Genomic DNA, 43,620 nt, shown 5'->3' on the forward strand with positions numbered 1-43,620 from the left:
ATTTGTTCCTTTGTAAACTTCATTTTAAGTCTGTTATTTAGAGTTTGGGCACCCTAAAGATACAGACTTTTAAGGGATTGGACTGATTGGCCAATCCCTTTTTTAGCCTCTGCGCTCAGACACACTTTTTGGGACAGTATCAATTTTGTTCCAAAAAACGACAATAAATTGTGTATCAATCATATATTCGACACAATCTTCCAATTCAACGAAGACATTTACGGAAACATATCCGCGTGCGTTTCATCGACCGCATCCGTCCCGAAGTGAAATTCAATGGTTTAGAGTAACAGAAAGCCCAATTAGGCCGCGACAAGGAAAAGGCTTTGGAAATATTGAAAAACAGCCATCAATAAAATTACAATGTCGTTGCCAAATCAATCAGAAATGATTTAATTTCTGCATCTGATGGCGCATTCACCAGATAATCAACTTCTTCTGTATAATCAATATCATCAAAATAGGATAACTGGGAACGAAACAGTTTATCGGAAAACAAATCACCAAAAATCATTATCGCCCTGTCAATAATCTGTTGCAATGTGAATTTATCTTTCAGCAAAAAAAACAAATCCACATAATCTTTCCATTTTGAACGTCTGCCAAGAGCATAAGCTTTCATTGCAGCTAAATCCAATAAATCGGGAATACGGATGACCTTTTCAAAATCATTCTTTGCCTCAATTTGAAATGGATACTGAAAAAAAGTCATCTTTACATTGTTAGCGATAAGATTCAACTGTTCAGTGACATTTCTTGTTATTGTAAAATTGACATTTGAACGGCTCAGTTTTTCGACATTTTTCTTGGCACTAATCATTGAAAACTTAAACAAGTCAAAATCAATGGAACGGCGATGACCAAGATATAAAGCGATGGCCGTACCACCAACCAAATAGTACTCTCTTTTAAACTCCCGAATTACAGGGAGCAAAGACATCTGGTCATCATTCAATATCTCTCTGTGAAACATAACGGTTGAAAAGCAAAGTGAAATAGTTATAGATTTCGGGATAATAATTGCCTATCTGTCTTTCCTTGGCTGCAAAAAACACCGAAGCCACTTTTTCGATTCCCATAACAGTAAACAATTCCCTGACATCATCCATCGTGCCATAATTAAGAATAGTCTCAACTAACAGACTATCACTAATATCTTTTTTTGAGGCTACTGGAGTATACCAAAAAAGAGGATTGTGTTTTTCTATGAATTGTTCCCTTGTCATTAGATTCCTTTTTTGCAAAATTACATATTTTCTCTCGAAAACAAGAACATTTGACTTATTTTGCAAACCCGCACATTACATCTTCCGTCATGCGCTGCACCGTCCATTCGTCGAGCGGGAAAGCGCCGATTTTGCGGTAAAAGGCCAATGACGGTGCATTCCAATCCAAGCAAATCCATTCCATGCGGCCACAGTTGCGCTCAACGGCGATATTAGCCAGATATTTCAGAATGGCTTTGCCATAGCCTAAGCCGCGCTTTTCGGGAATGATGAAAAGGTCTTCCAAATACAAACCCTTGCGCCCGACAAAAGTTGAAAAATTATGGAAAAACAAGGCAAAACCAATCGGCACGCCATCCTCTTCCGCCAAAATGACTTCGGCGGCCTTTTCAACAAACAATGAGTTATAAAGTGTTGGTTCATCAGCGATTACTTCGTTGGAACACTTTTCATAGTCAGCGAGTTTCTTGATGAAATCTAAAATCAAAGCCGTATCTTCGGGCTGGGCTTGACGAATATTGAAATTTGCCATATTTAATTGTTTAGTTATTTAATCGTTTAATTGTTGTGGAAGAAAACTATTAACTGAAAACCATTAACTGATAACTGAAAACCGTTAACCGACAACTGACAACAATAACTCATAACTTCAATCAAATGTTTTTCAACCACTTCCATTGGAAAATCAGCATATAGAACACGCCAACGGTGATGGCAGAGTCAGCGAAATTGAAAATCGGACGGAAGAAAATGAAATGGTCATCAGGACCAAAGAAAAAGTCGGGCAGCCAGGAAGCATTGTCGCACGCCACGTCGATAATTGGAAAATACAGCATATCAACGACTTTGCCATGCAGCCAGCCTGCATAACCGCCGCCTTCAGGGAACAAAGCCGCCAATTGCGTAAACGTGCTTTCGCTGAAAATCTGTCCGTAAAACACACTGTCGATGATGTTTCCAATGGCACCGGCAGTAATCAATGAAATGCCAAACAAGACCCCGAACTTGGTGTTTTTCCTTGAAAGGCGAATTAAAACAATAAACAAAGCAATGACTGCCAATATTCTGAAAATGCTCAGAACCAGCTTCATGCTACCACCATCGAGCCAACCGAAAGCCATGCCGTTGTTTTCGACAAACAGCAGCTTGAACCAATTGCCAAATACCGGAATTTCTTGACCGATGGTCATGTGCAACTTGACCCAAATCTTCAGAATTTGGTCAATAAGCAGCACAATAAAAATAACTAAAAACGACTTCGCAAAGCCGTGAGAACCAGTTTTTTTCACTTTCTCTTTTTCTCGTTCAGTTTTGCTTCAATACATTTTGTCGTAATCGGCACACAGCGTAATCTTTCCTTTGGAATCAGTTTGCCAGTCACGGAGCACACGCCGTAGGTCTTGTTCTCGATGCGCATCAAGGCAAATTCAAGGTCGCGGATGTATTTCTCCTGACGTGCGACAAGTTTTGCGTTTTCCTCTTTCTGAGCCACTGCCTGACCTTCTTCCAAAATCTTGAAAGTCGGTGCGGTATCATCGGTACTGTGTTCTCCACCCGTAAGGTTGGCGTTCAATGTTTCCAGACTTTCTTTTGCCTGAGCAAGTTTTTCAAGAATCAAAACCTTGAATTCTTCCAGTTCCTCATCGGAGTAGCGCACTTGCTGGACTTCGTTTTTCTTATTATCGCTGTTCATATTGATGCAATTTAGTTGGTTAATAGTCTCAAAATATTTTCGCTAAAATAGCAAAAATTCCAATATGATGAAAAAAATTGCTGCTTTTGCCAAAATTACCTGTAGCAAACTACAATAATTGAGGCAAAAGCAGCAAAATCGGATTATTTTTCTGCTTTCAGTTCCTTAATCTGTAGTTTCACACTGATGTCTTTTGTCAGTTCGTAAGACTCACAATTGGTAAGAGAAAAAACTTTCTTAATAGTTTTAGCCCTAGTTTCTGTACAAATATAATTTTTATAGTTTCCAATAGAAGTATCAACCAAATTATTACCTTGAGTATCATACACAACATCTATTTGGTTTAAAACTTCATAATTATGGATTTTACGATAATTCTGAATACGGTTCACAATTTCGCGAGCTAAACCTTCCTGCAACAGTTTATCGGTGATGGTCATGTCAAGGGCAACGGTCATGTCGTCTTGCGATGTCACTGCCCAACCCGGAATGTCCTGAGTCGAAATCAAGGCATCTTCGAGGACCAAGTCAACCGAAACGCCATCAACATCAAGGTGAGCACCGTTGTTCTTCTCAAACTCGTGGATTTGCTCCTGCGTCATGTTTGCAAAGAAAGCGGAAATCTGCTTCATCTGCTTGCCATAACGAGGTCCCAAAGTCTTGAAGTTCGGTTTCACGCTCTTCACCAAAACGTTATTGTCAGCCGACAGGAAATCAATGTCCTTAATGTTGACTTCGCTCATAATCAGGTGCGAAATCTTTTCCAACTGGGCTTTCTGTTCATCGTCGGCAACCGGAATCATAATCTTCGACAATGGCTGACGCACTGGGATATTGGCTTTCTTACGCAGCGAGAGCACCAGAGATGAAATCAGCTGGGCGGCTTCCATTCTGCTTTCCAAAGCCTTGTCAATGAGTTTTTCGTCAGCGACTGGGAAGTCGGTCAAATGGACGGATTCGGCAGCGTTTCTGCCAGTAGCCCTATTCAAGTCGCGGAACAACTGATCGCTGAAGAACGGAGCGATTGGTGACGACAGACGAGCCACGATTTCCAAGCAGGTGTAAAGTGTCTGGTAAGCCGAAAGCTCGTCCTTGGTGTCGCTTTTCCAAAAACGACGACGCGACAGACGCACATACCAGTTGCTCAAGTGAGCATCGACAAACTCCTGAATGGCACGGCCTGCACGGGTCGGTTCAAATGACTTGTAAGCATTATCGACATTGATAATCAAAGTGTTCAGTTCCGACAAAATCCAACGGTCGATTTCCGGACGCTCTGCAATCGGGAGGTCGGCTTCTTCGTAGTGGAAGTTGTCGAGGTTGGCATACATGGCGAAGAATGCGTATGTGTTGTAAAGTGTTCCGAAGAACTTACGGCGCACTTCATCGACACCGGCTTCGTCAAATTTCAGGTTGTCCCAAGGCTGCGAATTGGTAATCATGTACCAACGCACGGCATCGGCACCGTACTTTTCGATGGCGCCAAACGGGTCAACGGCATTGCCCAAACGCTTCGACATCTTGTTGCCGTTCTTATCGAGCACCAACCCATTGGAAATGACGTTCTTATAAGCAACGCTATCGAAGCACATCGTAGCAATGGCATGAAGCGTGAAGAACCAACCGCGGGTCTGGTCGACACCTTCGGCGATGAAATCAGCCGGGAAGACATCCTTGCCCAACTGGCCTTCCTTGCCCATATAGTGATACTGAGCGTAAGGCATGGCACCGCTATCAAACCAAACGTCAATCAGGTCTGGTTCGCGGAACATCTTCTTGCCGCTTGGCGAAACAAGGATAATGCCATCGATATAAGGTCTGTGCAAGTCGAACTTGGTGTAGTCTTCGCTTGCATAAGGATTTTCGGTCATGAAACCGGCCTTGATTGACTTCTCAATCTCGGCGCGGAGATCTTCGACACTGCCGATGCAGATTTCCTCTGCGCCATCTTCGGTGCGCCAGATTGGCAATGGTGTGCCCCAATAACGTGAACGCGAGAGGTTCCAGTCGACGAGGTTTTCCAGCCAATTGCCGAAACGGCCACTGCCTGTTGCTTCAGGCTTCCAGTTGATGGTTTTGTTGAGTTCAATCATGCGGTCCTTGACGGCAGTCGTGCGGATAAACCAGCTGTCCAAAGGATAATAAAGCACAGGTTTATCGGTACGCCAGCAGTGCGGATAGTTATGGGTGTGCTTTTCGCTCTTGAAGAGTTTGCCGCGTTCCTTCAGCCAAACCACGATGTCGACATCCAACGACTTGTCTTTGTCGGTCTTTGTCGGGTCGTAGGCGTTCTTCACGAACTGGCCAGCGTATGGGCCATAACCTTCAGCATCAACATTATTCTTAACGAAATCAGGGTCAAGGTCTTCCAAAAGGAAGAATTTACCTGTGCGGTCAACCATTGGCTGAACCTTGCCGTCCTTGTCGATCATTTGCAATGGCGGAATGGCGTTCTGCATGGCGACGCGCTTATCGTCGGCACCAAATGTAGGCGCGATGTGAACGATGCCCGTACCGTCTTCCGTGGTGACATAATCGCCAGGAATGACGCGGAAAGCGCCTTCGCCCGGATTGACCCAAGGAATCAGCTGTTCGTATTCAAGGCCAACGAGTTCGGAACCCTTGCAAGTGCCAAGCACTTCGTAAGGTAGTTTCTTGTCGCCGGCTTTGTAATCCTCAAAACTTGGCTTTTCGGTTTCGGCCGGGAAGAATGAACCCATCAAAGGCTTGCCGATGATGACGCAAATCGGTTCGCCACTCACCGGATTGACAGTCTTGACGAGATTATATTCAATGTTTGGACCAACGCACAATGCCGTATTTGAAGGCAAAGTCCAAGGCGTTGTTGTCCAAGCGATTACCTTTGTATCGGCAAAAGCGGTATCGGTACCGAAAGGCAATTTGGTGAATTTGCTCTGTTCGGCTTTCAGGCTGAAAATGGCCACGCAGGTCAAATCCTTAACGTCGCGGTAGCAGCCCGGCATGTTCAGTTCATGCGAACTCAGGCCTGTGCCGGCAGCCGGCGAATAAGGCTGAATGGTGTAGCCTTTATAAAGCAGACCTTTGTCGTATAGCTTCTTCAGCAGGAACCACAAGGTCTCGATATATTCATTCTTGAAAGTAATGTAAGGATCGTCGAGGTTGACCCAATAACCCATCATGCGGGTGAGTTCGTCCCATCTGTCCTTGTATTTCAACACTTCCTCGCGGCAAGCGCGGTTGTAGTCGTCGACGCTGATTTTCTTGCCAATGTCTTCCTTGGTGATGCCCAATTTCTTTTCGACACCCAGTTCCACAGGCAGACCGTGGGTATCCCAACCGGCCTTACGGACGACATACTTGCCGTTCAAAGTCTGGTAACGGCAGACAATATCCTTGATGGTACGGGCCATGACATGGTGGATGCCAGGCAGACCGTTTGCACTCGGCGGACCTTCAAAAAACACAAAGGAGTTATCCTTGTCGCGACTATCGAGACTCTTTTGGAAAGTCCCATTCTCCTCCCAAAACTTGCGGATTTCGTTGGCAGTTTCGGTGAGATTCAACTGTTTGTATTCCTTATAATTACTTTTCATCTTGATGAAGTAAAAAATTTAAGAGGCAAAAATACGAACTTTTCAAATAATTTGGGCAAGAAATACAAAAAAACACTTTTCATTTTCAGAAAAATCCATACTTTTGCTCCCGATATTTCAAGAAAATCGGAAGTGGCACTCCCGATATTTTGGGAAAATCGGAAGTAGAATATATATTATTTACCTATGATTCAACGATATTACAAATTATTTGATGAAATCGAAGATGGAAGTGTATTTCTGTTTGGTGCCCGCCAGACTGGCAAAAGCACTTTCCTCGCACAGCAATTTGGAAACGCCGTCACTTTCGACCTTTTGAATGGTGAAATCAAGCGCCGTTTCCGTTTGCATCCATCTTTGTTGTTTGAATTGCTTCAGGACAAGCCCGCAGGCACAATCGTTGTCATAGATGAAATACCGGAAGTGCCCGAATTGCTGAATGAAGTTCACCGGTTGATTCAACAGAAACAGCTGAAATTCGTTCTTTGCGGAAGCAGCGCACGAAAACTGAAACGAAAAGGCTATAACACCTTGGGCGGCAGGGCTTTTCCATGCTATTTTTATCCTTTTGTCAGCGCCGAACTTCCAGATTTGGATTTGGACAAGGCCTTGCTTTATGGAATGTTGCCGCCCGTTTACTTGGCAAAAAATCCAAAACGGCAGTTATCAAGCTACATCAATGTTTACTTGAAGGAAGAAATCGAGGAAGAGGCTTTGTCGCGCAATTTGGAAACGTTTATCCGCTTCATGAATGTTGCAGCCTTAACAAGCAGTGAAATAGTGAATTACAGCAATATAGCCTCAGATTGCAGTGTAAGTGCCAAGACCGTGAAGGAGTACTTTTCCATTTTGGAAGACACGCTGATAGGTTATCTTGTGCCAGCCTACACAAAGGCGACGAAACGGAAAGTTTCGCAATCGCCAAAATTCTATTATTTCGATGTTGGCGTTTACAACTACCTGATGAACAGGACTTCACTTTCGCAAGGCACACCCGAATATGGTCACGCATTTGAGCATTTTGTAGTTCAGGAAATCAGGGCCTATTTGGGTTATACGCATAACGAAAAAAAACTCAGCTATTGGCACACCTATACCAACAAGGAAATCGATGTCGTCATCGGTGAAGCTGAGTTTGGAATTGAAATCAAATCAACGGAGGAAATACAGTCTAAGCATTTGGGAAATTTCAAGGATTATCACGATGAGTTTCCCGAAAGCCGTTGCATTATGGTGTCGCGCGACAAGTTATCGCGCCGAAGCGGTAATATCGAAATCCTTTATGTTTTCGATTTCCTGAAAATGCTTTGGAACGGCGAATTGTTCTGAAATTAAATCCTTTTTTGCGTTTGCTGGCGGTTTTTGGACGCATGCGATGCGTCCCTACAAATTATCACAAATTAAACGTCAATTATTTGATTATCAAATTAATGGATAATTGTTGACAATTTGCGTTGAAACCTCATCAGGCTCTCTTATAAATCAATATCTTATCTTTCTCAACAAAAGGAACGGCATGGCTTTTCAAGGTTCCTTCTTCCACCAAATCGACTTCCTTGTTCAACAAATCCTGCAAATCGAGGTAAATCTGAGTGAACCCAAACAACCCGATGTGTGCCGTCTTATCCAGCGCAACCAAATTATCCACATCGCTTTCCAAAGCCTGTTCTCCACGGGCGTAGGAGCCAAACAACCATGCCTTTAGCACTGGCTGCGTGGCAAGATAAGCCTGAATTATATCTATCATCAATTCCAAAATTAATACATTTCTTCCGAGCTTTCGTAGTCGTCGCCACCGCCGCTTTCCATGTCACGACGGTTGCGCTTGCCCATCTGTTGGTTGATGCGGTAGCTGAAATTCAGCGACATGGAAGTGCGGTTCCAAGTGCTGGTGCTGTATTGCCAGAAATTGTCGCCCCACGATTCGCCACCGTGACCGCGTGTGCCGAACACGTCACGCACATTGAAAGTGATGGTGCCGTTGCCTTTGAACACTTCCTTGCTGGCCGCAACATCAAGCCACCATTCGCCGTCGCGCATACCGAGTGGCTCTTTGTGCGGTCCCATGACATGCGCCGTAAGTTGAATGTCAAAGCCTTTCACAATGGTGAATTTCGACATCAAACGGGCAAAGCACATCCACGATTTGGTTTCATAATACTTGTCTTCAATGTAACCATTGGTGTTGGAACGGAAGAAATTGACATTGCCGTTCAAGTTCCACCACTTCAGGATTTGCCCTTGCACCACGGCTTCGGCACCGAAATCGTTTGCCTTGCCGAAATTGATTGGCATACTGTAATAAACGCCATCTTCCTCATAGGTGTAATGCCGTATCGTATTGGTTCCGTGACGGTAATACGCCGTGAAATTAAATGTCGTCTGATCCCAGAAATGGATGTAGCCCAATTCGTAACTGTCCATGAAAGTCGGCTTCAAGGCGGGGTTGCCCATGCGGATATTACGGTTGTCGTTGTACGAGCGGAACGGACTCATCTGCCAAAAACCAGGACGACGGATGCGGCGTGTATAGCTCACCTGCAACTGGTTCTTTTCGTTGAATGAATAATTGATATGCGCACTTGGAAACAGGTTGATGTACGGGTCGCCGCCGTTAATGGAATCGGTGCCGTCGTGGGCATAGCCTTTCAGGTTTGTATAGATGTCGGTCAATTCGGCACGCACGCCGACCTGTGCTGACCAACGCCCCCAGTCATTGCCAAGACTTGAATACAAGGCCGCCACATGTTCGTAATAATCAAAGTCGTAGCAATAATCTGACAACGGAACGTAGGTGTTTGTGCTATCCTTTTCCGAAACTGACGATACATTATTAATATCGCGGTAAGTATATTTCGCGCCAATCTCCCATTGCGCTTTTTCGGCAAATGGATGCACATAGTCAATCGTGCCTTGCAGATTGCGCATAGTTTCGTCTTCCTTGGTTTTTTGCGATAGTTGCGAAATGATGTGATTCATGGTTTGCGGACTTTGGTAAAGGTTTTCCGTGATGTCAGAATGTGAGTTTTCAAAGTCCTGAAAATAACGCAATTCCGCTTTCAGGCTACGGCCTTTGCGTTCAAATGTCTTGTCGTAGGTAGCCGAAATCTCAAACATGGGTGATTTTTCAAACCAGTCTTCGGAACGCTCATCGTATGACGAGGAATCGGCAAGTGGATAAACATCTGAATATTTGACTATTGGATGGGAAGAGTTTTTGCCGTAACGCACCATTCCTGACAAACTTACGATGTCGTTGTCTGTAATGTAATAATCGGCACCGAGGCGGAAATTAATGCCATCGCGCTTCATGGTACGGTCGGTGGTCTGATTGGTAATTTGTTCAAAAACAGTGTCTTTCTCTTGTTCTACTGGAAGGAAACGCTTGGTCTCGTTAGTGCCGCCACCGATATTGGAGCGATGATTGTAGCCCACGCTGCTGAACAGATTCCAACGTTTCAGACGGTAATTGCCCGTAAACGAAGCTCCGTATTGCCAAGGATAGCCGCCACGCACATTCAAGGCACCGTTGAAGCCCTGACGCTTGTCTTTCTTCAAAACGATATTGATGATGCCCGCCGAACCTTCGGCATCGTAGCGCACCGAAGGGTTGGTGATAACTTCCACGCGTTCAATCATATCGGCCTGCAAGGTGCGCAAGGCATCCTGTGTGCTCATGCCCGAAAGTCCCGATTCCTTGCCATCGACCAGAATGCGCACTCCGTCGTCGCCTCGCAGACTGACATTGCCTTCCACATCGACGGAAACGGCAGGAATGTTTTCCAAAACCTCAATGGCATTGCCGGCCGAGTTGCTGACATCTTTGCCGACATTGAAAACACGCTTGTCCAAAGTCATTTCGTAGGTGCTGACTTCGGCCACCACATTCACCTCATTCAGTATCTGGCTGTCGGGCGAAAGGGCAATTTTCCCCACCTCGTAAGGGTTCTTTTTCCCGTCAAGCGTGATGTTCTTATAGGTCGGCACAAAGCCCATGAATTGGACTTCAAGCACATAACGTCCTTTCTCCAATTGCATTGAAAATGAACCTCCTGGCTCGGTAATGCAACCTTGAACAAAAGTCGAGTCAGGTAAGGAGCAAGCCCGCACCGTTGCATATTCCATAGGTGCGCCCGAAGTGTTGTCAATCACTTTTCCCTTGACGGTGATGGCTGCCAATGCAGTTTGTGCAAAACAAATAATAGTCAGCAGTATAGCCAAACGAGTTTTCATATAAAAATAAGATTTGACGTTTTCAATTACGGTTTGCAAAGATAGCAAAATTCGGTGAAATTCTCTTAGTGTTAAATATGGAATCATCTTTTTTACGGAATGAAACGAAAAAATATCGGGTTGGATGATTTATTATTGGGTAAGTAGTCAAATTTAAATTGCAATATGAATTGGTTATCGGTTTTCAGTTGTCGGTTATCGGTGGTGATGCGCCTTACCGAACTTATCCAGTATTATGTCTGTACAGTCCAAAAAGTCTAAATGTCAAATAGTCTAAGAGTCCGAATCCCCCGTAACTCTAAATTCAGAATGTAAACTAATTTAGCACACTTACTTAAATAAATGAGACCGACCAAATTGGCCGGTCCCATTCAAGATATTAGAAAAGCAAGGTTCATTTATGTTTGAACCTGAAGCTCTTTCCTTCCTTGTGCATTCTGCGCACACCCACAAGACGGATTTCGCTTTCTTCAACGCGGACATAGTTCTTGAGGTTCTTACCGTATGAACGTTTATAAACCAGCCAAGCGGTAAAGCCGTAGAAGAATGCCTGAACCCACAAGCCGATTAATTCCGGCTTGACATCTCTTACCAAAGCCCCCATGTTGTTGATTTTCACAAATCCGTTGATGCCGAATGTGGATGGGAAGAACCATGACACCACGCGCCAGAATTTCGGCACAGCGCAGGTCGGCCAGGAAATGCCCGAAATGAACATCAAAGGAACCGACATGAACATAAACATGATGATAAAGACTTCTCGGTCGTGCGACAATCCGGAGATTGTTATGCTGAAAAAGACACAGGCCAATAGGTAAGGGAACATAAACGCAAGCACTTCCTTCAATTGCCAGATATGGATGAGATTGAACATGCTTGGAACGATGAAGAACAGATAAGCACTCATGGTGACATAAATCGAAACGTATGTCGAGGCTTTTCCGAAAAGCATCTCGCTCGGTTTTTTGCCCACTTGATAGCGCAAAAGGATACCTTTGCGTTTCTTCTCGCGCTCGTTACCTGCCAGCAGGCCGATGCCGACCAACATTGTCTGTTGGATAACCAACATCAATACGGCGGGGATGACATAACTGGCAAATCCACTTTGGGTGTTAAACATTGGAACATACTCGTATTCAATCGGATAACAGAACAAAGACGTTTGTTCTTCCGTAGCTCCAGGCATACGTTGGGCTTTTATGTCCATGTTCATTTCCAAGGAAACTTCAGTGCATGAAGAGTACAATGCTTCGTAATACAGCAAACTACCCATGTCGGAAAAAAGTTCAATCGTTGACTGGCGACCTTGTTCCAATTCTTTCTCAAATTCTTCAGGAATGTAGATGATGCAATAGGCTTTACGTCTGTAAACCAGTTCTTTCGCTTCCTGCATTTCGGCACAATGGCCAACAATATCCACCTCGCAAGTTGCATCCACCTTACGGATAAATTCGCGGCTAAGAGCAGTATTTGCATTATCCACCACAACCGTTGCTACCTCTCGCGTTGCCTCATGGCTATAAAGATATGAGTATATGACAGGGTAAACCAGTGGGACAATGAAGAAGAAAACGACCGCACCTTCGTCGAAAAGCGAGTTGCGCATCTCGACACGCCATATCTCGAGGATATTAAGCATCCAATTTGATATATTCTGTAGCCACTTCATTTTATTTCGTGTATTGGTAATTCAACAAACAATGTTTCAATCTAAATGGCAACAACAGCGGCAAACCGATGAATATCAGCAATGCAGCGATGTTTCCTACACAATAACGCAAAGGCAGTCCGTCCAAAGCCAAACTGATATAACTCAGGTAGTAATGACGCAACGGGAATAACGATGACAGTGCTCTCAACGAGGCAGGGAATGCGATTTCGGGGAACGAAAAGCCCGAAATAGGGAATGACAGAACGCCCCACAGCGTAGCGATGCTCAATGCCCAACGCAACGACGGCAGCAATTCACAGACGAAGACTGCAAATGACTGGGCGGCGAAAATAAACAGCACGGAAATCAGTGCCATTGGCCATATTCCGCAATTCAGCGGGAAATTGCTGCAGAAATAGAGCATTGCCATGTAGATTCCACCCATTACAAGCCACACAGCCATTTGAGGAATAAGTTTTCCGGCCAAGGCTGTGAAAATGTTGTCTTTCGCCATAGCCAGCCATTCCACCGCCGTCTCTTCCTTAATTTCGCTGTGAATGGAGTAGGCGGTCACGAGGAAAATGATAAGCATCAGGATACCCGGCAGCAAGATGTTTGACAGGTACACCGAATAGTTAAGCAAAGGATTGCTAATAGGATGTATATCCACCTTGATAGGCTGCAAGACGGCCATGGCTTGCGCTTCGTTGTAACCTTTCGCGTAAAGCGTGGCTCTTGTAAGTGCTGCTGAAGCATATTCTGCCATCATCTTCATATCGCGGTATTCCAATAAAGCTGGAACCAGATAGGAAGTGTTGGCGTAGAATGATATTTTCGGCTGTTTGCTTGCCAAAGCCAATTCCGTTGTTCCTTTTGGAATGTAGAAGAAAGCGTAGATGCTTCCGTTCTGCAAGGCCTCTCGTGCATCGCCGAAATTGGAATACTGCGCCGTTATCTGCGTCTGCTGAAAAGCGTCCAGATTACGCAACACCTGTCTTGTCACCGAAGTGTTGTCTTCATCGACGACGCCGACAGGAATGTCGGTAGGCAGACCGCTATCCATCAAAGTCAGGAAGAACGTAAAGCACATTAAGGGAGCCAGTATCATGCAATACAGATAGACAGGCCGTCCCGTAAGGCGCTTTATTTCACGCTGCATTACAAGCCGTATAGGTCTTGTCTTCGACATGATGCTTATTATTTGTTCAGTTGATAAAGAACACTCATGCCAGGACGAAGATCAGGAATGTTGGCAATTGGCCTAGCCCGCACTTCGAAAGTCTTCAGGTCATATTGACCGGTCTGTTTCGTGGCTTTCCAAGCTGCATAGTCGCCCAAGTCTTTCATGTAATCCACCTTGACATCCATGTTCATGCCCAAGGCAGGAACGAACACTTCAACCTCTTGACCTATCTTGAATTGCAGCAACAGGTCTTCGCGGACATTGAAAGTGGTCCATTGGTCGTCCAACTGGGCGATGCTCATGATTGGAGCGCCGGTGCCGACAAGCTCGCCGACATGAGGATAGATTTCCTGTACTTCGCCGTCGGCGTAGGCAGTGAGGATGGTTTCGTTAATGTAGGAATTCACTTCGGCCACAACGCCTTTTGCTTGAAGCACTTGAGCGGCAGCCATTTCCTTGTCTTCTCTCTGGGCACCGTTCATGGCCATGTCGTATTGCGACTTGGCGGCCTTTTCGGTTGCTACGGCAGCATCGTACTGGGCTTTCACTTCATCATATTTCTGCTCGCTGACGACACCTTCTTTAAAAAGGTTTTCAACACGGTTGAACGATTTCTTTGCGATTTCGACACCGACTTTTGCTTTCTGCCACATTTCGTAAGCACCTTGGATCTGTTCCTTGCGTGCTCCGTTTTCGGCTTTTGCACTTTGTGCTTCGGCAGCAGTCCTGACGGCTTCGGCCTGGGCTTTCTTTGCTGCAACTTCAGGAGCTTCCAAAATGGCCAAGGTATCGCCGGCTCTTACCATCTGGCCTTCCTGAACCCTGAATTCAAGAATGCGGCCCGGCACCTTGCTTGAAACCCTGTACTCGGTTGCTTCGGCTTGTCCTTGGATGTATTCATCCGCTTTGTTAAAGGTGATGACACCTATCACACACACGATAATGATAACGGCCCCTAAAACGGCCAATGCTAAAAACGTGTTGATTTTTTGACTTTTAATTGTATCCATTTTTCTTATTTTTTTATTGTTTCTAATTAATTATTCAAGTTGTCCGACAGCCTTGCGCAGGTTCACGCCCGCCATGATTCTGTCAATCTTCGCATCAATGAATTCCGAATGGGCTTTCATCCAGCCGGTTTGTGCTTCGTTCAGCACGATGGAAGTGACAATGCCTTCGCGGAAACCGATGGTTGCCATTCTGAGGTTCTCTTCGGCATCGTCCATCTTGTCCTGGGTTAGTGTCAAGCGGGAATCAGCTTCCGAAATCTGCTTTTCGCATTGGCTCACCTGGAGCATGATTTTCTCCTTAGCCTCTTCGTAGTTGAGTTGGGCAATCTTCGCCTCTTCCTTCGACATGCGAACCTTATGATAGCCCTCTCCCCAATGGAAAAGCGGTATCTTGGCTACGACGCCAAAATTCCACATGCCATGAAATTCCTTCTGGAATCCGTTGAAGCATGACGGATTGGAAATCAGATAATTGCCAAAGGCTGCTACGGTCGGGAGAAATTCCGAACGTGTGATGGCGATTTTTTTGGCATACATGTCGTTGGCCAAGCTCAGGCATTTCAGTTCGGGACGGTTTTCCGCGATCGACTCGTCCTGATAGGACAACGATTCGTTAACCACGAGAACGTCTTCCAGGTCTTCGTCTGCCAAAGTGAACTCCGTGTCGAGCGGCAGTCCGCATTGTTCGCAAAGCAACATTTTCGACAAGGCCAAACCGTTCTGGACCTTAATCATGGTGGTCTGGGCTTCGTTCAGTTTCACTCTCACTGCCATTTCATCAGATGCGGTGGCAAGGCCTTCGGCTACCACTTTCGAGACATCTTCCGACATGGACTGAAGCAGGTCGACATATTGCTGGGTGAGTTTCAGCTTGTTGGCCAACGAAACGATTTGCCAGTAAACCTTATCGACACTCACAATGATTTCCTGTTTCTGCATTTCGAGTTTCGATTCGGCCAGTTCCTTGGCATCGGCGGTGATTTTGTTGTAGGCCACGATTTTGCCACCTACGTAAATCGGCTGCTGAACCGAAACCATGCCTGCATAAATGTTTCTCGTGTCGGGATGAAGCATATCGGAAAGCTCGTCACCCAACCCATTGATTGCCTCAGCCACATGATATTCATTCCAATCGGCAATCAGCTGCTGGACGAGAGGACTGGTCTCCATGAGAATAAGCATCAAAGGATCTGTTTGGGCATAGCTGATGAAATTTTGCACCATCCCATCGATAGCCGTTCCCGCACTCGTCAAGGCTGCCGTATAATCGTCGTTAATCAGCGCGATGCCTTTGCTGTTGTGCATGTAGGTGCCTGTTGCCGAGAACTTAGGAAGATAGTTGGTGAACGCGGCCTGCTTTTCATACTCGGCCTTGTTGACTTCCTCCTGGGCGATTTTCAATTGCTTGTTGTTTTCCAATGCCAGACTGTGGCACTCTTCCAAAGACATCTGTCTCTGAGCTTCCGCCGAATACGACATGCAGCATATCAGCAGAAGTAAAACGATGTTTTTCAGATAATTCATAATTGTCATTAATTGATTAATTCAGTTTGCAAAGTTACGACAAAACAAATGATTATTGAATATCTATTTACGAATAAAAAATTTCAAAAGGTAGAAAAAATGCTGTTTTTCGCATTGCAGTCAACAGAATAATCCGTATCTTTGCGATTCTTAAATTTATAATTATGAAAGAATTGGTTTTTCCGATTCCTTATCTCAAGGAAAGTGCTCCTGTAGATCAGGCTATATGCGTCGGCGACGACATTTTTATTGCCAATTGTGTGAGTCTGAAAAAGTTCAAACGGTTGCTGGAGCTTTGCCATATCGATGATCTTGTGGCTGTGTATTGCAAAAGCAACAGTCTCAGATGTCGTGTTGATTTTGAAGAGTTTACCATTTCGGAAGGCATGATGATCATGAAGTTGCCGAGCAAAAGCATCTGCATTTCGGAAGAAAACGGGAAAGACATCGACCTGATTGTCATGATTATATCGAAGCAGTATCTCGCAAATCATAAGTTGGACATTATCAATATGTTGAATGAAGTGGTCAGCGTGTTCAACAATCCATGTTTCAGTTTGTTACCCGAAGAACGCAGCTTGTTTGAGCAGCACATCAGCCTCTTGTCCGAGACCTCTCGTTCCGAATACGCCTATGTAAAGGAAAGCGTCCATCATCTCGTTTCCTCGGTTTTCTGTCTTTTGGGCAGTTTCGTGTGTCGTCAGATTACGAATCAAAACATTGAAATACAATCTGTTTCGATGCGGAACAAACTGGTTTTTGACCGTTTTTTGAATCTCGTCAAGCAATATCATACAGAGCAGCGCAATGTGATTTTTTATGCCAACAAGCTCTGCATTTCGCCCAAATACTTGTCAAAAATCGTGAAATCGGTCAGCGGTTTTTCGGCACCGCAATTGATTGACCGTTTTGTTGTCCGTCAAGCTCAGCAATTGCTGAAAAACAGCGATTTGTGCATCAAGGAAATCTCCGAAGAACTCAATTTTCCCTGCCCATCGTTTTTCTACAAATATTTCAAGAAACACACAGGAATGACACCAAAGCAATACCGCGAAAGCTGAAAATGTTTGATTGTTTTTTTGTTTAACTGTTTATTTGTTGATCACGTTGGGTTTGATTTGTTGAACCGTCGGATAATGTTCCATGATTTGAATCTGCCAATTTTTATCCATCATTTTAGGCAATTATATATTTTTTGACCCGCTCGACCTCGAAGAGGTCACATTTTTGTTACCATATACAAGCGAAGCGACGTGTAGGGCAGCTACATCCATCATATATGTTGGTTTTGTGCATGCCCCACACTATGTATGGGGTAACAGAAATCGCATCTCTCTGAGATGCAGCCCGACAATGGACAAGACTTCGGCTATCAACATAGGTCGAAAAGCACATAGCTCCCTTTGTGATAGATAATTGAAAATCAAATCCCATATTTGTTATTGACCGCGCATCGGGCGAATCGAGCGAATATGGACTTGCGTCAGCAAGTCCCAGCCTGCCGGATACAGGACGATAATCTCATAGACCCTCGACGAAGTCATGGATTATGCGAAGCGGATTACCCGTTCGCCTATTGTTCGCCTATTGTTCGCCTACCGTTCGCCTACTGTTCGCCTAGCTATCGCCTTTCCTATTGCTCATTTAGCATGGGATGACAGCCCGAAATCATGGCAAAAACATACAATTTGTCCTTTTTAATAACCAATACATGCAACCCCCCTTTTTCTATCCACCTTTGAATCTCGTAACCTCTCGATTCAAATCTGCCTTTCGGCTTTTTTCAACCTGCATCTTTCATTCTGGGTCTAAAAGTATATTATTCCTCATTTTATTTCGCAAAGGATGTCGCTCACAAGTTCGCTTCGCCCATTCAATAAATAATCTGCTTTTTCAGAGCGTGAAGGTATTCGCTCCGACAACAAGTCAATGGAGTACTATTTCCATCTTCCTTTTTCCTTCATTCTTTCTCCTTTTTCCTCTTTCCGAAAACCGACTTCATTCTCTACTTTCACACATTTTTAAAGGAAAAAATCAGATTCATTGCAAAAATCAATTACCTTTGCATCTTTAAGATAACATTAAAAACTCAATATCATGTTTACAAAAGACGTTTATGCTGGCCGTCGCGCCACGTTGAAAAAGGAACTCAATGCAGGTTTGGCTTTCTTTCCTGCCAACAACGAAGCTCCTTTCAATTACCCTGACAACACTTATATTTATCGTCAGGACAGCAATTTCTCCTATTTCTTTGGCTTGAATTATCCTGATTTGGTGGGTGTCATCGATTTCGAGACAGGTGATGAAATTCTTTTCGGACAGGAAGTCACCGTCGACGATGTGATTTGGTGCGGCCCGCTGCCATCGCTGAAAGAGCAGTGCGAAAGCATCGGCATTACCGATTGCCGCGATTTCAGCAAGTTTGGCGAATATCTTCAGCAAGCCATTGCCAAAGGCCGTAAGATTCACATTTTGCCGACCTATCGTGGCGATACTCAGATGCAATGCGCCAAATGGCTGAATGTCAATGTTGATGCGGTTGCTGATTTCGTCAGCGTCGAATTAATCAAGGCTGTCATCAAGATGCGTGAAGTGAAATCGGCACTCGAAATCGAGGAAATGGAACGCGCCGCCAACACTGCCTATTACATGCACACCACGGCCATGAAAATGTGCAAGCCGGGCATGGTTGAACAAGAACTTGCCGGTATGGTCGAAGGTCTTTCGCTTTCGGGCGGCGGCCCTGTTTCGTTCCCTGTCATCCTGAGTGTCAATGGTCAGACTTTGCACAATCACGGTCATCGCAACGTGTTGCAGGAAGGCCGCATGATGGTTTGCGATGCCGGTGCCGAGACCGAAAACTATTATGCCAGCGATTTCACCCGCACAACGCCGGTGGGCGGTAAATTCAACCAACGTCAGCGCGAGATTTACGAAATCGTGCTGAAAGCCAACATGGAAGTGGCCGCCAACACGCGTCCTTACATGCCTTATATGGAAATGCACAAATTGGCTTGCCGTACCTTGATTGATGGCTTGAAAGACGTTGGCTTGATGAAAGGCGACACCGAAGAGGCGCTGCTGGCTGGTGCGCACTACCTCTTCATGCCTCACGGCCTGGGTCACATGCTCGGCATGGATGTTCACGACATGGAAGGCCTTGGTGAAACATACGTCGGCTATGATGACATCACGCCACGTTCCACCAAGCAAGGTTTCAGCTGCCTGCGCTGCGGCAAGACCTTGAAACCAGGCTTTGTTGTCACCGACGAACCTGGCATTTATTTCATCCCGACATTAATCGACCTTTGGAAAGCCGAAGGCAAGCACAAAGATTTCATCAATTATGACAAGCTGGAAACCTATAAGGATTTTGGCGGCATTCGCATTGAGGATGATTTGCTGATTACAGAAAACGGCTGCCGCATTTTGGGCTGCCCGATTCCTAAGACAGTTGCCGATGTCGAGGATATGTGCGCCCAAGGCAGAGAATGGATCAAGATGCCTGGACTGTACTGATTGCAAGATAGTTTACATTATTTTTCAGACAGATACGGAGTGGCCATCGGCTGCTCCGTTTTGCTTTCATTGATAGGGGAGAGATAATTTTGGGAAATAATTTCAAAATCTCAACTTTTCACACTCCAAGTCCCAACTTTTTACTATTTTTGCCGCCCGAAATTTTTCACATAATACTATACTTTAATGACAGAAAGAGAAAGCACTGGTAAGCGTCCACGCACCAGGAAGACTGTAGAACATCACGATGAGTTCCTACAGGGCAAATCCTTCAGATTTTCTCACCGCGATGGTGACGAAGAAGGAAGAGAAGAAAGAAGAGAAAGAAAATTCGGTGACAAGCCGAGAGGTGAACGCCGTTTTGATGACAACCAAGGTGACCGCAAGTTCGGTGACCGTCCTCGCCGCCCCTTCGACGATGAAGAACGCGGTGAACGCAAATTCGGCGACCGTCCACGCCGCCGTTTCGATGACGAAGACAAGCCGAGAGGTGTCCGCAGATTTGACGACAAGCCAAGAGGCCGCAAATTTGACGATGACAAACCGAGAGGTGAACGCCGCTTCGACGACCGTCCAAGATCACGCCGTTTCGATGATGACAAACCACGTGGCGAACGCCGTTTTGAGGATCGCCCACGTCGCCGTTTCGATGATGAAGACAAGCCAAGAGGCGAACGCAGATTTGAAGACCGTCCTCGCCGCCGCTTCGACGATGATAAACCGAGAGGTGAACGTAAATTCGACGACCGCCCAAGAAGCCGTCGTTTCGATGACGACAAACCACGTGGCGAACGCCGTTTTGACGACCGCCCACGCCGTCGCTTCGATGATGACAAACCAAGAGGTGAACGCCGCTTCGACGACCGCAGAGGCCGCCGTTTTGAAGACGAGAACGAAGAAGCTCCACGCAGAGGCCGTAAGGGTTATGTCCGCGAAAAAGACCCGATGTACGACCGTCCGAAGGCAACTGGCGAAATCCGCTTGAACAAATATCTCGCCGACTGTGGCATCTGCTCACGCCGCGAGGCCGACGACCTGATTAAGGCTGGTTGCGTCACCGTGAATGGCGAAGTCGTCACCACAATGGGTTTCAAGGTTAAGACCGAAGACAAAGTCGTTTATGGCGGCCAGACCCTGAACCGCGAGAAGCTCCGTTATATCCTGCTGAACAAGCCTAAAGGCTACATCACGACAGCCGACGACCCATACGAGCGCGACACCGTCATGGAACTCGTTGAAGGCGCTTGCGAAGAACGCATCTTCCCTGTTGGCCGTCTGGATAAGCTGACGACAGGTCTCTTGCTTTTCACCAACGATGGCGATTTGGCAAAGAAACTCACCCACCCAAGTAGCGAAGTGTCGAAAATGTACCAGGTGACTTTGGACAAGGCTTTGACCAAGAACGACCTGCTCCGCATTGCCGAAGGCATTGAACTCGACGATGGTCCTATTGCCGCCGATGCCATTTCATACGTTGAAGGCGACGAAAGCAAAAAGGAAATCGGCATTGAATTACATTCGGGCCGCAACCGTATCGTCCGCCGCATTTTCGAACACCTCGGCTACGAAGTCGAAAAGCTCGACCGCGTGATGTTCGCCGGCCTCGACAAATACAAACTTCCTCGTGGCGAATGGCGTTTCCTCACCGATATGGAAGTGAATATGCTGAAGAAAATTTGATTGTTTGAATTGTAGCGATGCACCGCGTGCGTCTTGCGCTTCAAATTATCGACAACGTTACCAAAAGCAAAAAGCTCTAAGCCAAATGCATATAATTTGCTGGCTTAGAGCTTATTTTTGTTTGAATATATTGTCTGGTAGAGACGTAGTGCGCTACGTTTCTACTTTCAAGGTTGCAGTCCATTCCACGAATGAAAACTTTTAATAGTTTTGCAGAAAATCCATCGGGAGGAACAAGCCATGATACTCAAGAAAGTTTTATACTATGTTCACAAGTACAACAAGAACGCATGGTATATAACGCCATTTCGAGAAGACATATTTGTCATTTACGCTGTGAGCTTTTGGATTTTCATATTAACAACAATAATATGTTTTGCCGTTTGCCTTTTCATAAAAAACATTCACCCGTCAATTTTATGTGTTCCACTGTTCGTCTCCTTTGGTTGTTTCACTGTAATGGATGTTCTTTGTTCCATTGCAAAGAAGAAACACAAAATATTCGATGACATCGACAAGGCATACGACATGGAATTTGAAAAGTCATTTCGCATCAAAGCCCAGCTTTTTGTCGGAATTCCGTGGCTTTTAACGATGATAATGGGAATTGCAGGACTCGTGTTTTTGATTTGTATTATGATTAAAGCAAATCACCACTAAGACGGGCAGCAATGCTTCTCTAATAATGCAAAAAGCTCTAAACCGAAAGCAAATTCTTGCGGATTTAGAGCTTGTCGTTTTAAATGTAAAGACCGATCAGATTGCCTTCACAATATCCTCAAAACTCCTTTCATCTTCCAATCCATTCATTTTCTCCTGTTTGATGCGCGATTTGCGGCGGGCATAGGAGTTGGTCTGCAAATTCATCAGGATGGAAATGACCTGATTGCTGAAGCCTTGTTTGGTGAGACAGCAGATTTGTATGTCGCTTTTTGTCAGATTCGGATATTGCTTGGTGAGGCGTGCAATGAAATTGCCGTAAACCTTATCGATGATTTTCACGAAATCGTCCCACTCGCTTTCCTTGAGTTCGAAATCGATAGTCGAAGTGGTGATTTGCTCGTTGAGCGCCAAGGCGGTGACATACACCTTATTCTTCTTCAACTCAAGCTCCAACTCGTTTTTCATCTTTTCAGCCTTCAGTTTCTCTTCAAGCATATTCTTTCGCAAAAGCAACGCAATGATTATCAATGCGACAACCAGGATAAAAAGAATGAAATACAATCGGAAGTTCTTCAACTTCTGTTGGGCTTGCAGCGTGTTTTTCTGACTTTGCAAGTCGTATTCCGCCTTGATGCGTTGCACTTGTTCGGCACGATGGTCTTGGTCGGCTTGCATCATATTCTCGTTGAAATGTTCATGACATTCAAGAGCTTTCTGATAGTCGCCTGCAAACTGATAAAGGTTGCAGAGGCACTGGTAGGCCGACATGCGGATACCTGCTTGTTCGCTCTTGATAGCGTTACTAAGATGATGGAAAGCGAGACTGTCCTGCTCAAGATAATAGTATGCCAAGCCAAGATTGAGGTGACAGATGTCGGGACGTTCGCTGGCAACGAGTGCTTCCGTAGAAGCTGCAATTGCCTTGGCATAGTCCTCGGAGGGCAAGTAAATGTCGCGTGCCGTTTCGGTAAGGATTAAGGCAGCAAAGGAATTGTCATCCAATCGCTTTGCAATCTGCAAAGCCTCATCATAAAGGGTTGTTGCTTCCTCAATTTGTCCTACATTTGCTGCGGCACGACCTTGATCGCGAAGCGCAGCCAGCAATATGGTGGAGTCGTTCAGTTCACGTGAGAGGGAGACGGCATCGGCAAGAAGCGGCAAGGCTTCGTCGAAGAGACCATGGAGCCAATAAGTCGCGCCAAGATTGTCTTCGATTTGGGCTTTCAGCCGTTTTGTCTCGGGCTGCTCGGTTTTGCAACGGTCGATGGCTATCAATGCCTTGCTGAAAGCATCGGCAGCAGCCTCGGTCTGGCAGGCAGCGCGCAGTTCCACGCCTTCGTTGAAGTGCTTCTGTGCTTCTTCAAGGCATTTCGTCTCTTGGCGGCAAGCCGAAAGGGCAAACACCAAGAAAAAGATAAATCCAAAATGGCAGCGCGTCTTCATCGCTTCACAAATCTCATGGTTTCACCTTCAACCGTTAGGAAATACATTCCGGCAGACAGCGTCTTGATGTCAATCTGCTGATTTTCGCTTTCGATGTTGCCTTGCATTACTGTCTGTCCAATCGTGTTGGCAATTTTATATTCGGCGTTTGCTGGTAGAGACGCGCCATGGCGCGTCTCTACAACGAGAACGCCATTGGCAGGATTCGGATAGACAGCAAAACCATTAGTATTTGTTTCAATCATGCCAAGGTGATACTGATCGTACACCTCATCGCAGTCGTGTTCTCCGATTTTTAGAATCAAAACACCATTCATCCAATAGCAGCGCAAGCCTTCCACGCGATAGTCTTTGTCACGGTTCATCAGTTTTTCGGGGAAGAAACTGGTGAGATGGCCAAGGCCGGCGATAATGTCGCCGCTGAATATTCCGTTTTCGTCACTCACATGCAACATGCGATAACGCTCTCCCTCGTTTTCGTAGTATCCGACCGAATCGACATGCATGACAATGCTTTCGTAGCCCACCTTGATTTCCCATGCTTCGCCCTGAGTGGCACCAAAATCGTAAAGCGTGGTGAACTCCTGCAAGTCCTTGTTCCACCAGTAAACCTTGCCGTTTTCCTCGTAGACATATTCGTGGGTCACTTCAGTGATTTCATTGCGGTCGTATTGCGTATTGCTGCGCACAATCACCTTGGGTCGTTTGTTTTCAATGACAGTGTCGGTCTGACATTCCAAATGCTGGTATGTTACCGAGCCGTTATCATTCTGGATTTCGTAGTACCATTCATTATTGATGTCAATGCTCCGTGCGTCAATGGCCATGTTAGTAATGTTGTCATTGTTGCCATATTGTTGAAACACTTCGAAATTTTTCCAGATGCAAGCTTTGTCTTCTTTCTTGCCGCACACATAGATGTCAGAAGGTGTAGCATAGATGTTGGTTGCGTAATTGCCGTCAAAATTAGAAAGCATTGTCTGATAGCCATGACCATCTGCAATTTTAACAACATTATGAACAAATCCATGAGGGTAGTTATAAATGTAATATATTTCTCCTGCAAAAGCACATATTTTTGAATGGCCCGAATCAAGACCCCAACTGACATAATACTCATTGTCTTTTAAAATGACACCGATGGTTATCCACTCGCCTGCATCAACATCCATATATCCATTTGTGAAAATAAGCCCATTGTCAACCGAAATTTCATTAGCAACGGAATAGGTAACTGAATCAAATGGATGTTGCTGCTGGAAGATGAAATGCAATTCGTTTTCTTTCCACACGGCGGCCTGTTTTGTTCCATTTGTTGTAATGTAACCGCAGAAATAGGGGATGCCAGTACGATTGTCCACATCGGCAGCATTGACAGATGTGGGGCGTATTCCATCGCCTATTTGCCAATAAGGCGAAAAGTCGTCACCTTGCAAAACAGCTCCAACCATTACTGAATCCGAGTTGTATAGCTGACCGACGGCATACAATGTGTCGTTGAGGCAATAGAAATCCTTGAGCTGAAATCCGTCGGGAACAGAGAGAGCCTCATTGTTCTTCCTGATTTCCTTGTGGTGAATGTTATCGTTGGGGTCGTAATAATCCACCATCCAATACACATCGCCTTCCGAATTGAGCATTACCTTTGATGCCTTCGTGGAATAGTTGGAGCCTTGAACCGTGTAAAGTCTGGTTCCATTTTTGTATAATGCACCTCTCGTTTTGGTGCCTGTTGCATAATATCCTGTAGCATAAATGTCTTGTGCAAAGTTGCAGCTGGCTATGGCCATCAACATAATAATAAGGAATAACTTTTTCATAGTATGTTAATTTTTTGGGTTGATTATCTGTCAATTACAAATTTTGTAGTTTCACCTTCAACCGTCAGGAAATACATTCCAGCGGGCAGCGTATTGATGTCGATTTGCTGGTTTTCGCTGTCGATGTTGCCTTGCATCAAGGTCTGTCCCATCAGGTTGGTGATTTGATATTCTGGACTTTGTGTTTCATTTACACTAAAATTCTCAATATACAGAACGCTGTTGGCAGGATTCGGATAGACGGCAAAACCATTCTCATTCATTTCCTCCACACCATGCAGTTCTGTGTAAATCGCATCACAGTCATCATCGCCGAAATGATAAAGCAATTCATCATTCACCCAATAACAGCGCAAGCCATCTACGGTATAATGAACATTCCTATTCATCAGTCTTTCAGGGAAGAAACTGGTGAGATGGCCGATGCCGGAAACAATGTCGCCGCTGAATATTCCGTTTTCGTCACTCACATGCAACATGCGATAACGCACTCCCTCGTTTTCATAGTATCCGACCGAATCGACATACATGACAATGCTTTCGTAGCCCACCTTGATTTCCCATGCTTCGCCCTGAGTGGCACCAAAATCGTAAAGCGTGGTGAACTCCTGCAAATCCTTGTTCCACCAGTAAACCTTGCCGTTTTCCTCATAAACATATTCGTGGGTCACTTCAGTGATTTCATTGCGGTCGTATTGCGTATTGCTGCGCACAATCACCTTGGGGCGTTTGTTTTCGATGACGGTGTCAGTCTGACATTCCAAATGCTGGTAAGTTACCGAGCCGTTATCATTCTGGATTTCGTAGTACCATTCGGGAAGAAATGGAAGGAAACTCGGAATGTCGTTGGCATTGGGAATGCTCTTCCAATATTGTTCATTGCCAAGGAAGTACAAATGATTGTCGCTGCCTCTTGAAAGAAAACCGTCTTCACCGCCAGGAATAGGCTCTGACAAAGGAAGACCCTCAACGGTGTTGTAGAAATGCTCGCCATGATCTAATGAATAGGCCAAGACAGCATCACCATCCATGTTTATAGCGGTTTTGTAAATTATGCCATTGTCGGCAATGCCGATACTATTAGCCCAAAACGCATAAAAGCCCGGAATGTGTTCAAATTCTGAAAATTCACCCCCAAAATCAACGCCACAAACCACATTACCATCAGGATCAAATTCCATATCCTTGATGCCTATGGTTTCGAAAGCCATGAGTTCCCAGTTTCGCATATCGGAAAGTGTGGAATGATAGATTCCGATGTTGGAGCCAATGAAGTAATAGACGGAAGCAAAAACATCACCATTTTCACTGACTATCAAGTCGGTAATCCATAGGTAATCATCTATCACATCAATAATTGTATAATCCCATGTCGTTCCGCCATCCAAAGTCCAATAGACTTCCCCGTCTGAAGTCCAAATAGTGACAGTATTCTCTGACGAAGCATACAGACCACTGATGCCTGACATTGCACAAGAAGAAATTTGCGTGGTTCGCTGCCATGTATCGCCATTGTCGTCAGAATACATCATGGAAATTTGAGAATTATTAAAAACAAAAATTCTTCCTTCAGGACTGATACTAAAACAGTACATGTTAAACAAGCCGTTATAACCTGTTTCAGGACCGAGCACGATTTGCCACGTCTCTCCCTCGTCTTGCGAACGGGCGATGCCATTGGAATCATGATGCGCAAATAGACTTCCATCCGCACTTGCGCCTAAAATAACACCTTGTGCATTGATGGGCTTCCAAATGTTTTGTGCATCAAGGAGGCCGAAGCAACCGATGCAAATGATTAAGATTGTGAATAACTTTTTCATAGTGTTACAGATTTTGTTGTTTGCGATGCAAAAGTAGAACATTCCCCAACGCCAAAATCATTTTGTCAAGCCTCTAAAACGCCTTGTCTATCATAAAATCTGATGGAATAAAAATAAACGATTGGAAATCAGTTCGTTGAAAAACTAATGTCCAATCGTTGTCTATGGGTTTGTCTATTATGTTTTGCCTGTAGAGACGCGCCATGGTGCGTCTCAAGACGCAAATTTTGTTTTTATGGAGACGCACCATGGCGCGTCTCTACAAGGGTAAACCCATCATTTTTTAGGTTTCAATTCCTCGAAAATCATGCTGCGGAGGTTCTCAATCGGGACACGGACCTGATTCATCGTGTCGCGGTCGCGCACGGTGACAGTGTTGTCTTCCAAGGTCTGGTTGTCGACGGTGACGCACATTGGCGTACCGATGGCATCCTGACGGCGGTAACGCTTGCCAATGGAATCCTTTTCCTCGTACTGGCACATGAAATCGTACTTCAGTGAATCAATGATTTCGCGGGCCTTTTCCGGCAGACCGTCTTTCTTTACCAATGGCAGAACGGCCACCTTGTAAGGAGCCAGAATTGCCGGCAGTTTCAGCACAACGCGCTCAGTGCCGTCTTCCAGTTTTTCCTCGGTGTAGGCATGGCTCAACATGGCAAGGAACATGCGGTCGAGGCCGATGGAAGTTTCGATGACGTAAGGCGTATAGCTTTCGTTGGTGTCAGGATCGAAATACTGCAACTTCTTGCCTGAATATTTGGCATGGGCCGAAAGGTCGAAATCGGTGCGGCTGTGAATGCCTTCCAATTCCTTGAAACCGAATGGGAAATCAAATTCGATGTCGGTAGCGGCATTGGCATAGTGAGCCAGTTTCTCGTGATCGTGGAAACGGTATTTTTCAGCCGGCAGACCTAATGAAAGGTGCCAGTTGAGGCGTTCCTGCTTCCATTGCTTGAACCAATCCAATTCGGTGCCAGGGCGGACGAAAAACTGCATTTCCATCTGCTCGAATTCGCGCATACGGAAAATGAACTGACGGGCCACGATTTCATTACGGAAAGCCTTACCGGTCTGGGCAATGCCAAATGGAATCTTCATGCGGCCGGTCTTCTGCACATTGAGGTAGTTTACGAAAATGCCTTGAGCCGTTTCAGGACGCAGATAAATGGTGTCAGCGCCATCGGCCACCGAACCCATTTGAGTAGAGAACATCAGGTTGAACTGACGCACATCGGTCCAATTGCGGGTGCCCGAAATAGGGCAAACGATTTCAAGGTCAAGAATCAGCTGTTTGATGGCGTCAAGGTCGTTGGCTTCCATAGCGCCATACAGACGGTGACTGATTTCCTCAATCTTGGCCTTGTATTCCAACACGCGCGGATTGGTGCTCACAAACTGTTCCTCGTTGAAGGCATCGCCGAAACGCTTTCTGGCCTTTTCAACTTCCTTGTTGATTTTTTCCTCAATCTTAGCCATGTAATCTTCCACCAAGACATCGGCGCGGTAGCGTTTCTTCGAGTCGCGGTTGTCGATGAGCGGGTCGTTGAAAGCATCCAAGTGGCCCGAAGCCTTCCAAGTGGTCGGGTGCATGAAGATTGAAGCATCAATGCCGACGATGTTTTCGTGCATCTGAACCATGGCTTTCCACCAGTATTCACGGATGTTTTTCTTCAGTTCGACACCGTTCTGGCCATAATCGTAAACAGCCGAAAGACCGTCGTAAATTTCACTCGACTGGAAAATGAAACCATATTCCTTAGCGTGTGAAGTTATCTTTTTGAAAAATTCTTCTTGATTCATATAAGGTAGTTATTTAAGATTCAAATATTTAAAATTTAAAGATTCAAGATTTAAAGATTTAAAATTCAAACTTGCTAAATCAATCTGTCTAATTGTCCATTTGTTTAATAAGATTCCCGCCTTCGCGGGAATGACGGTCTCAAAAAAAGACCGTCAAAAGACTAATCATCCAAAAGTCAAATTGTCAAATTGTCCAAAAGTCTAATTGTCTAATTGTCACAAAATCAAATGATTAACATTGCATCGCCGTAGGTGAAGAAACGGTATTTTTCGTTCACGGCTTCCTTGTAGGCCTTCATCAGCAAATCGTAACCTGCAAAGGCGGCCACTTCCATCATCATTGGTGATTTTGGCAGATGGAAATTGGTAATCATGCAGTTAGCGACCGAGAAAGTGTAAGGCGGGAAGATAAAACGGTTGGTCCAGCCGCTGAAAGGCTTGATTTTTCCGCCGATGGTGGCAGCCGTTTCCAAAGCCTTTAACGAAGTTGTGCCCACGGCAAACACATTATTGTGGCGTTGGTTGGCCTCGTTGACCAAGTCGCAGCAGTTCTGGTCGATATACATTTCTTCCGAGTCAGGCTTGTGCTTGGTGAGGTCTTCCACTTCGATGTCGCGGAAATTGCCCATGCCTGGATGCAAGGTGAGTTCGGCAAACGATGCACCGATGATTTCCAAACGCTTCATCAGAATCTTGCTGAAATGCAGACCTGCAGTAGGAGCCGAAACTGCGCCTTCTACCTTAGCGTAAATGGTCTGGAAATCCTCGACATCTTCAGGGGTTTCCTCGCGGTTGATTTCCTTTGGAATAGGCGTGTGGCCTAATGAAAACAAGGTTTTCTTGAACTCATCGTACTGGCCATCGAAAAGGAAACGCAAGGTGCGGCCACGCGATGTGGTGTTGTCGATGACTTCGGCCACCAGCTGGTCGCCTTCGCCAAAATACAACTTGTTGCCGATACGGATTTTGCGTGCCGGGTCGACGAGCACATCCCAAAGGCGGCTCTCATGATTCAGTTCGCGGAGCAACAGAACCTCGATTTTTGCGCCGGTCTTTTCCTTTTCGCCATAAAGTTTGGCAGGAAACACTTTTGTATTATTAATGACAAACACGTCGCCATCCTTGGTGTAATCGACAAGATCCTTAAACACACGGTGTTCAATTTTTCCTGTCCTGCGGTCAACGACCATCAAACGGGCTTCGTCGCGGTTTGCCGTTGGATGCAAAGCGATAAGCTCGCTTGGCAAATTGAATTTGAATTGTGATAATTTCATCCTTTTATATTGAATATTGTTCGACTTTATCTTCTACAAACTTGCAAATATACTGCAAAACGGAAATTTTGTCAAGTTTTTTTACTAATTGATTGAAAATCAAAAGCAATGAAATGGAAAAAGCGACTTGATTTTTGATGAATTTGAAAAAGCACTTGTCATTTAAATCCATAAGTAGAAAAGCAGAATTAGAAACAAAACAACAAATCAATTCAATTTGTTTTTTCTCGATTTTTCTATGCAAAATAATGGTTTTAACCAAAATTCAAATTTTGACACTCAATATTTCAAGAATTGCATTATTTTTGCAAATTACTAATTAGAAACGAAAATTCAATCAACAATGAAAAAAATACTGATTCTCATAAATGCGCTGCTGTTTTCTGTTGGCATCGCAAAAGCTCAGGACATTTACTTTGCAGGTTATTCCTTGCCTGACACTTTAGGCAACGCTTCGGCTATGGTCTGGAAAAACAACACACTGGTCTACAGTTGGTTTGATGCCAATGCCAAGCCAACCATTAACGATATGTTTGTGACAGAAAATGGCGACGTTTATTGCGCCGGCCACACTACCGACACCACCCATATCGCCACTGGAACCGTTTGGAAAAACGGCGAAGTCTTCTTTACCGCTGACGAGGGTTCCGTTTTCAACAAGATGATTGTCAATGGCGACAATATCATTACAGCAGGTTACATCGTTGACACTAACAGATATGACCATGCCGCCATCTGGCAAAACGGCGAATTGCTTTATACGCCAGGCGATACGTTTGAGCACTCTGTCATCAACGCCATCGCTATGGATGACGAAGGCAACATTTATTCCGCCGGATATGTTCCCTATCCATTGCCTACCATAATCTGGAAAAACAGCGAAGTATACCTTGAACTCGACGACATTGCGTCCATCTCTGATTTGTTTCTCAGCGATGGCGACATTTTTACTGCCGGTCATATAAATGCCAATGGTTTCACCACAGCCGCCGTATGGCAAAATGATTCCACCATCTATCGAGATGATAGCGGAAGCATGTTTTCCGAAATAAACTCCATTTGCAAATCCGGCGATGACATTTTCGCGGCAGGATATATTGACACGACATTAATCGTTTTGCAAAATAACGAAGTGCTTTATGAAATTCCATATACGGGGTTCCCTATTGAAGATTATTCCAGAATCCACCAAGTTTGCGTCTCTGAAGCGAATCTGTATTTCACCGGTTGCCTGAATGGCGAAGGCATGGTTTGGAAAGATGGCGAAATCCTTTATCAGCCAGAAGATTGCAGTGACATTATCGGCATTGCATTCGTTCCAGAATGTGATGGCGAAACCCGCACCTTGCCTTGGACCGATGATTTCGAGGAAGCCACCACCGATTGGGACTGCTGGAGCATCTCCGATTTCGATGGCAACGAAGAAATCACTTGGCAACGCAACACCGAACAAGCCCAATCTGGCGATTTCAGTGCCCGTCACCTTGCCTGCGACAACATCCAGGAAGGCTGGCTCATCACACCGCCCATTTATCTGCAACCGAACCGCGATTCAACATGGATGAGTTTCAACTCCATGGAAACCAATGCTGAAAACTATACTTATAGCGGTGTTTGGGTTTCCACAACGGGAACCGAAACCAATAATTTTGCAGAAATCTGGTCGCAGGAAAACCCTTCGGAAAATTGGGACACCATCAACATCAACTTGTCTGATTATCAAGGCGAAATCGTTTATTTGGCGTTCAAATATTCAGGTCATCACGGCCACGACTGGTATATTGATGATGTAACCCTTAATGAAACCTACACCTTGCGTGATACGATTTCCGAATTTCCATACGTTGAGAATTTCGAAAACGGGTTAGGCGATTGGTACATCATTGACGAAGACCACAGCGGCAAGCAACACAACTGGAAACTCATGGAATCCGGTTTTGAAAGCGAATATTGCCTTGGCCACGACCACGACACCATCGAGACCTATCAGAAGAGCTGGACCATCAGCCGTCCGCTGCATTTCGATGTCGACATGTTCTACACGCTCAGTTATTGGAACAAAATCAGCGGACTTTCTATCAACGACCATAGCGGCATTTATGTCGCCGACAATACAGGCCACACACCTGTTCCAACTGATTTCGTTCCGTTATTTGAAAACGACGGCAACACATCAGATTGGGCTGAAAACGAAATCAACCTGAACGAATATGCCGGTCATGACATCTATCTGGCCTTTGGCTACGAAGGCTACGACCACGACTGGCTGATTGACAGCATCACTTTGGAATCGCGCATTGCAGAATACACCATTGAAGCCGTTTCCGACCATCCGGCATGGGGCTATGTCATTGGCGGCGGTACTTATCAAGTTCACGACACCATTCAGATTGAAGCCATTCCTTACGAAGGCTTTGCCTTCAACAAGTGGGACGATGATTGCATCGACAATCCGCGTACCATCATCGTTACCGAAGACCACACCTACACAGCACATTTCGGCATTCAGCAATGCCTCATCAAGACGGATGTAACGCCCGAAGGAGCCGGCACCGTTGAAGGCGGCGGCATTTATGATTACGGGACAGTGATTCATCTGATGGCAAGAGCCAACATCGGTCACCAATTTGAACAATGGAGCGACGGCGCCATCGAAAACCCACGCACCGTCAATGTCATAAGCGATGCTGTTTACATTGCTGAATTCAGCACCAACCAATATGAAATTACAGCCAATGCAAGTCCAGAAGAAGGCGGAACCGTTTCCGGGGCGGGAACTTATTATTATGGCGAAAGGGCTGAATTGAAGGCCGTACCGAATGAAAACTACATATTCCTTTGCTGGAGCGATGGCATTGCATCAAATCCAAGGGTGGTGAATGTCACGCAAAACGCATCTTTCACGGCTCTTTTCCACAAGAACGGAACGCCTGAATATGAAATCACGGTGGTTTCTGACAATCCGCTTTTGGGTGCTGTTACAGGCAGCGGCACATATCCTGAAGGAGCTGTCATTCAGATTTCCGCTTTTGCAAACAGTCACGCGCGTTTTACGCATTGGGATGATGGCAGCACTGACAATCCGCGCGACATTGAAGTCATTGGCGACATGACTTTCACAGCCTTTTTTGAGCTGATTCCAAACTATACCATAAGAGTCGAATCGGAAAACCCACTCATGGGAACAGTTTATGGCAGTGGAACTTATCAGGAAGGAACTGTTGTTGAAATCGGGGCATTGTCAGGCGAAAATTTCTACTTTAGCGGTTGGCAGGACGGCGACATGAACAATCCAAGAAGCATTACCGTCACAGAAGATGCCTATTTCATAGCTTCATTTGCCCTTGAACCTACGCCAACTTTTGATATTACGATTTATTACGATGAAAATCAGGGATTTGTGTTAGGAGCCGGCACATACCTTGCTGGTGCGACAGCCACAATAGTGGCCATTCCGTCTGACGGCTATCAATTTGTGAAATGGAGTGACGGCAACACCGAAAATCCACGGGAAATTTTTGTTGACCACGACATTATTCTTGCAGCATTCTTCAATGGCACTGGCGTTGATGAAGCGCAAGCCTCGATGATTTCGGTGTTTCCAAATCCAACAAACGACAAGATTCACATCATCGGTCTGGAAAATGCAAACGAAATGGAAATTTTCGACACTTTCGGCACATTGCTGATAAAGAAACAGATGGCTGGCGACACTGAAATTGATGTCAGCGGACTTGCATCAGGTTTTTACATCATCAGGATTGGGAAATATTTCGGAAAGTTCATCAAGCAATGAAGCTTTGTGGCAGGATATAGGTTCGTTTTTGAAACAAATCTTGTGTAGTCTTTTGTAAATCCACATTTCCATTGTCTGTGTAAAATCTGCGCATGTCAGCGCGATCCGCTGGAGAAATTCCAAATTTATGTATTTTTGCACGTTCAAAACCTCAGTCCATGCCCGAATTTGATTTGCCATCGGCTCTAACCCATGTCTACGACAGCCTCTATCAGTTGTCGCATTCGGCGGCTTCTGACAGCCTTGTGCCGAGTTTCATCGATACCGGCTTTGAGGGTGCGGTGATGCCGATGCCGAGGGCTTCCTACGATGTGCTGCAAGGCTGGGAACTCATCATTCTGGGACTCGTGCTGCTGATGGTCGTCTTGAACAAGCAACTCTATCCGCGTCCGTTCCGTCAGATTTTCCAAGTGCCTGCAGGTGCGTCGAATACCAACCAGCTGCTGCGCGAATGGTCGCCGATGAACAGTTTCCTGGGCATTACCTTTATTATAGTTTATATTGTCGTGGTGGCGCTTTTCGTACAGAAATCGTTCGTGGTTTTGTCACGCGATGTGTCGAAATACAACTCTTTCCGTGTCTACGGCATCGTCTTAGGTTGCGCTGCGGGCTGGGTGCTGCTGCGTTTCGCCATCTTATACCTTTTCAACTGGCTTTTCCGCACCAAGGATACCGTCGACCGTCAGGTGACGGTGCAGCTTTCCGTTTCCACAATGTGCTTCATTGCCATGCAGCCTGTGCTGTGGCTGTTGCTCTACAATCCTTATTCGGCATACGTCTGGGTGGGCATCGGAATCCTTGCCATTGCAGCCCTGATGCGTCTCGTGCTGGAAATTATTGAAACAAGAGTTTCGGTAAAATTGTCTTCGTTTTATATTTTTTTGTACTTTTGCACCCTCGAAATCGCACCGGGGGTGCTGCTCTTGACGGCAGGCTTACGCTATTTTAGCCAAGGTTCTGTTTTTTAATGAGTTAGTTGCTCCGTAAGCATTTGATAAACTGTCAAACAACAAAAAAGGGAACGAATGAAAATTAAGTCCATTCTGGTGTCACAGCCCCAACCTGCCGATATTGCCAAAACGCCTTACGGCGATATGATGAAGAAATACGGTGTAAACTTCACATTCGAGAAATTCATAAAACTTGAGGATGTCACAGCCAGCGAACTGCGTCAGGATCATGTCAAATTGCCGGAACATACCGCTATCATTCTGACAAGCCGCAATGCTGTCGACCATTTCTTCCGCGTCGCCAAGGAAATGCGTTATGCTGTGCCCGAAACTTTGAAATATTTCTGCATCAATGAGTCGACGGCCTTGTATCTGCAACGTTATGTGCAATATCGCAAGCGCAAGATTTTCTTCGGCAACCAGACTTTCCCCGATTTGGTTGAAATCATGAAGAAGCACAAGGAGGAAAAATATCTTTTCGTTTGCTCCAACATCAGTTCCGACGAACCTATCCAGACGCTTACCGAAGCCAAACTGAACTTCACCAAGGCTGTGATGTTCCGCACCGTTTCAGCCGATTTGAAGGATACTGTGAAAATCGCCGATTACGATATGCTGGTGTTCTTCAGCCCTGCCGGAATCGAGTCGCTGAAAGAGAATTTCCCGAAGTTCAAGCAGAAGGAAGTCGCCATCGGCGGTTTCGGCGAAGCCACTTGCAAAGCTATCACCGAGTCGGGCTACGAACTGAATTTCTGCGCTCCAACGGCCACTGCGCCTTCCATGACCATGGCCATCGAGGAATATCTTGCCGCTGAACTCAAGAAAAGCAAGAAGAAATAAAAAAAGTCTTACCTTTGTCGCTCAATGGTTCCGCTATGACCGTCAAGGAGGATCTCCCAAAATACGAAAGAATCTGCAAGCAGAGCGACATTGTGTCGCTCTTCGATAAGGGATTGGGCTTTTCCAGTTATCCTTACCGTGTCGTGTATCTGTTCCGTTCCGCCGGAGTGATGCCGCCCACTTGCCGATTGCTGGTTTCCGTGTCGAAAAAACGTTTTCACCATGCTTTCAAGCGCAACCGCGTGAAGCGCCTGATGCGCGAATCGTGGCGCAAGAACAAGGCCGCGCTGTATGCAATTTGCGAACGCGACAATATTTCGATTGATGTTGCGTTAGTCTACAACGCCACGGTCATCCATTCGTATGAGGAAATGCTTGGCAAGACCCAAAAAGCCGTGAACGAGATTGTCGATAGGTATGAAAAAATTGATGCAAATCCCTGCTAAGTTCCTGATATTCTTGATAAGAGTATATCAGGTGACACTTTCTCCTTTCATCGGAAAATCGTGCCGTTACACGCCGACATGTTCCAACTACGGCATTGAAGCCATTCAAAAATACGGTGCCATCAAAGGCGGCTGGCTGACCTTGAAAAGGATGCTCTCGTGCAATCCTTGGGGCGGCAGCGGCTATGACCCGGTTCCGTGAAGTGGAGTGTTATAAAATGGATGGTTTTGAACATTATCAAAATTAAATAGAAAAACTGATAACCGTAAACCGATAACTGAAAACTGATAACTGAAAACTGAAAACTGATAACCTAAAAACGACAAAAACATAACAATATGAAATACAGAATCACAACCTTACTGCTTTTATTCCTTCTGCCTTTCGGCTTAGTGGCTCAGGAGAAACAGAACAATTTCGAAATCGCGAAAAGCATCGACATTTACAACAGCCTGCTGCGCGAACTGAACCTGAATTATGTCGATGAAATCAATCCGGGCGAACTGAACGAAGCCGCCATCGATGCCATGCTTCAAGGTCTCGACCCTTACACGGTCTTCATTCCCGAATCGGAAATTGAAAATGCACGTTTCATCACGACGGGTGAATACGGTGGCATTGGTGCCTTGATTCATTATGATGGCGAATACACCGTGATTTCCGACCCGTATTTCGGTTGGCCGGCACAAAAGGCAGGTTTGCAGGCGGGCGATGTCATCCTTTCGGTGAATGGCGTCGACACGCACAAAAAGAATACTGCCGAAGTGAGCGAATTGCTCAAAGGTCAGCCGGGAACGGATGTCGTGCTCAAAATCCGTCGTTATGGTCAGGACAAGCCGATTGAAAAATCCATGAAACGCGAAAAGGTGAAAATCGACAACATACCTTATTATACTGTCTTCGATAACGGCATTGCTTATCTCTCGCTGAGCGGTTTCACTCGCGATGTGGCTTCGGAGATGAAGGCAAAACTGGGCGAAATGAAGAAAAACCACGAACTGAAAGGTTTCATCCTCGACTTGCGTGGCAATGGCGGCGGCCTGTTGAATGAAGCTGTCGATATTGTCAACTTGTTCATTCCCAAAGGAAAACCGGTCGTGTCGATGCGCGGCAAGGCACAAAACGCTTCCGCTCTTCATGCCACCAACAATGCGCCTCTCGATGAGGAAATTCCGTTGGCCATTCTCGTTGACGGCGGTTCGGCTTCGGCCAGCGAAATCGTTTCGGGTGCCATTCAGGATTATGATCGCGGTGTTATCATTGGTCAAAGGACTTTCGGTAAGGGCTTGGTTCAGAATATATTGCCTTTGAGTTACAACACTCAGATGAAGGTTACGATTGCCAAATATTACATTCCAAGTGGCCGTTGCATTCAGGAAATCGATTATTCGCACAAGAAGGATACGGTGAACGTCAAGAACGATAGTCTTGGCAAACCTTTCAAGACCATGGGTGGCCGCACCGTTTACGAAGGCCACGGCATCATGCCTGATGTGAAGGTTGAACGCGACACTTTCGCCACCGTCACGGCTTATCTTTACGGCAAGAACTATATTTTCGATTATGCCAACAAATTCTGCTTCGAGCATAAGTCAATCGATTCAGCTGCTACTTTCAAGATTGATGATGTTACCTATCAGGACTTTATGAATTTTGTGAAAGGCAAGGATTTCAATTATACCACTCAAAGTGAACTGGCTTTGGAAAAACTGAAACAGGCTGCCAAGGATGATGGTTATTTCGATGAAGTGAAGGGAAAGATAGATGAGTTAGAAAAAACGCTTGCAGCCGACAAGGCCAACGATTTGGTGAAAAACCGGAAAGACATTGAGGAACTGCTTCGTAGTGAGATTGTTGGACGATATTATTATCAAAAGGGAAGGATCGTTGCCAACCTGAAAAACGACCCTGACTTGAACCGCGCCTTTGAGATTTTGCTCAATACCAACGGCAAGGACGAATATCATAAGATTTTAGGCAAGTGATGTTTGGATTGGGCAGTTATAGGGATTTAGTTCAGCCGGCTTATTTTTTCGGCCTGCTGATGATGGCGGTAAGTCTTACACTTTCGCCATTCCTGATGAGTGTTGCCCAGTTTTGGATGGTCGGCATTTGGATTATCGACGGTGCCGTCAGCAAGGATTTTAAGGAAAAATGGCATCATTTCACTCATAATTGGATTGCATTGCTGATCGTTTCCTTGTATTTGCTACATGTTTTTGGACTTGTTTATACATCTGATTTTCAATATGCTTTCAAGGATTTGCGCATAAAGTTGCCATTGTTGGTTTTGCCTTTTGTGTTATCGTCGATGAAGCCTTTAAGCAAGAAGCAATTCGATTTGCTGCTCAATGTTTATGTGCTTTCGGTTTTTGTGGCGACTTGCTTCAGTTTCACCCATTATGTCAGGCACGATTATCAGGATGTGCGCGAAATCTCGCATTTCATCAGCCATATCCGTTTCTGTCTGCAAATTGTGTTTTGTATTTTCATTACGGGCTATTATCTTCTGAAACGGCAGTCGAAATGGTGGGAGTGCGTTCTGGAAATCTTGCTGATTGTGTGGTTCTGCATTCAGATTTACATTTTTGAATCCCTGTCGGGTTATGTTGTTTTCTGTGGCAGCATTTTTGTGACTTTATTATATTTGATTCGGCAGTTGCGTCAAGGGCGCACTCTGTTTATGGGAACATTGCTGTTTCTGTTATTTGTGACAGCATTTTGCGGTTTTAAGCTTTGTTGCATGATGAAGCCAATGATGAGTGTCGAAAAAGTGGATTTTGCGGCATTGCCTAAAAAAACCGCCCAAGGCAATTTGTATTGGCACGACACGACTGTCTTCATCGCTGAAGATGGGCGTTATATCGGATTGTATTATTGCCATAAGGAAATGCGTGAGACCTGGCCCTTGCGCAGCCAGATGAAATTTGATGGCAAGACGCAAAATGGGGAAAACCTTGAGGCGACTTTGGCTCGTTATCTCACTTCAAAAGGTTTGACAAAGGATGCCGAAGGCGTGATGGCTTTGGACGAGCAGGACATCCGCAATGTGGAGCAGGGCATTCCAAATTATAATAATTGGATTCATCCGGGCGTGAGGGCAAGAATTTCTTCCACTTTGTTTGAATATAAACTTTACCGCCACAATAATTATGCTAATGGTGGTTCCTTGTCGCAACGCATCGAATATACCCGCGCTTCGCTTTATCTGATTAAAGAACATCCGATTTTCGGCATTGGGACCGGTGATGCTCCCGATTTGTACCAGCAGGCCTATGACGAATTGGATTCGCCTTTGGATTTGAGCTACAGACGCAGGGCGCACAACCAGTATCTTTCTATTACTGTGGCATTTGGCGCAGTTGGTTTGCTATTGTTCCTTGCCGTGCTGTTGCTGCCGTATTGTTCAAATAAAAAATATCGTACTTATTTGTACACCATTTTCCTTTGCATCATTTTGCTGTCGATGTTGCCTGAAGACACAATCGAGACACAAGCCGGAGTGACATTTTTCGCTTTCTTTGAAGCTTTGTTTTTGCTTGCCCATCCGAATAACGAAGAATTTGAAAATTGACATACTATGAGAAAAGAACAATTTGTTTCACCTTACGAAGTCTACGATAATCTTGAAGAACTGAACGCGCAAGATGCTGAATTGCTGCAATATGCTCACAAAGCGGCTCAAAATGCCTACGCGCCTTATTCGATGTTTCATGTCGGGGCTGCTGTGCGTTTGGCTAATGGAAAAATCGTTTCGGGAAACAACATTGAGAATGCGGCTTATCCGAGCGGTTTGTGTGCCGAGCGTGTCACTTTGTTCAGTGCCCAGGCACAATATCCGGGTGTGGCCGTTGAAGCGATTGCCGTGACTGCACACTCCGAGAAAACTCTTGTCGATGAGCCGATTGCGCCTTGTGGCGCTTGCCGTCAGGTGATGGTGGAGGTGGAGAAACTTTCACAACGGAAACTTCGCATTTTGTGCCAAGGTGAAACGGTTCCTGTGATGGTTTTCGATGGCATTGAGACTTTGATGCCATTCATTTTCGTCGATAAATTTCTTTGATCAGGCAAATGTAAATAGCAGATTTCCAAAGAAATTCCAAAGTGTGGAAACGCCGACGCCAAAAATCTTGCTGAGGTAGAAGTCCCATTTCAGTTTTCCGTTGAGCAGATAAACCGTGAGCGTGTCGAGACCTAAGCCGACAAGCGCAACGGCAAAGTATTTCACGAACTCAGTGCCAATCTGCGGGTTGTCGCTTTGGAATGTCCAGATGCGATTCAGGAAATAATTGGTGGTGGCGGCGAAAACGAAACCAAGAATGTTGCTGAAATACTTGTTCAGTTTCAGCCATTCCTTGCAGATGTAGGTAATTCCAAAATTGACAATGACACCTGAAAATCCTACAACACCGAATTTCAGGAATTTGAGTAAAAACGCTTTGGTCAGTTCAATTTTCAGAATTATGCTTTTCAACATTTTCTTTTACTTTGCTGCAAAGGTAGCTGTTTTTTGGAAAATATAGGTTACTTTTGCACAAAATTTCGGTGATGAACGAAGTAAAAAACATAAGCATTGAGGAGTATGACTATCCTTTGTCCGAGGAACGCATTGCGAAATATCCGTTGGCAGAGCGTGATGCGTCAAAACTTTTGGTGTTGAAAGACAATGCGATACAGGAATCACAATTCAAATATATCGGTCAGTTTTTGCCTAAAGATGCCTTGCTGATTTTCAACGAGACCAAGGTAATCCGTGCGCGTCTTCAGTTCCTGAAAGACACAGGCTCGCATATCGAGGTATTTTGCCTGGAGCCAGACGATGATTATCAGATTGCTTTCAGCAGCGTTTCGCCTGTGCGTTGGAAATGCTTGGTGGGCAATTCAAAACGTTGGCGCGATGGCTTGCTCAGCATGAATTTGAATGTGAATGGGCAGAACGTTGTGCTGAATGCAAACCGCGTGGAGAAAAACGACCAGTATTCTGAAATCGAATTTTCGTGGACACCTGAAAATGTGCCATTTGCAAGCATTTTGGAAGCAGCGGGCGAAATTCCTTTGCCGCCTTATCTGCATCGTGATGCCGAGCCAGAAGACCGCGACCGTTATCAGACGGTTTTTGCGCGTTACGATGGTTCTGTGGCGGCACCGACGGCAGGATTGCATTTCACCCAGCCTTTGATTGCCGACTTGAAAGCTGCTGGTTTCCAGTTTGATGAAGTGACGTTGCATGTCGGGGCCGGCACTTTCCGTCCTGTGGCTACCGAGACAATCGGCGAACACGCCATGCATTCCGAAACCATCATTGTGCGCCGCAGTTTGATTGAAAATCTCATTCATCATCTGGGCAAAAACATCATTCCGGTTGGAACGACGAGCACGCGCACCTTGGAAAGCCTCTATTGGATTGGCTTGATGCTCAAGGAGCAAGGTCTGGATTTGCGCAACCTTCATGTCGACCAATGGTATCCGTATGAAAATCACGAGCCTCTGACCACGGATGATGCCTTGCAAATGATTCTCCAATATCTTGACAAACATCAGCTTACGCGCCTCGAGGCAAGTACTTCCCTGATGATTGCGCCAAGTTACAAAATGCGCGTCATCACAGGCTTGATTACCAATTTCCATCAGCCGAAAAGCACCTTGTTATTATTGGTTTCGGCTCTCATAGGCGAAAAATGGAAAGCGTGCTACAGGTTTGCCCTCGACAACGGTTTCCGTTTCCTGAGTTATGGCGACAGTTGCTTGTTTTTACCGCAATGAAAATATTTTGGAACGATATTTGATAAAAAATAAATCATTAACAACTTAAACTAATTACAACAATGAAGAAATCAGTTTTATTCGGCGTTATGGCATTCTTCGCTGTCAGCGCCATGAGCATTCAGAGTGCAAACGCACAAAATGTCACGGTCAAGAAAAACGCTAAGACCGAACAGAAAGCAACGTTTTCAACCAACAAGACTCAGGCTCAGCCATCCAGTGAAAACGCAAAACCGGCTGTGAAGACGAACACAAAGAAAGGCGTTACTCCTGAAGAAATCAAGGCAAAAGAGGCCGAAAAGAAAGCTATCCTTGAAAAAGAAAAGGCTCAACAGCAAGTGAAGCAGGATGTTAAGGCTGCTGATAAGAAAATGAAGCAGGACGTCAAAGCCGCTGACAAGAAAATGAAAAGCGATGTCAAGGCTGCTGACAAGAAAGTGAAGAAAGAAATCAAGAAAGGCGAAAAGATGACAAAAGCCCAGCGCGACGAGAAGATTAAAGCTGCTCAGGCTGCCAAGTCTAAGGAGGCCACATCCGACAAGAAAGTCAAGAAATAAGCAATTTATTTCTTCCTGCCCGAAAGCATCTCAGCGTATGTCCTGAGGTGCTTTTTCTTTTCTTCAGGAACGGCAATTGAGTCTAACAGGGCAAAGGCCTTGCGGTCGTATTCCAGCATGACGCGCTCCACTTCTTCCTTGACATGAAGACGGTCGTAGATTTTCTTCACTTCCGCAATCTTTTCCTCTTCATCGTGGTCGACGCGCATCGAGAAGTAACGTTGCAGGCGTTTTCTGTCTTTCTCATCGGCAAGTTCCAAGGCTTTCAGATAGAGATAAGTCTTTTTGTTGTCGGCAATGTCGCCGCCATGGCGTTTCCCGAACACTTCCACATCGCTGTAAAGGTCGAGAATGTCGTCCTGCAACTGGAAACTCATGCCGATATTGATGCCGAAATCATACAAGGCCTGAATGTTTTTTTCATTGGCTCCCGCAATGGTAGCGCCCATTTGCAGGCTGGTGGCGAGTAAAACGGCGGTTTTCAGGCGAATCATTTCCAGATATTCCGCAATGGTGATTTCGTCTCGCGTTTCGTAATTCAGGTCAAACTGCTGGCCTTCGCACACTTCACGGGCCACTTTTCCTAACAGTTGAGCGGTGGCAATGCCGTTCTTCGTCTTCATGGCAAACTCAAAAGCCATCGCCAGCATGGCGTCGCCCGAAAGAATGGCAATGTTGGAATTCCACTTTTGGTAGACGGTTTCCATGCTGCGGCGCAAAGGAGCCTGATCCATGATGTCATCGTGGATTAAAGTGAAATTGTGGAAGGTTTCCAATGCCAAGGCGGGCCAAAGGGCAACGGCCTCGTCGCCATCAAACATGTCGTTGGCCAAAAGACAAAGCATGGGGCGTAAACGCTTGCCTTTCTGTAAGATAGTATATGAAATAGGTTCGTATAATTCGATCGGGTTGCCGCCGAAATCGCATTTGCCGATAAATTCGGTGATGTCGTTTTGTAATTGTTTAATCTTTTCCATAGTGCAAAGTTACGGAAATCTTTTAAGTAACGCCTAAGTACATGACAAAATTTGAAAGATGTCGAATTTAGGTATATGATTAGGGTTCATTATGCACTCGGCGATGTAGTCCAGGCCGTACTTGAAGAATGACACGGCCTTTCTCCCGTTCTTGAGTATTCTGATTTTCTTGA

The 43,620-nt window shown here is 45.4% G+C and carries 33 protein-coding genes; 14 read left to right on the top strand and 19 right to left on the bottom strand.

Features of this window, described 5'->3' with window-relative positions; translation table 11 throughout:
* Nucleotides 1-358: 358 nt before the first annotated feature.
* The 6 genes from AC06MN_RS10635 to ileS form a co-directional block, all read right to left on the bottom strand.
* Entirely contained in the window at nucleotides 359-940 is a 582-nt protein-coding gene (locus tag AC06MN_RS10635; protein ID WP_475672356.1) for a nucleotidyl transferase AbiEii/AbiGii toxin family protein, read from the bottom strand.
* A gap of 7 nt (nucleotides 941-947) precedes the next feature.
* On the bottom strand, nucleotides 948-1,226 hold the full coding sequence (locus AC06MN_RS10640; RefSeq protein ID WP_475672357.1) for a hypothetical protein: 279 nt from the start codon (nucleotides 1,224-1,226) through the stop codon (nucleotides 948-950).
* 55 nt (nucleotides 1,227-1,281) lie between these two features.
* A complete protein-coding gene (locus AC06MN_RS10645) occupies nucleotides 1,282-1,758 on the bottom strand; it encodes an N-acetyltransferase family protein (protein WP_475672358.1) in 477 nt (158 codons plus the stop codon).
* A 121-nt stretch (nucleotides 1,759-1,879) separates the two neighbouring features.
* Nucleotides 1,880-2,515: a lipoprotein signal peptidase gene (locus AC06MN_RS10650; protein ID WP_475672359.1), complete on the bottom strand. Its 636-nt coding sequence runs from the start codon at nucleotides 2,513-2,515 to the stop codon at nucleotides 1,880-1,882.
* Nucleotides 2,512-2,919 (bottom strand): TraR/DksA family transcriptional regulator, encoded by a 408-nt coding sequence (locus AC06MN_RS10655; RefSeq protein WP_475672360.1) that lies wholly within the window; start codon nucleotides 2,917-2,919, stop codon nucleotides 2,512-2,514. Before AC06MN_RS10655 ends, AC06MN_RS10650 begins: the two co-directional genes overlap by 4 nt.
* A gap of 143 nt (nucleotides 2,920-3,062) precedes the next feature.
* Entirely contained in the window at nucleotides 3,063-6,494 is a 3,432-nt protein-coding gene (gene ileS, locus AC06MN_RS10660) for an isoleucine--tRNA ligase (protein ID WP_475672361.1), read from the bottom strand.
* Nucleotides 6,495-6,680: 186 nt separating this feature from the next.
* Here ileS and AC06MN_RS10665 point away from each other — a divergent pair, with 186 nt between their 5' ends.
* Nucleotides 6,681-7,823, top strand: coding sequence for an ATP-binding protein (locus AC06MN_RS10665; RefSeq protein ID WP_475672362.1), 1,143 nt, complete (start codon nucleotides 6,681-6,683; stop codon nucleotides 7,821-7,823).
* Between the two features lie 136 nt (nucleotides 7,824-7,959).
* Here AC06MN_RS10665 and AC06MN_RS10670 read toward each other — a convergent pair whose 3' ends face one another.
* The 6 genes from AC06MN_RS10670 to AC06MN_RS10695 form a co-directional block, all read right to left on the bottom strand.
* The gene (locus AC06MN_RS10670) at nucleotides 7,960-8,241 is read right to left on the bottom strand and encodes a nucleotidyltransferase family protein (protein WP_475672363.1); all 282 of its coding nucleotides are present in this window, start codon (nucleotides 8,239-8,241) and stop codon (nucleotides 7,960-7,962) included.
* An 11-nt stretch (nucleotides 8,242-8,252) separates the two neighbouring features.
* Nucleotides 8,253-10,727 carry a TonB-dependent receptor gene (locus AC06MN_RS10675; RefSeq protein WP_475672364.1) on the bottom strand — a complete coding sequence of 825 codons (2,475 nt, stop codon included), beginning with the start codon at nucleotides 10,725-10,727 and terminating at the stop codon, nucleotides 8,253-8,255.
* A gap of 394 nt (nucleotides 10,728-11,121) precedes the next feature.
* The gene (locus AC06MN_RS10680; protein WP_475672365.1) at nucleotides 11,122-12,396 is read right to left on the bottom strand and encodes an ABC transporter permease; all 1,275 of its coding nucleotides are present in this window, start codon (nucleotides 12,394-12,396) and stop codon (nucleotides 11,122-11,124) included.
* Nucleotide 12,397: 1 nt separating this feature from the next.
* Nucleotides 12,398-13,567, bottom strand: a complete 1,170-nt coding sequence (locus AC06MN_RS10685) for an ABC transporter permease (RefSeq protein ID WP_475672366.1) — start codon at nucleotides 13,565-13,567, stop codon at nucleotides 12,398-12,400.
* Between the two features lie 8 nt (nucleotides 13,568-13,575).
* A complete protein-coding gene (locus tag AC06MN_RS10690; protein WP_475672367.1) occupies nucleotides 13,576-14,571 on the bottom strand; it encodes an HlyD family secretion protein in 996 nt (331 codons plus the stop codon).
* Between the two features lie 30 nt (nucleotides 14,572-14,601).
* Nucleotides 14,602-16,095, bottom strand: coding sequence for a TolC family protein (locus AC06MN_RS10695; RefSeq protein ID WP_475672368.1), 1,494 nt, complete (start codon nucleotides 16,093-16,095; stop codon nucleotides 14,602-14,604).
* Nucleotides 16,096-16,259: 164 nt separating this feature from the next.
* Between AC06MN_RS10695 and AC06MN_RS10700 the strand changes: the two genes are divergently transcribed.
* The 3 genes from AC06MN_RS10700 to AC06MN_RS10710 all read left to right on the top strand — a co-directional run bounded on the left by AC06MN_RS10700 (nucleotide 16,260) and on the right by AC06MN_RS10710 (nucleotide 21,294).
* On the top strand, nucleotides 16,260-17,156 hold the full coding sequence (locus tag AC06MN_RS10700; protein ID WP_475672369.1) for a helix-turn-helix domain-containing protein: 897 nt from the start codon (nucleotides 16,260-16,262) through the stop codon (nucleotides 17,154-17,156).
* Nucleotides 17,157-18,192: 1,036 nt separating this feature from the next.
* Nucleotides 18,193-19,614, top strand: coding sequence for an aminopeptidase P family protein (locus tag AC06MN_RS10705; RefSeq protein ID WP_475672370.1), 1,422 nt, complete (start codon nucleotides 18,193-18,195; stop codon nucleotides 19,612-19,614).
* 186 nt (nucleotides 19,615-19,800) lie between these two features.
* A complete protein-coding gene (locus AC06MN_RS10710) occupies nucleotides 19,801-21,294 on the top strand; it encodes a pseudouridine synthase (protein WP_475672371.1) in 1,494 nt (497 codons plus the stop codon).
* 756 nt (nucleotides 21,295-22,050) lie between these two features.
* On the opposite strand, the gene AC06MN_RS10715 is transcribed toward AC06MN_RS10710, so the two are convergent.
* The 5 genes from AC06MN_RS10715 to queA form a co-directional block, all read right to left on the bottom strand.
* Nucleotides 22,051-23,400 (bottom strand): tetratricopeptide repeat protein, encoded by a 1,350-nt coding sequence (locus AC06MN_RS10715; protein WP_475672372.1) that lies wholly within the window; start codon nucleotides 23,398-23,400, stop codon nucleotides 22,051-22,053.
* Complete coding sequence (locus AC06MN_RS10720; protein WP_475672373.1) at nucleotides 23,397-25,220, bottom strand: T9SS type A sorting domain-containing protein; 1,824 nt, start codon at nucleotides 25,218-25,220, stop codon at nucleotides 23,397-23,399. Before AC06MN_RS10720 ends, AC06MN_RS10715 begins: the two co-directional genes overlap by 4 nt.
* A 23-nt stretch (nucleotides 25,221-25,243) precedes the next feature.
* Nucleotides 25,244-27,043, bottom strand: a complete 1,800-nt coding sequence (locus AC06MN_RS10725) for a T9SS type A sorting domain-containing protein (protein WP_475672374.1) — start codon at nucleotides 27,041-27,043, stop codon at nucleotides 25,244-25,246.
* 276 nt (nucleotides 27,044-27,319) lie between these two features.
* Complete coding sequence (locus tag AC06MN_RS10730) at nucleotides 27,320-28,843, bottom strand: glycine--tRNA ligase (protein ID WP_475672375.1); 1,524 nt, start codon at nucleotides 28,841-28,843, stop codon at nucleotides 27,320-27,322.
* Between the two features lie 224 nt (nucleotides 28,844-29,067).
* Nucleotides 29,068-30,117, bottom strand: a complete 1,050-nt coding sequence (queA, locus tag AC06MN_RS10735) for a tRNA preQ1(34) S-adenosylmethionine ribosyltransferase-isomerase QueA (protein ID WP_475672376.1) — start codon at nucleotides 30,115-30,117, stop codon at nucleotides 29,068-29,070.
* Between the two features lie 343 nt (nucleotides 30,118-30,460).
* Here queA and AC06MN_RS10740 point away from each other — a divergent pair, with 343 nt between their 5' ends.
* The 8 genes from AC06MN_RS10740 (at nucleotide 30,461) to AC06MN_RS10775 (ending at nucleotide 40,213) form a co-directional block, all read left to right on the top strand.
* The gene (locus tag AC06MN_RS10740) at nucleotides 30,461-33,913 is read left to right on the top strand and encodes an InlB B-repeat-containing protein (protein WP_475672377.1); all 3,453 of its coding nucleotides are present in this window, start codon (nucleotides 30,461-30,463) and stop codon (nucleotides 33,911-33,913) included.
* Nucleotides 33,914-34,071: 158 nt separating this feature from the next.
* Nucleotides 34,072-34,881, top strand: coding sequence for a DUF4271 domain-containing protein (locus AC06MN_RS10745; protein ID WP_475672378.1), 810 nt, complete (start codon nucleotides 34,072-34,074; stop codon nucleotides 34,879-34,881).
* 57 nt (nucleotides 34,882-34,938) lie between these two features.
* Nucleotides 34,939-35,703: a uroporphyrinogen-III synthase gene (locus tag AC06MN_RS10750; RefSeq protein ID WP_475672379.1), complete on the top strand. Its 765-nt coding sequence runs from the start codon at nucleotides 34,939-34,941 to the stop codon at nucleotides 35,701-35,703.
* Between the two features lie 35 nt (nucleotides 35,704-35,738).
* Nucleotides 35,739-36,149 (top strand): ribonuclease P protein component, encoded by a 411-nt coding sequence (gene rnpA, locus AC06MN_RS10755; RefSeq protein WP_475672380.1) that lies wholly within the window; start codon nucleotides 35,739-35,741, stop codon nucleotides 36,147-36,149.
* Nucleotides 36,121-36,351 carry a membrane protein insertion efficiency factor YidD gene (gene yidD, locus AC06MN_RS10760; protein ID WP_475672381.1) on the top strand — a complete coding sequence of 77 codons (231 nt, stop codon included), beginning with the start codon at nucleotides 36,121-36,123 and terminating at the stop codon, nucleotides 36,349-36,351. Before rnpA ends, yidD begins: the two co-directional genes overlap by 29 nt.
* A gap of 137 nt (nucleotides 36,352-36,488) precedes the next feature.
* A complete protein-coding gene (locus AC06MN_RS10765) occupies nucleotides 36,489-38,135 on the top strand; it encodes a S41 family peptidase (RefSeq protein ID WP_475672382.1) in 1,647 nt (548 codons plus the stop codon).
* A complete protein-coding gene (locus AC06MN_RS10770; protein WP_475672388.1) occupies nucleotides 38,135-39,724 on the top strand; it encodes an O-antigen ligase family protein in 1,590 nt (529 codons plus the stop codon). Before AC06MN_RS10765 ends, AC06MN_RS10770 begins: the two co-directional genes overlap by 1 nt.
* A gap of 6 nt (nucleotides 39,725-39,730) precedes the next feature.
* The gene (locus AC06MN_RS10775; RefSeq protein ID WP_475672383.1) at nucleotides 39,731-40,213 is read left to right on the top strand and encodes a cytidine deaminase; all 483 of its coding nucleotides are present in this window, start codon (nucleotides 39,731-39,733) and stop codon (nucleotides 40,211-40,213) included.
* On the opposite strand, the gene AC06MN_RS10780 is transcribed toward AC06MN_RS10775, so the two are convergent.
* Entirely contained in the window at nucleotides 40,214-40,627 is a 414-nt protein-coding gene (locus AC06MN_RS10780; protein ID WP_475672384.1) for a GtrA family protein, read from the bottom strand.
* Between the two features lie 71 nt (nucleotides 40,628-40,698).
* On the opposite strand from AC06MN_RS10780, the gene AC06MN_RS10785 reads away from it, so the two are divergent.
* Both AC06MN_RS10785 and AC06MN_RS10790 read left to right on the top strand, forming a co-directional pair.
* A complete protein-coding gene (locus AC06MN_RS10785) occupies nucleotides 40,699-41,913 on the top strand; it encodes an S-adenosylmethionine:tRNA ribosyltransferase-isomerase (protein WP_475672385.1) in 1,215 nt (404 codons plus the stop codon).
* Nucleotides 41,914-41,975: 62 nt separating this feature from the next.
* Nucleotides 41,976-42,470, top strand: a complete 495-nt coding sequence (locus AC06MN_RS10790; RefSeq protein ID WP_475672386.1) for a hypothetical protein — start codon at nucleotides 41,976-41,978, stop codon at nucleotides 42,468-42,470.
* Between the two features lie 5 nt (nucleotides 42,471-42,475).
* On the opposite strand, the gene AC06MN_RS10795 is transcribed toward AC06MN_RS10790, so the two are convergent.
* Nucleotides 42,476-43,447 carry a polyprenyl synthetase family protein gene (locus AC06MN_RS10795; RefSeq protein ID WP_475672387.1) on the bottom strand — a complete coding sequence of 324 codons (972 nt, stop codon included), beginning with the start codon at nucleotides 43,445-43,447 and terminating at the stop codon, nucleotides 42,476-42,478.
* Nucleotides 43,448-43,620: the final 173 nt, after the last annotated feature.

The sequence above is a fragment of the Candidatus Limimorpha sp. genome (assembly GCF_056203535.1).

Bases quoted from the DNA above. Each gene is read 5' to 3' on its own strand.
- AC06MN_RS10635 (WP_475672356.1), bottom strand. From the start codon at position 940: ATGTCTTTGCTCCCTGTAATTCGGGAGTTTAAAAGAGAGTACTATTTG.
- AC06MN_RS10640 (WP_475672357.1), bottom strand. From the start codon at position 1,226: ATGACAAGGGAACAATTCATAGAAAAACACAATCCTCTTTTTTGGTAT.
- AC06MN_RS10645 (WP_475672358.1), bottom strand. From the start codon at position 1,758: ATGGCAAATTTCAATATTCGTCAAGCCCAGCCCGAAGATACGGCTTTG.
- AC06MN_RS10655 (WP_475672360.1), bottom strand. From the start codon at position 2,919: ATGAACAGCGATAATAAGAAAAACGAAGTCCAGCAAGTGCGCTACTCC.
- ileS (WP_475672361.1), bottom strand. From the start codon at position 6,494: ATGAAAAGTAATTATAAGGAATACAAACAGTTGAATCTCACCGAAACT.
- AC06MN_RS10665 (WP_475672362.1), top strand. From the start codon at position 6,681: ATGATTCAACGATATTACAAATTATTTGATGAAATCGAAGATGGAAGT.
- AC06MN_RS10670 (WP_475672363.1), bottom strand. From the start codon at position 8,241: ATGATAGATATAATTCAGGCTTATCTTGCCACGCAGCCAGTGCTAAAG.
- AC06MN_RS10675 (WP_475672364.1), bottom strand. From the start codon at position 10,727: ATGAAAACTCGTTTGGCTATACTGCTGACTATTATTTGTTTTGCACAA.
- AC06MN_RS10680 (WP_475672365.1), bottom strand. From the start codon at position 12,396: ATGAAGTGGCTACAGAATATATCAAATTGGATGCTTAATATCCTCGAG.
- AC06MN_RS10685 (WP_475672366.1), bottom strand. From the start codon at position 13,567: ATGTCGAAGACAAGACCTATACGGCTTGTAATGCAGCGTGAAATAAAG.
- AC06MN_RS10690 (WP_475672367.1), bottom strand. From the start codon at position 14,571: ATGGATACAATTAAAAGTCAAAAAATCAACACGTTTTTAGCATTGGCC.
- AC06MN_RS10695 (WP_475672368.1), bottom strand. From the start codon at position 16,095: ATGAATTATCTGAAAAACATCGTTTTACTTCTGCTGATATGCTGCATG.
- AC06MN_RS10700 (WP_475672369.1), top strand. From the start codon at position 16,260: ATGAAAGAATTGGTTTTTCCGATTCCTTATCTCAAGGAAAGTGCTCCT.
- AC06MN_RS10705 (WP_475672370.1), top strand. From the start codon at position 18,193: ATGTTTACAAAAGACGTTTATGCTGGCCGTCGCGCCACGTTGAAAAAG.
- AC06MN_RS10710 (WP_475672371.1), top strand. From the start codon at position 19,801: ATGACAGAAAGAGAAAGCACTGGTAAGCGTCCACGCACCAGGAAGACT.
- AC06MN_RS10715 (WP_475672372.1), bottom strand. From the start codon at position 23,400: ATGAAGACGCGCTGCCATTTTGGATTTATCTTTTTCTTGGTGTTTGCC.
- AC06MN_RS10720 (WP_475672373.1), bottom strand. From the start codon at position 25,220: ATGAAAAAGTTATTCCTTATTATTATGTTGATGGCCATAGCCAGCTGC.
- AC06MN_RS10725 (WP_475672374.1), bottom strand. From the start codon at position 27,043: ATGAAAAAGTTATTCACAATCTTAATCATTTGCATCGGTTGCTTCGGC.
- AC06MN_RS10730 (WP_475672375.1), bottom strand. From the start codon at position 28,843: ATGAATCAAGAAGAATTTTTCAAAAAGATAACTTCACACGCTAAGGAA.
- queA (WP_475672376.1), bottom strand. From the start codon at position 30,117: ATGAAATTATCACAATTCAAATTCAATTTGCCAAGCGAGCTTATCGCT.
- AC06MN_RS10740 (WP_475672377.1), top strand. From the start codon at position 30,461: ATGAAAAAAATACTGATTCTCATAAATGCGCTGCTGTTTTCTGTTGGC.
- AC06MN_RS10745 (WP_475672378.1), top strand. From the start codon at position 34,072: ATGCCCGAATTTGATTTGCCATCGGCTCTAACCCATGTCTACGACAGC.
- AC06MN_RS10750 (WP_475672379.1), top strand. From the start codon at position 34,939: ATGAAAATTAAGTCCATTCTGGTGTCACAGCCCCAACCTGCCGATATT.
- rnpA (WP_475672380.1), top strand. From the start codon at position 35,739: ATGACCGTCAAGGAGGATCTCCCAAAATACGAAAGAATCTGCAAGCAG.
- yidD (WP_475672381.1), top strand. From the start codon at position 36,121: ATGAAAAAATTGATGCAAATCCCTGCTAAGTTCCTGATATTCTTGATA.
- AC06MN_RS10765 (WP_475672382.1), top strand. From the start codon at position 36,489: ATGAAATACAGAATCACAACCTTACTGCTTTTATTCCTTCTGCCTTTC.
- AC06MN_RS10770 (WP_475672388.1), top strand. From the start codon at position 38,135: ATGTTTGGATTGGGCAGTTATAGGGATTTAGTTCAGCCGGCTTATTTT.
- AC06MN_RS10775 (WP_475672383.1), top strand. From the start codon at position 39,731: ATGAGAAAAGAACAATTTGTTTCACCTTACGAAGTCTACGATAATCTT.
- AC06MN_RS10780 (WP_475672384.1), bottom strand. From the start codon at position 40,627: ATGTTGAAAAGCATAATTCTGAAAATTGAACTGACCAAAGCGTTTTTA.
- AC06MN_RS10785 (WP_475672385.1), top strand. From the start codon at position 40,699: ATGAACGAAGTAAAAAACATAAGCATTGAGGAGTATGACTATCCTTTG.
- AC06MN_RS10790 (WP_475672386.1), top strand. From the start codon at position 41,976: ATGAAGAAATCAGTTTTATTCGGCGTTATGGCATTCTTCGCTGTCAGC.
- AC06MN_RS10795 (WP_475672387.1), bottom strand. From the start codon at position 43,447: ATGGAAAAGATTAAACAATTACAAAACGACATCACCGAATTTATCGGC.